Source organism: Micromonospora sp. GCM10011541 (genome assembly GCF_042650725.1).
Lineage (GTDB): Bacteria > Actinomycetota > Actinomycetes > Mycobacteriales > Micromonosporaceae > Micromonospora > Micromonospora sicca.
On the sequence record NZ_JBHSBP010000083.1, the window covers coordinates 1 to 49,452 of the forward strand.

The 49,452-nt window shown below is 73.5% G+C and carries 50 protein-coding genes; 27 read left to right on the top strand and 23 right to left on the bottom strand.

Going from position 1 to position 49,452, the window contains the following annotated elements; translation table 11 throughout:
* Positions 1-362: 362 nt before the first annotated feature.
* Complete coding sequence (gene tnpB / locus ACFOYX_RS29835; protein WP_322441828.1) at positions 363-1,793, bottom strand: IS607 family element RNA-guided endonuclease TnpB; 1,431 nt, start codon at positions 1,791-1,793, stop codon at positions 363-365.
* Positions 1,790-2,365: an IS607 family transposase gene (locus ACFOYX_RS29840; RefSeq protein ID WP_322441827.1), complete on the bottom strand. Its 576-nt coding sequence runs from the start codon at positions 2,363-2,365 to the stop codon at positions 1,790-1,792. The genes tnpB and ACFOYX_RS29840 overlap by 4 nt, the downstream gene beginning before the upstream one ends.
* 267 nt (positions 2,366-2,632) lie before the next feature.
* Between ACFOYX_RS29840 and ACFOYX_RS29845 the strand changes: the two genes are divergently transcribed.
* On the top strand, positions 2,633-4,030 hold the full coding sequence (locus ACFOYX_RS29845) for a hypothetical protein (protein ID WP_322441883.1): 1,398 nt from the start codon (positions 2,633-2,635) through the stop codon (positions 4,028-4,030).
* 265 nt (positions 4,031-4,295) lie between these two features.
* Positions 4,296-5,435, top strand: coding sequence for a SigB/SigF/SigG family RNA polymerase sigma factor (locus ACFOYX_RS29850; RefSeq protein ID WP_322441826.1), 1,140 nt, complete (start codon positions 4,296-4,298; stop codon positions 5,433-5,435).
* 68 nt (positions 5,436-5,503) lie between these two features.
* On the opposite strand, the gene ctaD is transcribed toward ACFOYX_RS29850, so the two are convergent.
* From ctaD to ACFOYX_RS29875, 5 genes are all read right to left on the bottom strand, one after another.
* A complete protein-coding gene (ctaD, locus tag ACFOYX_RS29855) occupies positions 5,504-7,507 on the bottom strand; it encodes a cytochrome c oxidase subunit I (RefSeq protein ID WP_322441825.1) in 2,004 nt (667 codons plus the stop codon).
* Between the two features lie 84 nt (positions 7,508-7,591).
* Positions 7,592-8,323 (bottom strand): ATP-binding protein, encoded by a 732-nt coding sequence (locus tag ACFOYX_RS29860; protein ID WP_322441824.1) that lies wholly within the window; start codon positions 8,321-8,323, stop codon positions 7,592-7,594.
* A gap of 88 nt (positions 8,324-8,411) precedes the next feature.
* A complete protein-coding gene (locus tag ACFOYX_RS29865) occupies positions 8,412-8,864 on the bottom strand; it encodes a DUF4383 domain-containing protein (protein ID WP_322441882.1) in 453 nt (150 codons plus the stop codon).
* 21 nt (positions 8,865-8,885) lie between these two features.
* A complete protein-coding gene (locus ACFOYX_RS29870) occupies positions 8,886-10,130 on the bottom strand; it encodes a glycosyltransferase (RefSeq protein ID WP_322441823.1) in 1,245 nt (414 codons plus the stop codon).
* Positions 10,131-10,260: 130 nt separating this feature from the next.
* A complete protein-coding gene (locus tag ACFOYX_RS29875; protein ID WP_109800748.1) occupies positions 10,261-11,274 on the bottom strand; it encodes a glucosyl-3-phosphoglycerate synthase in 1,014 nt (337 codons plus the stop codon).
* A gap of 216 nt (positions 11,275-11,490) precedes the next feature.
* Here ACFOYX_RS29875 and ACFOYX_RS29880 point away from each other — a divergent pair, with 216 nt between their 5' ends.
* The 6 genes from ACFOYX_RS29880 (at position 11,491) to ACFOYX_RS29905 (ending at position 18,437) form a co-directional block, all read left to right on the top strand.
* Positions 11,491-12,522 (top strand): Gfo/Idh/MocA family oxidoreductase, encoded by a 1,032-nt coding sequence (locus ACFOYX_RS29880; RefSeq protein WP_322441822.1) that lies wholly within the window; start codon positions 11,491-11,493, stop codon positions 12,520-12,522.
* A complete protein-coding gene (locus ACFOYX_RS29885; RefSeq protein WP_322441821.1) occupies positions 12,515-13,603 on the top strand; it encodes a zinc-binding dehydrogenase in 1,089 nt (362 codons plus the stop codon). The genes ACFOYX_RS29880 and ACFOYX_RS29885 overlap by 8 nt, the downstream gene beginning before the upstream one ends.
* A gap of 208 nt (positions 13,604-13,811) precedes the next feature.
* Positions 13,812-16,100, top strand: a complete 2,289-nt coding sequence (gene secA2 / locus ACFOYX_RS29890) for an accessory Sec system translocase SecA2 (RefSeq protein ID WP_322441819.1) — start codon at positions 13,812-13,814, stop codon at positions 16,098-16,100.
* 190 nt (positions 16,101-16,290) lie between these two features.
* Positions 16,291-17,031 carry a GAF and ANTAR domain-containing protein gene (locus ACFOYX_RS29895; protein WP_322441881.1) on the top strand — a complete coding sequence of 247 codons (741 nt, stop codon included), beginning with the start codon at positions 16,291-16,293 and terminating at the stop codon, positions 17,029-17,031.
* Between the two features lie 78 nt (positions 17,032-17,109).
* Complete coding sequence (locus ACFOYX_RS29900) at positions 17,110-17,610, top strand: DUF2231 domain-containing protein (RefSeq protein WP_322441818.1); 501 nt, start codon at positions 17,110-17,112, stop codon at positions 17,608-17,610.
* Between the two features lie 68 nt (positions 17,611-17,678).
* Positions 17,679-18,437: a class I SAM-dependent methyltransferase gene (locus ACFOYX_RS29905; RefSeq protein WP_109800752.1), complete on the top strand. Its 759-nt coding sequence runs from the start codon at positions 17,679-17,681 to the stop codon at positions 18,435-18,437.
* Between the two features lie 113 nt (positions 18,438-18,550).
* On the opposite strand, the gene ACFOYX_RS29910 is transcribed toward ACFOYX_RS29905, so the two are convergent.
* On the bottom strand, positions 18,551-19,474 hold the full coding sequence (locus tag ACFOYX_RS29910; RefSeq protein WP_377534612.1) for a DUF3500 domain-containing protein: 924 nt from the start codon (positions 19,472-19,474) through the stop codon (positions 18,551-18,553).
* Positions 19,475-19,542: 68 nt separating this feature from the next.
* Positions 19,543-19,887 (bottom strand): ankyrin repeat domain-containing protein, encoded by a 345-nt coding sequence (locus tag ACFOYX_RS29915; RefSeq protein WP_322441816.1) that lies wholly within the window; start codon positions 19,885-19,887, stop codon positions 19,543-19,545.
* 70 nt (positions 19,888-19,957) lie between these two features.
* On the opposite strand from ACFOYX_RS29915, the gene ACFOYX_RS29920 reads away from it, so the two are divergent.
* The 9 genes from ACFOYX_RS29920 to ACFOYX_RS29960 all read left to right on the top strand — a co-directional run bounded on the left by ACFOYX_RS29920 (position 19,958) and on the right by ACFOYX_RS29960 (position 25,957).
* Positions 19,958-20,335 (top strand): signal peptidase I, encoded by a 378-nt coding sequence (locus ACFOYX_RS29920; RefSeq protein ID WP_322441815.1) that lies wholly within the window; start codon positions 19,958-19,960, stop codon positions 20,333-20,335.
* A 106-nt stretch (positions 20,336-20,441) separates the two neighbouring features.
* A complete protein-coding gene (locus tag ACFOYX_RS29925) occupies positions 20,442-20,894 on the top strand; it encodes a cysteine dioxygenase family protein (protein WP_322441814.1) in 453 nt (150 codons plus the stop codon).
* 62 nt (positions 20,895-20,956) lie between these two features.
* Positions 20,957-21,448 carry a rhodanese-like domain-containing protein gene (locus ACFOYX_RS29930; RefSeq protein ID WP_322441813.1) on the top strand — a complete coding sequence of 164 codons (492 nt, stop codon included), beginning with the start codon at positions 20,957-20,959 and terminating at the stop codon, positions 21,446-21,448.
* A gap of 52 nt (positions 21,449-21,500) precedes the next feature.
* Positions 21,501-22,106, top strand: a complete 606-nt coding sequence (locus ACFOYX_RS29935; RefSeq protein ID WP_322441812.1) for a winged helix-turn-helix domain-containing protein — start codon at positions 21,501-21,503, stop codon at positions 22,104-22,106.
* A gap of 342 nt (positions 22,107-22,448) precedes the next feature.
* The gene (locus ACFOYX_RS29940; RefSeq protein WP_322441811.1) at positions 22,449-23,057 is read left to right on the top strand and encodes a winged helix-turn-helix domain-containing protein; all 609 of its coding nucleotides are present in this window, start codon (positions 22,449-22,451) and stop codon (positions 23,055-23,057) included.
* Positions 23,058-23,091: 34 nt separating this feature from the next.
* Positions 23,092-23,730 (top strand): uridine kinase, encoded by a 639-nt coding sequence (locus tag ACFOYX_RS29945; RefSeq protein WP_322441810.1) that lies wholly within the window; start codon positions 23,092-23,094, stop codon positions 23,728-23,730.
* A gap of 188 nt (positions 23,731-23,918) precedes the next feature.
* The gene (locus ACFOYX_RS29950) at positions 23,919-24,317 is read left to right on the top strand and encodes a TraR/DksA C4-type zinc finger protein (RefSeq protein WP_109804844.1); all 399 of its coding nucleotides are present in this window, start codon (positions 23,919-23,921) and stop codon (positions 24,315-24,317) included.
* A gap of 47 nt (positions 24,318-24,364) precedes the next feature.
* Positions 24,365-25,237, top strand: a complete 873-nt coding sequence (locus ACFOYX_RS29955; protein WP_322441809.1) for a DUF72 domain-containing protein — start codon at positions 24,365-24,367, stop codon at positions 25,235-25,237.
* Positions 25,238-25,528: 291 nt separating this feature from the next.
* Positions 25,529-25,957: a DUF2267 domain-containing protein gene (locus tag ACFOYX_RS29960; protein ID WP_322441808.1), complete on the top strand. Its 429-nt coding sequence runs from the start codon at positions 25,529-25,531 to the stop codon at positions 25,955-25,957.
* On the opposite strand, the gene ACFOYX_RS29965 is transcribed toward ACFOYX_RS29960, so the two are convergent.
* The 4 genes from ACFOYX_RS29965 to ACFOYX_RS29980 all read right to left on the bottom strand — a co-directional run bounded on the left by ACFOYX_RS29965 (position 25,914) and on the right by ACFOYX_RS29980 (position 30,084).
* Positions 25,914-26,747 (bottom strand): DUF72 domain-containing protein, encoded by an 834-nt coding sequence (locus tag ACFOYX_RS29965; RefSeq protein WP_322441807.1) that lies wholly within the window; start codon positions 26,745-26,747, stop codon positions 25,914-25,916. The two genes, ACFOYX_RS29960 and ACFOYX_RS29965, sit on opposite strands and share 44 nt — an antisense overlap.
* Positions 26,748-26,795: 48 nt before the next feature.
* Positions 26,796-27,971, bottom strand: coding sequence for a mechanosensitive ion channel domain-containing protein (locus tag ACFOYX_RS29970; RefSeq protein WP_322441805.1), 1,176 nt, complete (start codon positions 27,969-27,971; stop codon positions 26,796-26,798).
* A 96-nt stretch (positions 27,972-28,067) separates the two neighbouring features.
* On the bottom strand, positions 28,068-29,183 hold the full coding sequence (locus ACFOYX_RS29975) for a low temperature requirement protein A (protein ID WP_322441803.1): 1,116 nt from the start codon (positions 29,181-29,183) through the stop codon (positions 28,068-28,070).
* Between the two features lie 151 nt (positions 29,184-29,334).
* A complete protein-coding gene (locus ACFOYX_RS29980; RefSeq protein ID WP_109804839.1) occupies positions 29,335-30,084 on the bottom strand; it encodes a PIG-L deacetylase family protein in 750 nt (249 codons plus the stop codon).
* Positions 30,085-30,312: 228 nt separating this feature from the next.
* Here ACFOYX_RS29980 and ACFOYX_RS29985 point away from each other — a divergent pair, with 228 nt between their 5' ends.
* Together ACFOYX_RS29985 and ACFOYX_RS29990 are read left to right on the top strand one after the other, a co-directional pair.
* On the top strand, positions 30,313-30,603 hold the full coding sequence (locus ACFOYX_RS29985; RefSeq protein WP_109804838.1) for a hypothetical protein: 291 nt from the start codon (positions 30,313-30,315) through the stop codon (positions 30,601-30,603).
* A 9-nt stretch (positions 30,604-30,612) separates the two neighbouring features.
* On the top strand, positions 30,613-31,884 hold the full coding sequence (locus tag ACFOYX_RS29990; RefSeq protein WP_322441800.1) for a JmjC domain-containing protein: 1,272 nt from the start codon (positions 30,613-30,615) through the stop codon (positions 31,882-31,884).
* A gap of 128 nt (positions 31,885-32,012) precedes the next feature.
* On the opposite strand, the gene ACFOYX_RS29995 is transcribed toward ACFOYX_RS29990, so the two are convergent.
* A complete protein-coding gene (locus tag ACFOYX_RS29995) occupies positions 32,013-32,681 on the bottom strand; it encodes a hypothetical protein (RefSeq protein ID WP_238455154.1) in 669 nt (222 codons plus the stop codon).
* Positions 32,682-32,832: 151 nt separating this feature from the next.
* Here ACFOYX_RS29995 and ACFOYX_RS30000 point away from each other — a divergent pair, with 151 nt between their 5' ends.
* Positions 32,833-34,047, top strand: a complete 1,215-nt coding sequence (locus ACFOYX_RS30000; RefSeq protein ID WP_322441798.1) for an RNA-guided endonuclease TnpB family protein — start codon at positions 32,833-32,835, stop codon at positions 34,045-34,047.
* Positions 34,048-34,060: 13 nt separating this feature from the next.
* Here the strand turns inward: ACFOYX_RS30000 and ACFOYX_RS30005 are convergent, their stop codons facing one another.
* From ACFOYX_RS30005 to ACFOYX_RS30020, 4 genes are all read right to left on the bottom strand, one after another.
* Entirely contained in the window at positions 34,061-36,733 is a 2,673-nt protein-coding gene (locus ACFOYX_RS30005; protein ID WP_322441797.1) for an FtsK/SpoIIIE domain-containing protein, read from the bottom strand.
* The gene (locus tag ACFOYX_RS30010) at positions 36,726-37,613 is read right to left on the bottom strand and encodes a hypothetical protein (RefSeq protein ID WP_109800717.1); all 888 of its coding nucleotides are present in this window, start codon (positions 37,611-37,613) and stop codon (positions 36,726-36,728) included. The genes ACFOYX_RS30005 and ACFOYX_RS30010 overlap by 8 nt, the downstream gene beginning before the upstream one ends.
* Before the next feature lie 8 nt (positions 37,614-37,621).
* Complete coding sequence (locus tag ACFOYX_RS30015; RefSeq protein WP_007076395.1) at positions 37,622-37,882, bottom strand: hypothetical protein; 261 nt, start codon at positions 37,880-37,882, stop codon at positions 37,622-37,624.
* A 210-nt stretch (positions 37,883-38,092) separates the two neighbouring features.
* Entirely contained in the window at positions 38,093-38,479 is a 387-nt protein-coding gene (locus tag ACFOYX_RS30020) for a hypothetical protein (protein ID WP_322441796.1), read from the bottom strand.
* Positions 38,480-38,599: 120 nt separating this feature from the next.
* Between ACFOYX_RS30020 and ACFOYX_RS30025 the strand changes: the two genes are divergently transcribed.
* The 3 genes from ACFOYX_RS30025 to ACFOYX_RS30035 are packed head-to-tail and all read left to right on the top strand — an operon-like array spanning position 38,600 to position 41,672.
* A complete protein-coding gene (locus ACFOYX_RS30025) occupies positions 38,600-41,140 on the top strand; it encodes an ATP-dependent Clp protease ATP-binding subunit (protein WP_109800715.1) in 2,541 nt (846 codons plus the stop codon).
* 14 nt (positions 41,141-41,154) lie between these two features.
* A complete protein-coding gene (locus ACFOYX_RS30030; protein WP_322441795.1) occupies positions 41,155-41,322 on the top strand; it encodes a hypothetical protein in 168 nt (55 codons plus the stop codon).
* A complete protein-coding gene (locus ACFOYX_RS30035) occupies positions 41,322-41,672 on the top strand; it encodes a DUF3140 domain-containing protein (RefSeq protein WP_322441794.1) in 351 nt (116 codons plus the stop codon). Before ACFOYX_RS30030 ends, ACFOYX_RS30035 begins: the two co-directional genes overlap by 1 nt.
* Before the next feature lie 53 nt (positions 41,673-41,725).
* Here ACFOYX_RS30035 and ACFOYX_RS30040 read toward each other — a convergent pair whose 3' ends face one another.
* The 3 genes from ACFOYX_RS30040 to ACFOYX_RS30050 form a co-directional block, all read right to left on the bottom strand.
* A complete protein-coding gene (locus ACFOYX_RS30040) occupies positions 41,726-41,962 on the bottom strand; it encodes a hypothetical protein (RefSeq protein ID WP_322441793.1) in 237 nt (78 codons plus the stop codon).
* Positions 41,963-41,981: 19 nt separating this feature from the next.
* Entirely contained in the window at positions 41,982-42,977 is a 996-nt protein-coding gene (locus tag ACFOYX_RS30045) for a LysR family transcriptional regulator (protein WP_322441792.1), read from the bottom strand.
* Positions 42,978-43,056: 79 nt separating this feature from the next.
* Positions 43,057-43,674 carry a hemerythrin domain-containing protein gene (locus tag ACFOYX_RS30050; protein WP_322441791.1) on the bottom strand — a complete coding sequence of 206 codons (618 nt, stop codon included), beginning with the start codon at positions 43,672-43,674 and terminating at the stop codon, positions 43,057-43,059.
* 183 nt (positions 43,675-43,857) lie between these two features.
* Here ACFOYX_RS30050 and ACFOYX_RS30055 point away from each other — a divergent pair, with 183 nt between their 5' ends.
* Positions 43,858-45,186 (top strand): M20/M25/M40 family metallo-hydrolase, encoded by a 1,329-nt coding sequence (locus ACFOYX_RS30055; protein WP_322441789.1) that lies wholly within the window; start codon positions 43,858-43,860, stop codon positions 45,184-45,186.
* A 60-nt stretch (positions 45,187-45,246) separates the two neighbouring features.
* Positions 45,247-45,897 (top strand): hypothetical protein, encoded by a 651-nt coding sequence (locus ACFOYX_RS30060; protein WP_109800709.1) that lies wholly within the window; start codon positions 45,247-45,249, stop codon positions 45,895-45,897.
* A gap of 60 nt (positions 45,898-45,957) precedes the next feature.
* On the opposite strand, the gene ACFOYX_RS30065 is transcribed toward ACFOYX_RS30060, so the two are convergent.
* Both ACFOYX_RS30065 and ACFOYX_RS30070 read right to left on the bottom strand, forming a co-directional pair.
* On the bottom strand, positions 45,958-46,149 hold the full coding sequence (locus tag ACFOYX_RS30065; RefSeq protein WP_089014793.1) for a DUF5703 family protein: 192 nt from the start codon (positions 46,147-46,149) through the stop codon (positions 45,958-45,960).
* Between the two features lie 74 nt (positions 46,150-46,223).
* Positions 46,224-47,195, bottom strand: a complete 972-nt coding sequence (locus tag ACFOYX_RS30070; protein WP_109800708.1) for an aldo/keto reductase — start codon at positions 47,193-47,195, stop codon at positions 46,224-46,226.
* A 167-nt stretch (positions 47,196-47,362) separates the two neighbouring features.
* Between ACFOYX_RS30070 and ACFOYX_RS30075 the strand changes: the two genes are divergently transcribed.
* Together ACFOYX_RS30075 and ACFOYX_RS30080 are read left to right on the top strand one after the other, a co-directional pair.
* Positions 47,363-48,415, top strand: coding sequence for an LLM class F420-dependent oxidoreductase (locus ACFOYX_RS30075; RefSeq protein ID WP_322441788.1), 1,053 nt, complete (start codon positions 47,363-47,365; stop codon positions 48,413-48,415).
* On the top strand, positions 48,412-49,248 hold the full coding sequence (locus ACFOYX_RS30080; RefSeq protein WP_109800706.1) for an undecaprenyl-diphosphate phosphatase: 837 nt from the start codon (positions 48,412-48,414) through the stop codon (positions 49,246-49,248). The genes ACFOYX_RS30075 and ACFOYX_RS30080 overlap by 4 nt, the downstream gene beginning before the upstream one ends.
* Positions 49,249-49,452: the final 204 nt, after the last annotated feature.

Genomic DNA, 49,452 nt, shown 5'->3' on the forward strand with positions numbered 1-49,452 from the left:
AGCATCGACGTCATCAGCCCCGACCCTTGACACGCCAACCGCCGCCCTAACTGAACGGCGTTGCGTCTAGGCCAGCTGGACGAGTACGGCCACGGCCGGTTGCACCGGATACAAGCCAAGTCTCGCTGTTCGGCCTGCACCGGCGGCTCCGCTTCTACGCACGACGAGCACGTCGAGGCGCGCCGATCTCGCACTTGGGGCCCGCCCCGCACGGGCTTTGCCCCATTTCGCCCGGGCACCAACTGCAAGATCGCCGGGTGGTGGGGAGGGGAGGGGGCAGGGTCATGGTCGCCGCCGGGTGGTCGGCTCGTTCTCGTGCATGGGCGGGGGAGGTGGCGGCGGTTCGGGTGTCGCGGAAACCGTTACCTTTCAGTGAGCAAACGTGACTCATGATTGGCAGTCGTCCGTTGCCGGGCGACGTTGACCGGATGAACCGGTCTAGACGCTTCACGGCCCGCTGCCCCGCCTGCGGGTGCAGGTCTTACGGGTCTTACGTAGGCTCCACGTCCTGTTTTTGCGTCGCCCAGCAACTCCAGGTCGACGTGCCGCACGAGCGCGGCAAGATTACGTGCCGCGTTGACGTCCCGGTCCAGGGACAGTCCGCACGCGGTGCAGTGGAACATGCGCTCGGCCAGCGACAGCTTGGGTTTCACCGTCTTGCAGGCGGAGCACGTCTTGGAGCTGGGGTACCACCGGTCGGCGACGTACAGCGTGCTGCCGTACCAGCCGGTCTTGTAGCCGAGGTGCCGGCGCAGCGTCGCCGGGGCGGCGTCGGTCAGGGACCGGGCCAGCCTGCGGTTGCGGACCATCCCGGCCACGTGGAGGTCCTCGACCACGACCGTGGTGAACTGCTGCGCCAGGCGGGTGGTGAGTTGGTGCCACGAGTCGGCGCGGACGGCCGAGACTGTGGCGTGTAGTCGAGCCACCGCGTCCTGTGCCCGCTGCCACCGGTTCGACGCAGTCCGTTTGCGCCTGGCCTCCGGGTCGTAGGGGCCGATCCGCCGGGCGGCCCGGCGTTGGGCCTTGCCGAGTTTCCTCAACGCGGCCTTGAACGGCGCCGGGTTCGGCACCATCTCGCCGGTGGACAGCACCGCCAGGTGCTTGATCCCGGCGTCCACGCCGACGACCCGGCCGGCTTTCGGCGCGTGCGCCGGCCGCCGTCCGACCGTGCGCTGGACCGCGACCTGGAACGAGCAGAACCACCTGCCGGCGGTCTCGGTGACCGTGGCGGACAGGATCGTCGCGGTGCCCGCCCGTACCCGGCGGGCCAGCTTGCGGGTCGACTCGTGGGTGCGGATGCGACCCAGCCGGGGCAGCATCACATGCCGGTAGCTGGGGTCGACCCGGATCGCGCCGGTGGTGAACCGGGCCGACCTACGGCCGTTTTTCTTCTTGGCGCGGGGCCAGCCCATCCGGCGGCCCTTGCGGGTGCCGGTGCGTGACGCCTGCCAGTTGCCCAGTGCTGCGGACAGGTTCGCCAGGCCGGTGTTGAACGCCTCCTTGGAACACTCCGCCCACCATGGCGCCACCCACTGCTTGATCTCGTTCCAGGTGCGCCGCAGGTCCGGCAGGGACCAGCCCTGCCATGGCGTCAGGTCCGCCTCGGCTACTCCGTAGCTGGCCTCGGCAGCGCGCTGCGCCTTCACCGCGCTGACCCGCCGCAGCATGTGGTTGTACGCGAACCGAGCCGCGCCGGTGTTCCGGCGCAGACCGAGAACCTGGGCGTCACTCGGGTCGAGGGCGAACCGGTACGCCTGCACGGTCCAGCCGGCCGGCGGCTCGTACCGCTTCACGACTCGTCCTTGGTGGTGGCGGCGGCCACGGCGCGGCTGGCCCGGTTCGCCGCTGCGCGGCGGCCGTACAGTCGGGCGCAGAGACTAGTGAGGATCTCCGTGACGTCCCGCACGAGGTCGTCGTCCACCTCGGCTGGATCGACCACCATCAGCCGGCGCCCCTGCGCGGCCAGCGCCGCCTCAACATACTCGGCACCGAACCGCGCGAACCGATCCCGGTGCTCCACCACGATCGTCGACACGGCCGGGTCGCGCAGCAGCCCGAGGAACTTCTTGCGCCGCCCGTTCAACGCGGACCCGACCTCGGTCACCACCCGCGCGACGGCCATGTCCCGCCCGGTGACCCAGGCGGTCACCCGGGCGACCTGCCGGTCCAGGTCGGCTCGCTGGTCAACCGACGACACCCGGGCGTAGACGACGACCTGACCCTGCCGGGCGTCGTCGGTCACCTCCACCATGATCGTGCCGGACGGAAGACGCCGAGCGGGCACCGGCATGGTCCCCTCACGGAACCAGCGGTACGCGGTCTGCGGGTGCACACCGTTACGGCGCGCCCACTCGGCAAGCTTCACAGAACGATACTAACACTCATATATTCGTATGTTTGATCACGGGAGAGTGAGCAGTTGTCAGCCCCGTGCGGCAGGTTTTGCGCCGGCGGGCGTGGAACCCGGCGACACGACGCGGCTGGGTTCCGTGCGTCCGGACCGCCCCGCCGCCGCGCACCCGAGGATTGATCCTCCCCGTGGGGGGATGCCCCGTTTAGACCGCATAGGGACGGGAAGCCGGGCCGCGTGGTGAGCGAACGAGGCAAGGTGGGGCCGGGGCCGGAGGTGCAGATGGGGCTCACGGCGGAGGGTGCCGGGCTGGCCGGTGACCGGGTCGTGGCGGCGGGCAGCACCGCCCGGATCCTGGTCGCGGCGACCGCCCGGGCGCTGCGCGGCGCCGACTGCGGCGACCTCGGGCACCCCAGCCCGCTGTCCCGCTTCACCGGCGCCCCGGAGCCGGTCCGCCGGGCCGCGGCGGCCCGGGCCGCCGGACGGGTCGCCCTCACCCCCGCGCAGACCGCCGAGGTGGACGCCGAGCGCGTGGCGCGGTGGATGGTGGACCAGTATCCGCGGCGCCGCTACCCGGGGGTGGTGCTCGGCTCGGCGCACGGTGCGGCCGCGCACCTGGCGGTGGCGCTGGGCGTGCCCTGGCTGCCGGCCGCCTTCGAGCTGACCGCGCACTGGACGCACGGCGCGGTCGACCGGCCGCGGGCCGCCCTCGACCACGGCGCGGCCCTCGCCGCCCGGCTGCTGGCCGGCAACTCGGACGTGCACGTCCGGCAGGTCCACTGTCCCGCCAGCCGGGGCGCCCTCGCCGGCGCCACCGTGACCCTCGCGGTGCGGTGGCGGCGCCTGCCGGCGGCGTACGCGCGGTTCCTGGCCGACCGGCTCGAACCGGGCGCGGCGGTGCTGCTGCTGCGGGACGCCCGGACGTGGCCGGTGCTCGACGAGGGCCGGGGCCACAGCTTCCAGGTCGGCTCCCCGGCCAGCGGCCTGGAGCCGGTGGACTTCCACCCGGATGCGCACGCGCTGCGCCAGGTGCTCCGCTCCGCCGGCGGCGACGGGGCGCACTGGGAGCCCCCGGAGGTGTCCGCCCCGCCGGGGCACGCCGAGCACGGCGTGGAGTCGGGTTTCGAACTCAGCGCCCGGAACTGGGCCGGCCGGCACGGCCATCCGCTGCACCGGGTGCTCTTCCCGCAGCCGGACGCGCTCAGCGCCGCCACGGCCGACCTGTACCGGCGGTGGCTGCGGCGGTCCGGCAAGACCGGCGACCGGCTGGTGGTGGAGTGTGGGCGGCTGCTCGACCCCTGGCAGGTGGTCCGGGCCGGCATGGTGCCGTACTGGTGCGAGAACGCGACCCGGCGCCGGGTGGAGGGGGTGGAGTGGTGGCTCGCCGGCAGCGAGCCGTTCAGCTCGGTCGACGTGCTGCCCGAGCCGCCGGGCGTCCGGTCGCCGGCGCTGGCCGGTCTGCCGCAGTGGCTGGCGGTGGCCGCGTTCGGGCGCCGGCGGCGGTCCCTGGACCGGGGGTCCGCGCGCGGCTACCCGGTCAGCTCGGTGCCCACCCGCCGTGCCACGGAGGTGTTGCGCAACCAGCCGTACGACCTGCCGGTCCCGCCGCCGCTGCGCCTCGCCGAGGCGGTCGACGTGCTCCGGGACACCGGCGCCCACCAGGGATTGCTGGTCTCCTGACCGGATTCGACCGGTGGGCCGGCGGACCGGTCCACCCCGGCCGGCACCAACCCTGGCGAAACATCCTCGCGAACTCGCGGTCCGTGATTGAGTACCTACGGAGCGGGAACACCGCTCGCTGCGACGGCCGATGAGGCCGTGTGGCGAGCTGTCGTCGCTCCTGGCGTGCCAGTCACGTAACCCACTTCCGGCCCGGTGCGTGGCCCGACCACGCGCATGACCGGTTTCCCAATCCGGGCGGGGGACCTTCCTGAGGGAGGCGCGGATGTTCGGACATACCACCACGACCACACCACCACCCACCGATCGGGGCCTGGAGGACCTCGACGCGGCGGCGCTGGCGTACGCGGCACGGATCGAAGGCCTGCCGCCGGAGCGGCGGCAGGAGGCACGGGACGACCTGGTCCGCTTCGCGCTGCCGTTCGCCGGGCGGCTGGCCCGCCGCTACCGGGGTCGGGGGGAACCGCTGGAGGACCTGGAGCAGGTGGCCCGTCTGGGCCTGGTCAACGCCGTCGACCGGTACGACCCGGAACGGGGATCCTTCACCGCTTACGCGGCGATCACCATCGTCGGTGAGATCAAACGGCACTTCCGGGACCGCACCTGGGGTGTGCACGTGCCCCGCCGGCTGCGCGACCTGATCCTGGAGGTGGGGCAGGCGACGGCGGCGCTGACCAGCGAGCTGTCCCGGGCGCCCACGGTCGCCGAGCTGGCCCAACGGCTGGAGACGCCGGAGGAGGAGATCCTCGCCGCGCTGGAGTCGGCGGCCGGCTACAGCCCGGCCTCGCTCAACGCCCCGGTCGGCGGGGAGAGTTCCGCCGAGTTCGGCGACCTGGTCGGCGAGTCGGACAACGCGCTGGAGTCCGTGGACGACCGGGTGACCGTCAGCGGGCTGCTGCACGCGCTGCCCTGGCGGGAGCGGCGGATCCTCGCCATGCGCTTCTACGGCAACCAGACGCAGGCGGAGATCGCGGCCCGGTTCGGCATCTCCCAGATGCACGTCTCCCGGCTGCTGTCCCGGGCGCTGACCTGGCTGCGCCAGGCGATGCTCGCCGACGCCCCGCCACCGTGGCAGAACGGGGCCGCCGAGTCGGCGGAGCCGGCGAAGACGAGGATCTCGGTGCGGCAGAACGGCGACCGGGTGGTCGTCGAGGTCGGCGGCGACGTCGGCCGGGACGGCGCGGACCAGTTGCGCCGGGCGATGTTGGAGGCGGTGACCGGGCAGCCCCGCGAGGTGGTGGTGGACCTGGTCGGCGCGGGCGGCGTCGACGCGGGTGGCATCGCCGCGCTGATGGCCGGCCGGGATGCGGCAGCCCGGACCGGGGTGCCGCTGCGGTTGACCCGGGTGCAGCCCGCGGTACGCCGTTCGCTCGCCGCCGCCGGCCTGCCGGCCGCCTGCGACTGAACCTGGCCGGTACGGGACGAGGAAGGGGGCCGGCGCTCGTGGCGCCGGCCCCCTTCGTTTCGTGACGCTCAGCGCTCGGGGTTGTCCTCGTGCCCGCGCGGGTGGCGCCACCGCTCGCTCTCCGGCGGTCGGCGCTCCGCGCCCGGCTCGACCTCCTCGAGCACGTCGGTCTCCTCGAAGCTCGGCCGGCGGATCTGCTCCGGCTCCGGCACCACCACCGGCCGCGCCCCGGACTGCGGCGCGGGATGGTGCTCGACGGCCTCGCGGGCGCCGTGCGCCCCCTCGGCGGCCGGCGACTCGGGCACGCGCGGCTCGAGATGCAGCTCCTCGGCGAAGTGCTGCGGCGGCTTGGTGGTGCGCTGCGGCAGGTCCCGGCCGAGGTCGGCGACGAGTTTGCCGTACTTGGCGTCGAAGGCGGGGCGCTCGGAGCGGATCCGGGGCATCCGGTCGAAGTTGCGCAGCGGGGGCGGGCAGGTGGTGGCCCACTCCAGGGAGTTGCCGAAGCCCCAGGGGTCGTCGACGGAGACCATCGTGCCGTACCGCCAGGACTTCCAGACGTTGTAGATGAAGAACAGCGTGGACGCCCCCAGGATGAACGCCCCGATGCTGGAGATCGCGTTGAGCGTGTCGAACCCGTCGGTGGGCAGGTAGTCGGCGTACCGACGGGGCATGCCCTCGTTGCCCAGCCAGTGCTGGACCAGGAAGGTCATGTGGAAGCCGACGAACATCGTCCAGAAGTGCGCCTTGCCCAGGCGTTCGTCGAGCAGCCGCCCGGTCATCTTGGGGAACCAGAAATAGGCCCCGCCGAACGCGGCGAAGACGATCGTGCCGAAGAGCACGTAGTGGAAGTGCGCCACGACGAAATAGGTGTCGGTGGTGTGGAAGTCCGCCGGCGGGCTGGCCAGCAGCACTCCGGTCAGGCCGCCGAGCAGGAAGGTGGTCAGGAAGCCGATGGCGAAGAGCATCGGCGTTTCGAAGGTGAGCTGCCCCTTCCACATGGTGCCGATCCAGTTGAAGAACTTCACCCCGGTCGGCACCGCGATGAGGTAGCTCAGGATGCTGAAGAACGGCAGCAGCACCTGGCCGGTGCCGAACATGTGGTGCGCCCAGACGGTCATCGACAGCACGGTGATCGCGATGGTGGCGAGCACGATACCGGTGTAGCCGAAGATCGGCTTGCGGGCGAACACCGGGATGATCTCGGAGATGATGCCGAAGAACGGCAGCGCCACGATGTACACCTCGGGATGGCCGAAGAACCAGAACATGTGCTGCCAGAGCATCGGCCCGCCGGTGGTCGGGTCGAAGACGTGTGAGTGCAGGATCCGGTCCGAGGCGAGGGCGAAGAGCGCGGCGGCCAGCAGCGGGAAGACGAAGATCACCAGGACGCTGGTCAGCAGCAGGTTCCAGGTGAAGATCGGCATCCGGAACATGGTCATCCCGGGGGCGCGCAGGGTGACGATGGTGGTGATCATGTTGACTGCGCCGAGGATCGTGCCCAGCCCGGAGAGGGCCAGCCCGACCACCCACATGTTTCCGCCGACCCCCGGGCTGTGCTGGGCGGTGCTCAGGGGCGTGTACGCGAACCAGCCGAAGTCCGCCGCGCCAGCCGGGGTGAAGAAGCTGGCCATGAGTATCGACCCGCCGAACAGATACAGCCAGTACGCCAAGGCGTTCAGCCGGGGGAACGAGACGTCCGGGGCGCCGATCTGGAGCGGGACGATGTAGTTGCCGAAGGCGAACACCAGCGGGGTGGCGAAGAACAGCAGCATGATCGTGCCGTGCATGGTGAACGCCTGGTTGTACTGCTCGGGGGAGAGGAACTGCATGCCCGGTCGGGCCAGCTCGGCCCGCAGCAGCAGCGCCAGCACCCCGCCGATCAGGAAGAAGAGGAACGACGTCACCAGGTACAGCAGGCCGATCAGCTTGGCGTCGGTCGTACCCAGGACCTTGAGCAGCGTGTTGCCCTTGATCGCGGTCCGGACCGGGCCGGGATAGCCGCCGAACCGGGCGGGCGCGAGGATCGCGGGCCCCCGGTCTCGGGCCAGCTCCGTGACTACCCGTTTGGGCATATCTCTCACCCCGTCGTGACGACAGTAAGGACGGGCACGTACCCGGCCTTCTGCCATAAAACCAGGCGAGAGCGGAAAATTAGGTCAGTTCGCCGGTAGCATCGCCCAGACGACCTTGCCGTCACCGGCCGGCGCGCTGCCCCAGCGCTGGGTCAGCTCGCGGACCAGCAGCAGCCCGCGGCCCCCCTCCGCCCGCGGGTCCTGACCGGTCGTGGCCCGCGCCGCAGCCCGGCTGCCGTCCGTCACGGCCAGGCGGAGGTACGGCCGCCGCAGGGTCAGCGTCACCTGCATCGGCGTGCCGGCGTGTCGGACCACGTTGCCCACCAGCTCGGTCAGCACCAGCGATGCCGGGCCGATCAGCTCGGGGATGTTCCACCGCCCGCAGGCGTCGGTGACCAGCTCCCGGGCCCGTCGGCAGGCGCCGGCGACGGGCTCCAGGCGGGCCCGCAGCCGCGGCGCCGCCCACGCGCCCGCCAGCGCGGTGGCCTCCGCGCAGTCCGGCCGGACCGGCACCACCCGGCAGGCGGTCGTCTCGGCGAGCCAGACCGCCGCGTCCGGCGGCGGTGCGCAGAGCACGATCGGTACGGCGGGCCAGTCGGCGGCCCGGCGGGCGGCCGCGGCGAAGACGGAGAGCGCCAGCCGGTCGGCGACGTCGACCTCGGACAGGTCGACCACCAGGGCGTCCGGCTGGGCGGTGAGGCAGCGGTCCAGCACCGTGTGCACCGCGCGCATGGTCGCCAGGTCGAGCGCGCCCGCAAGCCGGACGAGGGTGACCGGCGACTCGTCGCAGACCTCGCAGCTGATCCGGCTCGGCATCGTTCCTCGATTCCGTTTCGTCGCGGACCTGGGAACTACCCGTCGCCCAGTCCGGTCAAACCGGACCAGCCGCCCACCGGGGCCCCGCTCAGCGGCGTTTCCCACCACGCGTGGTGAGCAGGCCGAGGGCGATCATGCCGATCCCGAGGAAGATGTGCAGCCAGTTGTTGGCCCCGTTGAGCGGGACGAAGTTCGCGCCGCTGGATTGGTCGACCACCAGGCCGTACAGCCAGAGCACCAGATAGATGGCGCCGCCGCCGAGCAGGTATGCCCGGGCAGCGGAGACGGTCCGGGACAGCGCCAGGCCGGCGATGCCGAACAGCAGGTGCACGATGTTGTGCAGCACCGAGACCTGGAACAGGCCGAGCAGCTTCGCGTCCGACTCGTGTCCGGCGAAGCCCAGGTCGCCGAAGTTGCTGGTGATCCCCGGTATGAAGCCGAGCACTCCGACGATCAGGAAGACCACGCCGGCCGCGGCCGCGGCCCGGCGTACCGGGGCGCGGCCGTCGGCCGGGTTGCGTCGGCCCCGGGAGTGGGCCATCGAGTTCGTCACGACGTTTCCTCACCTGGAACGGACGGCGGGCTTTCCCGTTCCGGCCGGCGACAAACGCCGGCCCGGCCACCACCCGTCGGTGCGGCCGGGCCGGTACGGACGCTCCGGCAGCAGGGGGCGGGCGGCGAGCTGGCGGACCCGCTCGTACAGCCCGACGTACTGCTCGGCCATCATCGCCGGGGTGAACCGGGCGGCGGCCTCCCGGCGGCACTCGGCCGGATCCAGCAGGCCGGCGGCCAGCACCAGGTCGCCCAGCTCCTCCTCGTCGGTGGTGAGCAGTCCGGTGCGCCCGTGCTCGATCAGCTCGGGCAGGCAGCCGCGGGCGGTGGAGACCACCGGCGTACCCAGGGCGAGGGACTCGACCACGGCGGTGCCGCCGGGCTCCTCCCAGCGCAGCGGGAAGAGCGCGGCCCGGGCGCTCGCGAGCAGGTCGTCGCGCTCCTGGCCGGCGACCGTGCCGACCCAGCGGACGAGGTCGCCGTCGACGTGCGGGGCGACGTGGTCGTAGAAGAACCGCACGTCCGGGTTCTGCCGGGCCTCGTCGCCCGCCGCGGCCAGGTCCTCCGGCCGGTGGTACGGCCCGACCGGGCCGGCCAGGACCAGCGGGAAGCCCACCTGCCGGGCCAGCCGGGCGCCCAGGTCCTGGCCCTTGCCCGGGTTGATCCGACCCAGGATGATCACGTGGTCGCCCTGGTCCACCGGGGGCCGCCGGTCCGCGTCGACGGCGAGCGGGGTGGACAGGTGCACGTGCCCCACCGAATGGTCGCGCAGCGCCTGCGGGGCGCGGGCCAGCTGCGAGGCGGAGACGCCGTTGACCCGGACCCGGTCACCGCCGTCCAGGTTGCCGTACAGCTCCGGGTGCTTCGCCAGGTCCCAGTGCAGGGTGTGCAGCGCCGGCGGGGCGTCCGGGCCCATCGCGGCCATGGTGGCCAGCCCGACCGCCTCCACGTGGTCGTGCACCAGGTCGATGTCGTCGCGGGCGTGCAGCGCGCGCACCACCCCGCCGAGGTGCGCCTGGGAGACCCCGCAGACCTGGTTGTACGGCCGCTGCAGGGCGTGGAACTGGCCGTCCGGGAAGACCGAGATCTTCTCGTCGACCGGCAGGGTGCTGGTCTCCACCGAGGCCAGCACCACCCGGACGCCGAGCCGGCGCAGCTCGGGCACCAGGGTCGCCACCACGTTCTCGATCCCGCCGTAGCCGGGGGGCGGCACGGACAACCAGGGACCGGCGTTCATCAGCACGGTGAGACTCATCGTGTCGGGTTCCTTCCGTCGGCGGCGCCCCCGTCGGCCCTCCGCGTGCCAGCGACCGGCCCCACGGGCCGGCCGTCACCGCTGCGCGCCGGTCGCCGGGACCGGCCGTCGCCACCGTCGCCCGGTGGCCTCACGCCGCCACCCGCCGCCGCGGCACCCGGTGCCGCAGCTGCGCCAGCGGCGGACGCTCCTCGATCGAGACGTCGCTCACCACGATCTCGCGGTCCAGATTGGGCAGCGCCTCGGAACCGCCGCGCCGAAACTGGGTGAGCAGGGCGGCGGGGGTGGTGCCCGGGCCGGCCCAGCCCCGGCGCTGCAGGCGCGACCAGGCGGTCAGCATGATCTGGGCAGACATCCGGCCCAACGCCGCGGTGTCCTGGTGGCGGTGCTTGCGCTCACCCAGGTCCACCTGCGCCAATGCGTCCAGGCCGACCAGCTCCAGCAGGTCGATCAGCATCGCCGTCTCCACGCCGTAGCCGGAGACGAACGGCACCTGCTCCAGCACCTCCCGGCGGCCCGCGTACTCGCCGGCGAGGGGCTGCACGAAGCCGGCCAGCTCCGGCCAGAAGAGGTTGAGCAGCGGCCGGGCCATCAGCTCGGTCACCCGGCCGCCGCCGTCGGCCTCCACGCCGGTCGCGCCGACCAGCGGGCGGTGGTAGAAGCCCTTGACGAAGTCGACCGACGGGTCGGTCAGCAGCGGGCCGATCAGGCCCGTGACGAAGTGCGGCCGGAACTCGCGCAGGTCGGCGTCGACGAAGGCGACCACGTCGCCCTCGGCGGCGGCCAGCCCGGCCCAGAGCGCGTCGCCCTTGCCGGTCAGCTGGGGCAGCCCCCGGGTCATCGCGTCCTGGCTGACCACCTCGGCCCCGGCGGCCCGGGCCACCTGGGCGGTCCGGTCGGTCGACCGGGAGTCGACCACGATCAGCTCGTCGACCAGGGGAAGCCGGTCCATCAGGTGTTCGCGGATCGTCGACACGATCGCGCCCACCGTGGCCTCCTCGTTGCGGGCCGGCAGCACCACGCTGACCCGGCTGCAACCCTTGGCCCGCAGCAGGCGTCGGGCCGGCCAGTCGCCGGCCGACGTCGTTCGATAGGTGGCCCAGGCCTCCACTACCGGTGAGACGATCTGTTCTGTATCCCGCACAGGCACCCCCAGGTCGTGGCGGAAACGCGGGAACTGGATTTCCCAGTACCGACCCCGCGCTAACCGGATCATGCCTACCAGCCTGATCACGTCCCGGACACCGGCCGGTTCCCGGCGGGTGAACGTCTGATTGCGCCGCCCGCCGGGTTTGGTGGGGTGCCGGCAGGGGGAGAGCTGTCCGGGTAGTCGGGAAACCGTGGCGAGAGGGTCTGTGGGATGCGCGTGTGCCGGGTGGGACTGGTAGGGGCCGGCGGGGTGGCGCAACGCCACGCCCGCGTCTTGACCGGCTTCGAGGACGTGGAACTGCTCGGGGTGACCGACGTGGCCCGGGACGCGGCGGAGGCGCTGGCCGGGACGCACGGTGCCCGGGCCTTCGCCGACGTGGACGAGCTGCTCGCCGCCGGCCCGGACGCCGTGTACGTCTGCGTGCCGCCGTTCGCGCACGGGCCGGTCGAGGAGGCGGTGATCGCCGCCGGCGTGCCGATGTTCGTGGAGAAGCCGGTCGCGGTGGACCTGGAGACCGCGGAGCGGATCGCCGCCCTGGTCGAGCGGCGGCAGCTGCTGACCGCGGTCGGCCACCACTGGCGTTACCTGCACGTGGTCGAGCAGGCCCGGGAGCTGCTCGCCGACCGCCCGGTGCGGATGGTCAACGGCTCCTGGCTGGACAAGGTGCCGCCGGTGGCCTGGTGGGCCCGGCGGGACCGCTCCGGCGGCCCGGTGGTGGAGCAGGCCGCGCACGTGCTCGACCTGATCCGCGCGCTGGTCGGCGAGGCCACCGAGGTGACCGCGTACGGCGACGGAGCCCCGCCGCCGGTAGACGGCGCCGACATCGACTCGGTCACCGCGGCGACGCTGCGGTTCGAGGGCGGCGCCGTCGGCACGCTCGCCGCGGCGTGCGTGCTGGGCTGGAAGCACCGGGCCGGCGTGGAGATCCTCGCCGACGGGCTGGCGCTGTCGCTGGCCGAGGACGGCCTGACCGTCTGCGACGGGGACGGCGAGCGGCACCTGCCCGCCGACCCGGACGGCGCCCGGGCGGCCGTCGACCGGGCCTTCGTCGACGCCGTGCGGGGGGTCGGCGACGACGTCCGCGTCCCGTACGCGGAGGCGCTGCGTACCCAGCGGCTGGCCCTCGCGGTGGCCGAGTCCGCCCGGACGGGGCGGAGCGTGTCGCTGCCCACCGGGCCGGCCGCCCGGCCCCGGACGGCGGTGGCGGACGCCACGCCGGCGGGGGTGACCGTCGATGCGTGACAAGGTCGTGGTGGTCAGCGCCCCCGGGCGGGTGGAACTGGTCGAGCAGGACGCCGCCGAGCTGCGGGACGGCACGTTCCGGGTGGAGACGCTCCACAGCGGCGTCTCCGCCGGCACCGAACTGAGCTACGTCAAGGGCACCAACCCCTACCTCAACGTCACCTGGAACGCCGACCTCGGCCTGTTCCAGCCCGGGGAGGCGAGCACGCCGTACCCGGTAAACCGGCTCGGTTACATGCAGGTGGGCCGGGTGGTGGAGAGCCGCACCCCGGCGATCGGGGTCGGGACCGTGGGCGCCATGACCTACGGGCACCGCACCGGGTACGTCGCCGACCCGGTCGCCGAACGCTTCGTGCCGCTGCCGGAGGACCTGGACCCGCTGCTCGGCATCTACGTCGCGCACATGGGCCCGATCTGCGCCAACGGCCTGCTGCACGCCGCCGCCGACCTCTGCGGCACCGACGTGCGCTCGCTCGGCGACGGCGTCCGCGGCCGCCGGGTCGCGGTCGTCGGCAGCGGCGTCGTCGCCCTGCTCACCGCGCTGCTCGCCCGGCGGCACGGCGCCGCCTCGGTGGTGGTGCTGGACCCGACGCCGCAGCGGCGCGAGGTGGCCGAGGCGCTCGGCCTGGAGACCCTCGACCCGGAGGCCGACGACCCGGCGGTGGTGCTCAAGACCCGGTGGAACCACTCCGCCGGCGACCGCGGCGCCGACGTGGTGTTCCAGTGCCGGGGCCAGGCCTGGGCGCTGCACCTCGCGCTGCGTCTGCTGCGCCCCCAGGGCACGATCATCGACCTGGCCTTCTACCAGGCGGGTGCGGACGAGGTCCGGCTCGGCGAGGAGTTCCATCACAACGGCCTGTCGCTGCGCTGCGCGCAGATCGGGCGGGTGCCGCGCGGGCTCACCCCCACCTGGGACCGGGAGCGGCTCTCCGCGGAGACCATCGAGCTGCTCCGGCAGTACGGCGACCTGATCCGCAAGCACCTCGTCTCGGCGGTGGTGCCGTTCGAGGAGGCGCCGGCGTTGCTGACCGACCTGGCCGAGCGCCGCCGCTCCGAGCTCCAGGTGGTGCTGACACCCTGAGCCGACCGGATCGGCCGGTGCGAGCGCCCCGGCCGATCCGCCGTCACCGGGTGGGCCTACGCATAGCCGTCCCGCGGGAACAAGCAGCTCGTCAGCTGACCCCGGCAAAGGCCCTGAGCTGGGCGGATGGCCCCGAATCCGGACACCGGCACGACCGGGGGAGCGCCGGGCCGCACAATCGGGTTCGGTTCGCGTACCGTTGCCGCTCATGGGTGTGTCGTTGAAGACCAGGTTCCGGCGGTTTCTCCAGCGGCCGGGTACGACGGTCGAGCTGGCCCCGCTGGAGAAGCTGCTGCCGGCCGTCGAGGCGCGCGAGGAGGAGCTGCAGGGGCTCGACGACGCCGAGCTGACCGAGGCCGCCGGCGCCGCCACCGGGTACGAGGAGATCTGCGCGATCGGCCGGGAGGCCGCCCGCCGCGGCCTCGACCAGCGGCCGTACGACGTGCAGCTGCTCGGCGCGATGGCGCTGCTCTCCGGCAAGGTCGCCGAGATGGCCACCGGTGAGGGCAAGACGCTCACCGCCACCATCGCCGCGTACGGGCACGTGCGGATGGGCAACGGCCCGGTCCACGTGCTCACCGTCAACGACTACCTGGCCCGCCGCGACGCCGAGTGGATGAGCCCGGTCTACGCCCTGCTCGGGCTCACCGTCGGCTGGGTCAACGAGGCCTCCACCCCCGAGGAGCGGCGCGCCGCGTACGCCTGCGACGTCACCTACGTCTCGGTCAGCGAGGCCGGCTTCGACTACCTGCGCGACCAGCTCGTCACCGACATCGCCGACCGGGTCCAGCAGCCGCTGCGGACCGCCATCGTCGACGAGGCCGACTCGATCCTGATCGACGAGGCCCGGGTGCCGATGGTCCTCGCCGGCGCGGTCCCCGGCGAGCAGGACCCGGTGCACGCCGCCGCCGCGCTGGTGCGCGGGCTGCGCAGGGGCAAGCACTACACCGTCGCCGAGGACGGCCGCAGCGTCGCCTTCACCGCGGTCGGCCTGGCCACCGTCGAGGCCAAGCTCGGCGGCATCGACCTGTACGACGAGGAGCACGTCGGGCAGCTCTCCGCGGTGAATGTGGCGCTGCACGCGCACGCCCTGCTGCACCGCGACGTCGACTACATCGTCCGGGACGGCTCGGTCGAGCTGATCGACGAGATGCGCGGCCGGGTCGCCCAGCGCCGCCGCTGGCCGGACGGGCTCCAGGCCGCGGTGGAGGCGAAGGAGGGTCTGGACGCGACCGCCGAGGGTGAGGTGCTGGGCACCATCGCCGTGCAGGCGTACATCGCGCTCTACCCGACGGTCTGCGGGATGACCGCGACCGCGGTGCTCGTCGGCGACCAGCTACGGGAGTTCTTCGGCCTCGAGGTGGCGGTGATCCCGCCGAACACGCCGTGCGTCCGCGAGGACGAGCCGGACCGGTTCTACGCCACCCGGGCCGAGAAGGAGGAGGCGCTGATCGACGAGATCAAGCGCTGCCACGAGCAGGGCCGGCCGGTGCTGGTCGGCACCCTGGACGTGAAGGAGTCCGAGGGGCTGGCCGCCGGGCTGCACGCCGCGGGGGTGCCCTGCGTGGTGCTCAACGCCAAGAACGACGACGAGGAGGCGGCGATCATCGCCGAGGCCGGCGCGTACGGCGCGGTGACCGTCTCCACCCAGATGGCCGGCCGGGGCGTCGACATCCGGCTCGGCGGAAGCGACCAGACCGACCAGGAGCGGGTGGCCGAGCTGGGCGGCCTGTACGTGATCGGCAGCGGCCGGCACGACAGCCGCCGGGTCGACGACCAGCTGCGCGGTCGGGCCGGCCGGCAGGGCGACCCGGGCGCCTCGGTCTTCTTCGTCAGCCTGGAGGACGACCTGGTGGTCCGGCACGCCGGCGACGCCATCCCGGCCTCGCCGCGGATGAACGCCGACGGCCTGGTCACCGACCCGCAGGTGGACTACGCGGTGGAGCATGCCCAGCGGGTCGCCGAGGGGGTCAACCACGAGATCCACCGCAACACCTGGCGCTACAGCGTGGTGATCGAGCAGCAGCGTAAGGCCCTCGCCGAGCGGCGCGAGCGGCTGCTCACCAGCGACATCGCCGCGCTGATGCTGCTGGAGCGGGTGCCGGAGAAGGCCGGCGAGATGGACGAGGACCTGCTCGCCGACGCGGCCCGGTCGATCGCCCTTTACCACCTGGACCGGCTCTGGGCCGACCACCTGGCCGAGCTCTCCGAGGTCCGGGAGGGCGTGCACCTGCGGGCGCTGGGCCGGCTGGACCCGCTCGACGAGTTCCACCGCAGCGCCGTGCCCGCGTTCAACGCGCTGATCCCCGAGATCGAGACGCGGACCATCGCCACCTTCGAAGAGACCGAGTTCGACGAGGGCTGGGAGCCGGACGCCTCGAAGCTGGTCCGGCCCACCGCCACCTGGACGTACCTGGTGCACGACAACCCGTTCGGCTCGGAGCTGGACCGGTTGATCGCCTCCGTCGGGCGACGGCTCATCTCCGGTTCCCGCTGACCGTCACAGGGGTCCCTTCCGGCGCACTGGTCGCGTGGAAGGGACCCCTTTGCACGGTTTCGATCCTGATTTGGGAGGGTAGTAGCCCGAGGCTTTCAAGTCAGGGAGAGGCAGCGGGGATGACACAGGCAATGGCACCGGACGGGGACACCGCGTGGTCGTACGCGCCGGGGGCGGGGACCGCGAGCCGGTGAACCTGGACACGCGGGAGTCGACCATCGACACGCTGGGCGTGCTGGAGACCGCGGCACTGCTGCGGGAGCTCACCGCCGGCCTGATCGCGGTCACCGACTTCGACGAGGCGCTGGAGCAGCTGGTCCGGATCGCCCGGGACGCCGTACCGGGGGTGGCCTGCTGCGGCTTCACCGCGCTGCGGGCCGGCGAGCCGGCCGGCGTGGCCGCCTCCGACCCCCGGCTGGCCGAGCTGGACGACCTGCGGCACGCCCCCGACTCGCCGGCGATGAGCGCCATCCGCCGCCGCGAGATGATCATCGCGGAGGACCTCACCCGGGAGTCGCGCTGGCCGGCCTGGACCACCCGGGCCCGCAACCTGGGCGTATGCGGAGTGATCTCCGCGCCGGTCGACGTCGACGAGCAGGTGATCGGCGCGATCAACCTGTACGCCGAGGCGAGGCCCGGGCTGACCACCCGGCACCAGCTCACCGCGATGCTCCTCGCCGAGCACGCCGGGCTGCTGCTGGCCGCGGTCCGGGACCGGGCCCGGCAGGCGGCGACGGCCGGTCAGCTGGACGCCACCCTGCTGGAGGAGGGGGTCGTCGGGCAGGCCATCGGGGTGATCATGACCCAGCGCGGCTGCCCGGCCCCGGAGGCGCTGGACGTGCTCCGCAGCGCCGCCGCCTCGTTGGACATTCCGCTGCGCGAGGTGGCCGAGCGGTTGGTGATCACCGTCTCCCGTCCCCGGGAGAGCTGAACGGCGTTCGTTTCCCCCCGGTTGGCGGTCGGGTAGCACTCTGGACTGGCGCACCGCACCGATCCTGGGGAGGAACCGATGGAGAGCCGACTGCGGGTGCAGGGGCACCCCATCCAACCGATGCTGCTGACGTTCCCGTTCGGACTCTTCGTCAGCGCCGCGGTGTTCGACCTGGCCGACGTCGCCGGCGGCCCCGCCTTCCTCGGCGAGGTGGGCTACTGGAGCGCGGTCGCCGCGCTGGTCGCGGCCGCCCTCACCACCGTCGCCGGGATGGTCGACCTGTGGGACGTCCGGGCCGACCGGACCCGCCGTACCGCGATCACCTTCAACCTGGTCAACGCCGCGATGGCGGGGCTGTTCCTGCTCGCCTGCCTGATCCGGGCCCAGTCGCCGGAGCGCGGCGCCACCGGCGTGCTGCTCGCCACGGAGCTGGTCGCCCTGGTCGTCGGGGCGGTGGGGGTCCGGCTGGGCGCCCGGTTGATGCGCCAGTTCGACCGGGGCCGCGTCGAGCCGAGCGGCTTCGAGGCGCTGAGCCCGGTCACCGGCTCCACCGTCGAGATCGTCCGCCCGCCGGCGTGACGCCCCGCCGCGCCGCGCGGCTCGAAAATTCCTTGCCGGTGCCCGGCCGCCGGCGGCAGGCTCGCCGGGTGGGCGCGGACCGTGACTTCGAAGAGCTGATCGCCGAGGGGGCCGGCGTGCCGGTCGACGGCTGGGACTTCTCCTGGCTGGCCGGGCGGGCCACCGAGGAACGCCCGCCGTGGGGCTACGCCCGGCTGGTGGGCGCCCGGATGGCCACCGTCGCCGCCGCCCTGGACATCGACACGGGCGGGGGAGAGGTGCTCGCCGAGACGCCCACGCCGCCGCCGCTGCTGGTCGCCACCGAGGCCTGGCCGCCGAACGTCGAGGTGGCCCGCCGTACGCTGCGCCGGGTCGGCGCCACCGTGGTCCGGGTGGCCGAGACGCCCCCGCTGCCGTTCCGGGACGGCTCGTTCGACCTGGTGACCAGCCGACACCCGGTGGACACCTGGTGGGACGAGATCGCCCGGGTGCTCCGCCCCGGTGGGAGTTACCTGTCCCAGCAGATCGGCGCGGGCACGGTCCGCGAGCTGAGCGAGGCGATCCTCGGCCCGCTGCCGCGGCCGGCCAGCCGGCACCCCGAGCAGGCGGTCGCCGCCGCCCGGGCCGCCGGGCTGGAGGTCGTCGACCTGCGTACGGCCACCCTGCGGACGGTCTTCCACGACATCGCCGCCGTGGTGTACTTCCTGCGCAAGGTGATCTGGACCGTGCCCGGCTTCACGGTCGACCGCTACCGCGACGAGCTGCGCCGCCTGCACGACCGCATCCGCGCCGAGGGCCCCTTCGTCGCCCACGCCCAGCGCTTCCTCATCGACGCCCGCCACCCCTGACGGCCCCCGCCCGCGCGACTCGCGGTGATCATGAAGCTGTTGTCCCCGGCACCGGCGTGTCGCGACCACAACTTCATGATCACCGGGCGGGCCGGCCGCCCGGAACGAGTGGGTCAGTGGGCGGCGGCGTGGTGGGCGGCGAGGACGTCGGCGCCGAAGTCGCTGGCCGGGCGGCGCAGGACGGTGTGCGCGTGGTTGCCGTCGTCGGTGGTGTTGTCGTACTCGATCAGCAGGTCGTCGCCCTGGACGCGGTAGTAGTGCCGCTGCCCCGGCCGGGTCGGGCCGGCCCACGCGAAGTGCAGCTCCCCGCCGTCGAGCCGGCCGGCCTCCCGGGCGGCCAGTTCCGGCGGGAGGCGGTCGACGTAGAGGGCGACGAGCTGGCCGAGCAGCGCCCGGCCGGTCGGCGTGAGCCGGTTCCGGGGCACCCCGAGCGGGTCGAGCCGGCCGGGGGCGCTGGGCCGGGTGGCGCTGATGATGTCGGTGGGCGCCTCGTCGGCGACGATCGCCGCGGCCCGGCCCGCCGGCCCGAGCGCGTCCAGCAGCTCCCGGGCCAGGTCCTCCTCGGGTCCCAGCGGCCGGGAGACCGGCCGGCCGGCGTGCCGGACCGTGGCCGGGTTGGCGCCGAAGAAGAGCGGGGCGGGGGAGACCTGGTCGGCGACCACCGTCATGCTCACCGAGAGGTGGTGTCCCTCGATCCGCCAGCCCCACCGGTCGTCGGCGGCCGGGTCGCCGAAGAGGGCCACCCAGTAGTCGCCGCTGTGCCGGCCGCGCCGCCAGCCCTCCGCCCGGTCGAGCACCTCCTCAAGGGCGATGATCGCCATCGCCTGCGCGTACGCCGGCGGGCTCAGCGCGGTGGCCAGCAGCCGGTGCGCCGCCTTGCGGGCCGCGACGTCAAGGTCGGCGAGGGGCACGCCGGGTCGGGGCCGGGGCCGGTACTCCAGCCACCGGCGGGCCGCCTCGTCGTCGAAGGCGTGACCGGCGCGCTGCCGGCCCGCCTCGTTGAGCGCCGCCAGCAGGTCGCCGGCCGCAGTGCGCATCTGCTCGGGTACAGGATCCTCCACCGACCCTGTATACCGCCCCGACGGACGGCGCGTCCGGCGCGTGGTCAGCTCCGGCCGAGCGCGGCCAGCATTTCCGGCAGCTCGAAGAAGCGGGCCGTCTCCACCGCCGAGGGGCTGCCGTGGTCCGGCTCGGCGCCGGCGTCGAGCAGCGCCCGTACCGCCTCGGTGTTCTTCCGGAAGACGGCCGCGGCGAGCGCGGTCTGGCCGCGGTCGTTGGTCCGGGCGTGGTGGGCGCCCCGGGCCAGCAGCGTGTCGCCCTTGTCGTTGGTCATGTCGACCGGCAGGCCGGCGTCGACGTACTCGGCCAGTTCCTCGGTCGCCCCGCCGCGCGCCAGGTCGAACATCCGGTGCGCGGAGGCGAGCGTCTGCGCGTCGAGATCGTCGGTCATCCGTCCAGGTTGGTGGGACCCCGACCGGCGGCGCCTGGTAGCTTGCCAGCCCGGCGCGCGGGAGGGGTGGATGGACGATTCGGTGTACGTCGGCAACGCGGACCTGGACGGGGCGACCGACGCCGGCTGGCTGCTCGGCCACTTCAAGCCGCCGGGGGACGTCCGGCACAGCACGGAGGTCGAGGTGAAGTGGGGTGTGCACCCGGCGGGGGAGGCCCGGTCCCGGTGGGCGACCGGAGAGCGCCGCACCGCGCTGCTGGTGCTGATCAGCGGTCGGTTCCGGGTGGAGCTGCCGGACCGCACGGTGGTGCTCGGCAAGCCCGGCGACTACGTGGTGTGGGGCCGGGGTGTCGACCATTCCTGGTACGCGGAGCGGGAGTCGGTGGTGCTGACGGTACGCTGGCCGTCCGTGCCGGGCTACCGGGTGGACCCGCCGATGATCCGCTGACCTGGCGCCGCCGCTGTCCCAGCATCCGGTATTACCTACCAAACCTATAGGGTTTGCCTTCTATCGTGGAGGGGCACGCGCCGCTCCGCACCCGTGAGGACGACCCATGACCAGCGCACCCCCCGCCGACCTGCTCGCCGTCGCCGCCCGGTACGCGGATCCCCCCGCTTGGCCGGTCCCGCTGCGCTTCGACCGGGCGCAACGGTGGTACGCACGGCTCGCGGCCGGGCCGGACCACGAGGTCTGGGCATTGAGCTGGCTGCCCGGGCAGGGCACGGATCTGCACGACCACGGCGGCTCCTCCGGCGCCTTCCTGGTCGTCGCCGGCACCCTCACCGAAGAGACGGTCAGCGGCGGTCGGCTGCGCCCGCACCGGCTGGCCACGGGCACCGGCCGGCGCTTCGGCGCCCGACACGTGCACGTCGTGACCAACCGGGGCGACCAGCCGGCGGTCAGCGTGCACGTCTACCGGCCCACACTGCGCCGGATGACCCGCTACCGGCTCCTCGACGGGCAGCTCCTGATCGGGGACGTGGCCGAGGCCGGGGTGGCGTGGTGAGCCGGCCAGGCGAGCGACCGCAGCCACCCGCAGACCCGACATCCGCCTGGAAGGACGCGACGATGCCGCACACCCAGACCCGCACCGACAGCTGTCCGGTCCCGCCGCCCGGCTCCCGCGGCATCGACGAGGTCCTCGCCGCCGCCCGCGCCCGGCTGCGCCGGCTCGACCCCGAGCAGGCGCACCTCGCGTACCGGTCCGGGGCGCTGCTGGTCGACATCCGGCCGGCGGGCCAACGCGCCGCGCACGGCACCGTCCCCGGTGCCCTCGCCGTGGAACGCAACGTGCTCGAGTGGCGGTTCGACCCGCGCTGTCCGGCCCGGCTGCCCCAGGCCGTCGACTACGACGTGCCGATGGTGATCCTCTGCCAGGAGGGCTACACCTCCTCGCTGGCCGCCGCCGCCCTGCAGGATCTGGGCCTGCACCGGGCCACCGACGTGGTCGGCGGATTCGCCGCCTGGCGCATCGCCGGGCTGCCCACCCTCGGCCCCACCCCGCCGCACCGCCCCTCGTCCGCCGCGCCCCCGGTCACCGCCGGCCGGGCGCCGCGCTGACCGTCGCGCCGTACCCGGCGTGGCGGGCGCGACCGCCAGCTCAGGAGGTCCCATGTCCGTCGTCGCCATCTCCTCGCGTCCGCACCGGCCCGACCGTCCCGACCGGACCACGCTGTCCCGGCCCCGCCCCGCCCCGACCCTGACCATCACCCTCGAGATCCCCGCCGGTGCGCTGACGCCCGGCCTGGCTCGGCTGGTCGACCTGCTCGGCGAGCTGGCCGAGACGGGCGAGGGGATGCTCCGCCACCAGACGCCGGGCCGCGCCCTCGCCGGCCGGCCGCGCGCCGCCGATCCGGTCGCCCCGCCGACACAGCCCGACCTGCCGGCCGATCCGCCGGCCGTACCGGCCGATCCGGACCCGGTACGGATCCTGGCCGGCCCCCGGATCGTCCGCCACGGTCCGCGGGACGTCCCGCTGACCCGGATCGAGTACGACCTGCTGCTCTTCCTCGCCGAGCACCCCCGCCGGGTCTTCACCCGCCGGCAGTTGCTCGCCAACGTCTGGGGCTACGAGCACGCGGTGGCCCGCACCGTGGACGTGCACGTCCGCCGGCTGCGCGCCAAGCTCGGCACCGACACCCCGCTGGTGACCACGGTGCACGGCGTGGGCTACCGGCTCGCCGACGAGGCCCGCGTCGAGGTGGGCCGGGAGCACTGAACCGACGGGAGGAGCCATCCGTCGCTCCGGGCGCCCGGGTCGGAGCCCCGGCCGGCGTCCGGCGTCCCCGTGTTCCGGCCGCGTTCCCCCGCGTGAGCAGGGGCGCAGCGGTGCCACCGGCCAATGTGAACCGGCCGGGCACCCCCCTTGACCGGTCGCCCCGACGACTCTGCTGTAATCATCTGGCCTCGCACGGAGAGCGAGCGGGTGGCTGCGATGTGTTCGTCAATTGTCACATTCATGCAACGTAGCCGCCCCTTGACCCTCGCACAGGCGCCGGGAAGCATCGATGAAGCGGCGTCCCGGGCCGTGGGGAGATACCCGGACCAGCCAAGGAGGACCATGTCGGTCAGCCCCGCCTCGTCGCGCGCCGGATGGCATACGTCCCAACCCGCGGTTCCCGGTCGTCCTCCCGGCGGCCAGCGTCGCCCCGCGAACACGGCCACACCCGTGCTCACGGTGACCCTGTCCATCCCGCTCGCCTGCGAGGAGTCCCTGACCCCACCCGCGCGCCGGCTGCTCGAGGCCGCCCGGGAGATGCTGGAACGCGGTGACGCGGTCATCTCCAGCGGCACCGGCCCGGTGGAGCGCCGCCCCGACCCGGTGCCGGCCGGCCGGTCCCCGTCCCGCCCCCTAGCCCCGACCATCCCGACCCTGCACATCCTGGCCGCCTCCCGCTCGGTGCTGCGCGACGGCGAGCCGCTGCCGCTGACCCGGCTGGAGTTCGACCTGCTGCTGCACCTGGTCGCGCATCCGCGCCGGGTCTTCACCCGGCTGCAACTGCTCAACGCGGTCTGGGGCTACGAGCACGCCGGCGTCCGCACGGTGGACGTGCACGTCCGACGGCTGCGCGGCAAGGTCGGCGTGGACGTCCCCCTGGTCACCACCGTCTACGGCGTCGGCTACCGGCTGGCCGACGACGCCCGCGTCACCGTCGACCGCACCGGCTGAGCCGGCCGGGCCCCTGGCCGGGCACCATGGTCGGATGCGCGTCCGTCCGATCACGCCCGAACGACTCGTCGCCGAGCTGGCCGACCGGCTGGCCGGCACCGCCGTGCCCGGGCGGCTCCGGGTGGCGATCGACGGTCCACCGGCCGCCGGTCCCGACGCGCTGGCCGCGGCCCTGGTCGACCCGCTGCGCGCCGCCGGGCGGCCGGTGCTGCACGTGCTCGCCGCCGACTTCCTCCGCCCCGCCTCGGTCCGGCTGGAGCTGGGCCGGACCAACCCGGACGCCTACTACGAGGGTTGGGTCGACGAGGCCGGGCTGCGCCGGGAGGTGCTCGACCCGGCCGCCGCGGACGGGTCGGGTCGGCTGCTCCCGTCGCTCTGGGACGCCGTCACCGACCGGGCCAGCCGGGCCGGGTACGTCGAGCTGCCAGCCGGTGGCGTGGTGCTGGTCAGCGGGTCGCTGCTGCTCGGCGGCGGGCTGCCCTTCGACGCCACCGTGCACCTGGAGCTCTCCCCGGCCGCGCTGGCCCGGCGTACCGACCCGGAGCTGCGCTGGACGCTGCCCGCCTTCGCCCGGTACGCCGACGAGGTCGCGCCGGCGTCCTTCGCCGACGTGGTCGTCCGGGTCGACGACCCACGCCACCCGGCGGTGGTCGAGCCCGGGGAGCCCGGCTGACCAGCCGGCCCGCCGGAACCGGACGGTCGGTACGCCGACGGGCGAAAAATCGTCGGTTTGATCCTTTCCAGGTGCGGGTAATCGCCCGGCTCACAGAGCACGGGTGAGTTCACCCGCGCCACCGACGGACAGGTCCGGGGCGTCACAGCGCCCCGGACCGATGTGAGGCCCACGAAAGGCAGGCAGCGATGCTCGTCCACGACACGGTAGCCACCGGCCGTTCCCAGGCGGAGATCGACCAGATCCGGCAGTCCCTGCGGTCGCGCTACGACGAGCTGACCGCGGAGTACGAGCAGGCGGTGCTGCAGAGCCAGGTGCTGCGCCTGGTGGAGGTCGGCGACACCGCCGGCGACGACCAGGCCGACAGCGGCACCAAGACCGCCGAGCGGGACACCGCGCAGTCCCTGCTGCGCACCATTCTGGACCGCCGCGCCCAGTTCGAGCACGCGCTGACCCGGCTGGACGAGGGCACCTACGGGTTCTGCGAGGGTTGCTCCGCGCCGATCCCGGTGGAGCGGCTGGAGATCTTCCCGTCCGCCACCTCCTGCGTGGCCTGCAAGCAGACCCGGGAGCGGCGGGCGGCCTGAGCGCCGTCCGAGTTGCCGGTCGGTCCGACGCGCGGTGGACTCCACCCATGGGTGAGATCAAGGTGGGCACCGCCTCGTGGACCGACCGGACCCTGCTCGACTCCGGCTGGTACCCGGCGACCGCGGACACCCCGGAGAAACGGCTGGCCTACTACGCCCGGCAGTTCCCGCTGGTCGAGGTGGACGCCACCTACTACTCGCCGCCCGCGGAGCGGACGGCGGAGCTCTGGGTGGCCCGCACCCCGCCCGGGTTCACCTTCAACGTCAAGGCGTTCAGCCTGCTGACCGGGCATCCGACCCGGGTCGGCGCGCTCTACAAGGACCTGCGCCCGGAGACGGACAAGAAGAACGTCTACCCGGACGATCTGCCGCCGCAGACGTACGAGGAGGTCTGGACCCGGTTCCTGTCCGCCCTGGACCCGCTGGTCGAGGCGGGCCGGCTCGGCGCGCTGCTGTTCCAGTTCCCGCCCTGGTTCACCATCAAGCGAGAGAACAAGCAGTACCTGCTCGAGGTGGCGAAGCGGTGCGCCCCGCTGCGCCCGGTCTTCGAGTTCCGGCACGCGTCCTGGTTCGACGGGGCCAACCGGGACGAGACGCTGGGCTTCCTGCGTCAGCACCGGCTGCCGTACGTCTGCGTCGACATGCCGCAGGGGCACCGGTCGTCCGTCCCGCCGGTGCTGGCGGCCACCGCGGACCTGGCGGTGGTCCGCTTCCACGGGCACAGCGACAAGTGGACCAGCAAGGACATCCACGAGAAGTTCGGGTACGAGTACTCCGAGCGGGAGCTGCGGGACTGGGCGCCGAAGCTGCGCGAGCTGGCCGGTGAGGCCGAGCAGACGCACGTGCTGATGAACAACTGCTACCGCGACTACGCCCAGCGCAACGGCCGGCAGTTGCAGGCCCTGCTCGGCGCGGACTGATTCACCCGGGGCGGGTGAGGCCCACTCACCCCGGAGCCGCACAGCATGGACGGTGTGTGCGGTCCGTCGACCGGCGCGACCGCGAGGCCGACAGGAGGTGGGCCATGACGGTGCGGGTGGTAGCGGATGCGCGCCGCGGCCGGGTGCTGCACGTGGTCGGGAAGTCCGACGTGCCCCGGCGTGGCGAGCGGCCCGGTCGGTTCAGCCCGACCCGGCTCTGGCGGGGGCCTAGCGGGCCGCCGCGCCGCACCGACGACCGACGCTGGGAAACCGACGCACGGGGGTGGATAGATGGCTGAGCAGCTGATTTCCGCGGTCGAGTCCTCGATGGACAAGACAAACCTGATGCTCAAGGACATCGAGCAGGCGTACGGCTGGCCGAAGGAACAGCGCAACCAGTCGTACGCGGCGTTGCGCACGGTGCTGCACCTGCTGCGCGACCGGCTGCCGGTGCAGCAGAGCGTGGAGTTCGCCCAGCAGTTGCCGGTGCTGGTCCGCGGCATCTACTTCGACGGCTGGCAGCCGGAGAACGTGCCGATCAAGCTGAACCGGGAAGACTTCCTCTATGAGGTCCGCCAGGGCTTCCCGTACGACGTGGAGGGCGGCACGGAGCGGGTGGTGCAGGTGGTGCTGGACACCCTGCGCCGGCACGTCACCCAGGGCGAGTGGCAGGACGTCAAGTCGCAGATGCCGAAGGACCTGGGCCGGATGATTCCCTGACCGGCCCCGTCCCGGCCCGCTCCACTCCGGTGGGGCGGGCCCTCGGCGTCCGGCTGACCGGGAGGCCGGCCCGCCGGGCCAGTCCGGCGAAGGCCACCGCGTCGACGATCGCCGCCCCGCCGGGGTCGTTGTTGAAGTAGACGTACGCGGGCTCGGCGTCGCTGAACGTGTCGCCCAGCCGGCGTACCCAGGACGCCAGCGCGGCCCGGCCGTAGCGCGGCCACGGGCGGGCGCGCCCCTCGTGCAAGCGCAGGTAGCCGAAGTCGGTGGTGCGCCACAGCGGCGTCACCGGCCGGCTGAGCCGGTCGGCCCAGACCAGCGCGGCCCGGCGCCGTTCGAGGACCAGCCGGGTGTCGTCGCTCCACCACGAGGGGTGCCGGGGTTCCACCGCCACCCGCACGTCGGCGGGGAAGAGCCGCAGCGTCGCGTCGAGCGCGTCGGGGTCGGCGCGCAGGTTCGGCGGGAGTTGCACGAGCACGGGTCCGAGCCGGTCGCCCAGCCCGCCGGCCCGGTCCAGGAACCGGGCCACCGGCTCGGCCGGCTCGCGCAGCCGCTTGATGTGGGTGAGGTAGCGGCTCATCTTCACCGCCACACAGAAGTCGTCGGGGGTGCGCGCCCGCGAGGCGACGAAGGTGTCCCGTTCGGGCAGCCGGTAGAAGGCGTTGTTCACCTCGACGGTGGCGAACCGTTCGGCGAAGTGCTCCAGCCAGAGCCGCTGCGGCAGCTTCGCCGGGTAGAAGCGCTCCCGCCAGTCCCGGTACTGCCAGCCGGAGGTGCCGACCAGGATCATTGTGATCGTGCCCTTGGAGGTTCGTTGCGGCGTACCGCTGTCGGAGGTTCAGGGCTTGTATTCGCTGCGGGTGCGGGGGAGCCATTGCGGGTGTTCATCCCGAAGGTAGCGGATCAGGCCCTCGCGGAGGTCGCAGCGGAGGTCCCAGGCACTCGGGCCGTCGGCGGCGGAAGCCTGGATCTGGATGACCACGCTTTGTGCGGTCGCGTCGACCATCTGCAGCACCCATCGGTCGCGGTCCCACAGTGGCGACGCCTCGACCAGCCGCCGAGCCTCCGTGCGGAGGTCATCCAGGTCGGCGGTGTGGTCCACGTGAAGTTTGATCTGGCCGACCACCCGGCTTTCGTTCCGGGTCCAGTTCTGGAACGGGCGTTCGGTGAAGTAGGTCGTGGGCAGGATGAGCACCCGGTCGTCCCAGAGTCGGATGACGACGTTGGTGAGCTTCAACTCCTCGACGCGGCCCCACTCACCCTCGATCACCAGGACGTCGCCGACGTGCAGTGAGTCGGCGAAGGCCACCTGGATTCCGGCGAAGGCGTTGCCCAGGGCGGTCCGCGCGGAGAGCCCGATCACCGCGCCGACCACTCCGGCCGAGCCCAACACCGACAGACCGAACAGGCGTACCGGCCGGAAGGTCACCATGATCAGGCCGATCGCCAGGATGGTGACGACGGTCGCGGTGAGGCGCCGTACCGGCCGGACCTGGGTGCGAGCGCGCCGGATGCGGCGGTCTGAGACCGCCGCCTCCGGCAGCCGGCTGAAGATGATGCTTTCGGCGACGTGCAGGGCCTTCACGATCAGCCACGCGGAACCGCCGATCAGCAGCAGTTGGACCCCGTGGCGGACGGCGCGAACCCACGGGTCCGGCCCTGACGGCATCACGAAGTACAGCGCCCCGAGCAGTAGCACCATGATCGCGGGACGTCGGCAGGCCTGGTACAGCGGCGTAAGGGCCCACTGGTAGCGGCCACGGGCGACTCGCCGGACGAGCACGCCGGTGAACCGATCCAGCAGGAGCGCCGCTCCCAGCGAGGCCAGCACGATCGCCACCAAGCCCATCAGGCGCCGACCGATGCAGCCGTAGTGCTCATGCTCCTCCAACTCCTCGGGCAGGTTGTCCTGTCCGAGCGTGTCATCCGGCCATGCGGCGTGCAGCTGGAAACGACCAAGCCAGGCGAAGTGCCCGGCGATCGGGCACGCATCGGCAGGCTGGGTCGCCGCCACGACAGCGGGCGCGGACCTAGTGACCAGTCGCCGCGCCCATCCTGCGTCGGCTGACCATGACGGTGGTGGCGACGAGGGCGGCGAGGAGCAGAGCAGTCAGGCCGGACGGCGCGGGGGTGAGCGGGGTGAGGAGCACGAGCGCCGCCGTGGCCCAGGCACGGTCATCTTCAGCTGCTCGTACGGGCGGATGTGCAGCGTCCAGACGGCGATCAGGTAGATGGCGACCGGGGCGGCCACGGAATACCCGGCGGCGACGCGCCCGAGGTGCGCCGCCCCGGTCTGGTAGTCGACGTCGACGGCCAGGCCCGCGCCGAGCGCGGCCGCCGACGCGAAGATCAGATACTGGCCGTATCCCCACAGCAGTGCCACGCGCGGCGTCGTTGCCAGGTGTTCGACCGGGCGGTCGAAATACAGCCACCAGACGGCGAAGACGATCACGATTCCGGCACCGGCGGTCGACAGCAGGGGGCTCGCCTTGGTTCCCCGGTCGAAGGCGGTCTGCACGGCGAGGCTCGCGGCGAGCACCGACTCGCCGAGCACGATGATGGTGAACAGGCCGTACCGCTCGGTGATGTGGCGCGGGTGCCAGATGATCGGGGCGGGGCGGCGGGCCCAGAACGGCAGTAGCAGTTCGGCGACGGCGACCGCCAGGAAGCCGGGCAACAGCCAGGGCCACCCGTCGGGCAGTGCCAGCCGGGCGATCCAGGCCGCCTGCAGCACGATGATGCCCACGGCGTAGCGCAGCGCGGTGGCGCGCCGCTCGGGATCGCTGTGGGCGACGCGCAACCACTGCCCGACCATCGCCAGGCGCATGATCACGTACCCGTACGTGCTGACGGAGAAGTCGCCGTGGTCGAAGGCGCGGGGCACGCCACCGGCGATCACCAGCGCCCCGGCGATCTGGACGAGGGTAGTGAGGCGGTAGACGTCGTCCTCGGGGTCGTACGCGGAGGCGAACGTGGTGAAGTTCATCCAGGCCCACCAGATCGCGAAGAACACCGCCGGGTAGAGGCCGATCCCATGGCCGATGTCGGCCTCGCCCAGGTTGTGGTGCAGCCGGTCGGCGGCCTGTCGCACCGCGGCCACGAAGCACAGGTCGAAGAGCAGTTCCAGCGGAGTGACCCGCCGGTACGGCTCGTCGGTGGGGCGGGCGACCATCGGCCGGTACCAGGTGCGCGAGGGGGCCGGTGGATGACTCGCCGGCTGGGACATGGCAACGCCTCGGACGGCTCGCGTGCGGAACGTTCCCTGGGCCGATCCTTCCGAAGCCCACCGGTCCCACGCGGACTCTCGCCGAAGTCGGCAGGTCGGCTCCACCGCCATGCCTGCAAGGCGCCGTGACCCGGAGGCGCGACTCGACCGCTCAGAAGAGGTCGAAGTGGAAGACCTCGAAGGCGGCGCCGTAGCGGACCCCGAGACGGGTGCCGGCGGGCCGGCTGATCCCCTCCAGGAACTCCTCCGGGTCGAAGCCGCCGTCCCCGAGCCCGCGCAGGTACTCCGCGTGCGCCCGCAGCGACGCCACGCCCCGTTCGAAGGTCGCCGTGACGTCCACGCCGTGCCGGGACTGCGGGGAGGCGGCCGCCCAGACCTGCCGTACCCGGTTCCACGGCTCGACACCGTCGACCAACTGCTCCGAGAAGATCCACCGGTTGCCGGCGTCGCGGACCGCGTCCAGCACCGCGCGGCCGGTGGCGATGTGGTCGGCCTGGTTGAGCGCGTACGCCCCGTCCCAGGTGTCCCGGAAGTTGTTGGTGATGACGACGTCGGGGCGGTGCCGCCGGACCACCGCGGCGATCTCGCAGCGCAGCGCGACGCCGTACTCCAGCAGGCCGTCGGGGAGGCCGAGGAACTCCACGGTCGGCACCCCGACCAGGGCGGCCGATTCGCGCTGTTCCCGCTCGCGGATCTCCCGGGTCCGCTCCGGCGGCATCCCGTCGATGCCCGCCTCGCCGCTGCTGACCAGGCAGTAGACGATCTCCTTGCCCTGCCCGGTCCAGCGCGCCACGGCCGCCGCGGCGCCGAACTCCAGGTCGTCGGGGTGCGCCACCACCGCCAGGCCGCGCTGCCAGTCCTCGGGCAGCGGTTCCAGCGGCTCGACCTCCGGTTGCGCCATGCGACCCTCCTGCCGGCCAATTCCCGGTACATCCTGACACCGCGCACCGGTCCGCGCCCGCAGGCGTGGCCTGGCCGCAACGGATGGCCCAGGTTCGGGGCCCGGCGAACCGTCCGTGTCGCCGGGTTCCGACGTCTACCGTGGGTTAGAGAAGATCGCGCGTGGGGTACCACCCGCTGCACGACGGACCCCGACCGACGACGGGGCGGCACACCCGAGGGAGCACCGATGCCACTCAACGACGACGACATGCAGACCACCAGCGGCGGCGGCCCCGAAGGCCCGGCCGACGGTGGCGCGACCCCGGGCCAGCAGGACGGTGGCGCCGACGGTGGCGCCGACCGTGGCGCGGAGCGTGGCGCCGACCGAGGGGCGGACCGTGGCGCCGAGGGTCCGGCCGACGGCGGCGCGACCCCGGGCCAGCAGGACGGTGGCGCGGACGGCGGCGCCGAGGGTCCGGCCGACGGTGGCGCGACCCCGGGCCAGCGCGACGGCGGCGCCGACGGCAGCGCCCGCTGACGGATGGTCGTGACGCACCTCGACCCGCCGGGCGGCCACGGCCGCCCGGCGGTTCCGTCTTCCGCCACCGACGCCCTCGCCCGGTGCATCTCGGTGGAACCGGCGAAGTTCGCCGCCGCCCACTGGGGCGTCGCGCCGCTGCTCTCCCGCGCCGCCGAGCTGCCCAACCCGCGCGGCTTCGCCGACCTGCTCAGCCCCGCCGACGCCGACGAGCTGCTCAGCCGGCGCGGTCTGCGTACCCCGTTCCTGCGGGTGGCCAAGGACGGCCAGCTCGTGCCGGCGGCGTGCTACACCGGCGGCGGCGGCGCGGGCGCCGAGATCGACGACCAGGTCCTCGACGAGAAGGTTCTGGACCTGTACGCCGCCGGCGCGACCCTGGTGCTCCAGGGCCTGCACCGGAGCTGGCCGGCGCTGGTCGACTTCGCCCGGCACCTGGGCGCCGCGCTGCGGCAGCCGTTGCAGGTCAACGCGTACCTGACCCCGGCCGGCAGCCAGGGCTTCGCCACCCACTACGACACCCACGACGTCTTCGTGCTCCAGGTGGACGGCCGCAAGCACTGGCGGATCCACCCGCCGGTGCTGCCCGACCCGCTCGAGAAGCAGCCCTGGGGCGGACGGGCCGACGAGGTCGCCGCCACCGCCGAAGGCGTCGCCGCGCTGGACGTGGTGCTCGAACCGGGCGACGCGCTCTACCTGCCCCGCGGCTGGCTGCACAGCGCCCAGGCGCAGGAGTCCAGCTCGCTGCACCTGACCGTCGGCATCCGGGCGCTGACCCGGTACGCCCTCGTCGAGGAGCTGCTCGCGCTGGCCGCCGAGGACGCCCGGCTGCGCGCCGGGCTGCCCTTCGGCACCGACGTCGCCGACCCGGACGCGATCGAGCCGGAGCTGACCGAGACGGTCGAGGCGCTGCGCGACTGGCTGCTGCGGGCCGACCCCGCCGCGGTCGCCGCCCGGCTGCGCGACCGGGCCTGGCCGGCGGCCCGACCGGCGCCGATCCGCCCCCTGGCCCAGGCCGCGGCCCTGGCCACGATGGACGCCGACAGCCGGGTGGCGCCCCGCGCCGGCCTGCGCTGGCAGCTCACCCCGACCGGAGACGGGAAGTTGGCGCTGCGCCTGTTCGACCGCACCATCACCCTGCCCGGCACCTGCGAGCCGGCCCTGCGTGCCGTCCTCGCCGGCGAGGTCACCCGGGTCGGCGACCTCCCCGGCCTCGACGACGACGCCGACCGCATCGTCCTCGCCCGCCGCCTCCTCAAGGAATCCGTCCTCACCCCCGCCTGACCACCTTCACCTCGCGGCAGCCCGCACCGGGCCTCGTTGATCATGAAGTTGTTGTCACCCGGCACGGGGCGGCGCGGCAACAACTTCATGATCAACCGCAGGCGTGCCGCTAGGTGGGGGAGGGACGGTCAGCGGGGGGCGAGGGCGAGCAGGAGGACCGTCGTCACCAGGCCGGCGGTCAGCACCACGGTGATCGGGCGGGGGCCCAGGACGGCGTGCCGGCGGTCGGCCAGCAGCCGGGCCGGCGCCAACCCCACCAGCGGCCCGAGCAGCGTCACCACCAGCCCCAGCACCGGCATCCCGACCGCCAGGTCACCGCCGGATCCGGTGCCGACCGCCCGTGCCCCCACCCCCAGGACGTACGCGACGACGGCTCCGCCGACCCCGCAGAGCACCAGCAGCGGGTTGAGCGAGCCCGGCAGCTCACCCGGCTGACGGGTGCGGTCCAGCAGCTCCCGGACCCCGTGCAGCAGCGGCACCGGGTCACCGGACGCGTCCCGGGCCGGACCGGGCGGATCACCCAGCCGCCGCGCGCTCGCCCCCAGCCGGGTCCGCAGCTCCTGCCACAGGTGCGCGGCCTCGGCGTCGACCCGCTCCACCAGTTCCCGCGCCTCGGCCGCCTCCGCCTCGGCGCGGCGTACCTGCGCGGTGGCCTCGGCGACCGCCCGGTCGGCCGCGGCGCACTGCTGCGCGTACCAGGTGTGCGCCTCCTCGCGCTGGGCGGCGACCCGGGAGGTCAGCTCGGCGAGCCGACGGATCTGGGCGGCGTACGTCTCACTGGCGACCGGTTCGTTCATCGGAACTCCTTTGAGAAACCCCGCATCAGCGCCGGAAGGAGCCGCACGCCTGCGGAGCAGGGCAGGGATGGCCGGTCGCCGGCACTGTGGACCCGAGCCCCTTCCCGACAACCCGCAGGTTGTCACAGGTTGATGCGATAGTTCGAAAGCCATGAAGACCACGCATGTGAAGCGAGCATTCAAGTACCGCTTCTATCCCACGGACGCGCAGGCGGCTGAGCTGTCGCGCACGTTCGGATGCGTGCGGAAGGTCTACAACCTCGCGTTGGCGGCGCGTACCGAGGCGTGGACACTCCGGCAGGAACACGTCTCCTACAACGCCACATCGGCGATGCTGACCGCGTGGAAGAAGACAGAGGAACTGGCCTACCTCAACGACGTTTCCTCGGTCCCACTCCAGCAGGCCCTGCGTCATCTTCAGACGGCCTTCGCCAGCTTCTTCGCCAAACGCGCGAAGTACCCGCGTTTCAAGTCGCGGAAGAGGTGCCGGAAGTCGGCGGAGTACACGACCAGCGCTTTCCGCTTCCGGGACGGCAGGCTGACGTTGGCGAAGATGGCGGAGCCGTTGCACATCGTGTGGTCCCGCCCTCTCCCCGAGGGTGCGAAGCGATCGACGGTGACGGTGTCTCAAGACCCGGTTGGGCGCTGGTTCGTGTCCTTGTTGTGCGAGGACCCGACCGTTCAGCCGCTGCCCCCGACCACCGCGGCGATCGGGATAGACGCCGGGCTTGACAACCTGCTGACCCTGTCGACCGGGGAAAAGATCACCAACCCTCGGCATGAGCGGCGTGACCGTGCCCGGCTCGCCCGCGTCCCGCGGGAGCTGTCGCGGAAGGTCAAGGGCTCGACGAACCGGGACAAGGCCCGCCGCAAGGTCGCCAAGGTTCACGCTCGCATCGTCGACCGGCGACGCGACCACCTGCACAAGATCACCACTCGGCTTGTTCGTGAAAACCAAACGATCGCGATCGAGGACCTCACCGTTCGGAACCTGCTGAAAAACCACACACTCGCCCGCGCCATCAGCGACGCGGCGTGGCGCGAGTTCCGCAGCATGCTGGGATACAAGGCCCAGTGGTACGGCCGTAAGTTGATTGCGGTCGACCGTTGGTTCCCCTCCTCCAAACTGTGCTCGACATGCAGAGCCGTACGGGACACCATGCCGCTGCACGTCCGCACATGGACGTGCGACTGCGGCATCAATCACGACCGTGACGTGAACGCGGCGCGGAACATTCTGGCCGCCGGGCTGGCGGTGTCTGCCTGTGGAGCTGGTGTAAGCCCTCAACGGGAGCCCTCCCGGACGAGGCGGTCAGTGACGAAGCAGGAAACTCGACGGGCGACCGTGGGAATCCCGGTCCTATAGGGCCGGGAGGATGTCAACGGGACGGACCATAAGGGATGATCACCTGTCCGGTGCGGTGGGCCGCCCGGTCGAAGTAGAGTCCCCGCCACGGCCGGGGGTACCAGTCCGGCCCGCCGGTGCCCGGATAGAGCGAGGACCCCAGCTCCGCGCCCTGCACGTCGAGCGCCACCCACGCGCCGATCTGGTCGGTGCGGGCGGCCGGCCCGCCCAGGTCCACCCGCATCCGGGCCACCCCGCGCCACCAGGCCAGCACGTGGGTACGCCGCTCCGGCCCGTCGTGCAGGATCCGGCGCAACTGCTCCAGCCCGGTACGCCGCCCGGCCCGCCCGGCGAGCTGACCGGCCGCCGCGTCGACCGCGTACAGCAGCAGGTAGTGCGGGGTGTTCCGGGTGCCAGGCGCGCCGAGCGAGTCGCCCACCTCGGCCATCAGCTCCGGGATCGTCTCCTCGTCGTACCAGGCGGCGTCGTCGGCCAGGTCCTCGTAGAGGGCCCGGGCGGCCGGGTCGGCGTCCTGGTCGAGGCAGGCGATGGAGAACCGGGCGGTGCCGGGGCGGTGTTGGCGCGCGAGGGACCGGGCGGCGGCGTCCAGCACCGCGCACGCCTCGTCCACCCGGGTGCCGAGCACCGCCAGGTTGCGTCCCGGGGCCCGGGGCAGCCGCAGCGTCGCGGACCGCGCCTGCACGTCGATGATCTCGCCGAGCAGGGCCACCGGGCTGCGCGGCACCCCCTCGTCCGGCGCGGTCAGCGCCCGGAAATCCGGCGCGTCCGCGAGACGGGGGATCGCATCGCCGTCGAAGAGCCGGGCCGGGGCGGCGTCGGCCGGGCGCATCCGCCACAGCCGGTGCTGCAGCTCGCTCCAGCTCTCCCAGTCGCTGGCCGACGGGATCCGGGCCACCTCGTTCCCCTCGGCCAGCCCGGACTCGGCGTTGACCACGGCGTGGTGCCGGGGCAGCGACTGGGCGGCGTCGTTGCGTTCGGCCAGGATGCGCAGCGCCTTGGGCAGCGCGATGCGCAGGGTGAACTGGGCGACCAGGGCGGGCCGCCCCCACAGCGCCTCGATGCCGCGGACGTCCTGCGAGGCGAGCACCAGGTGGATACCCTGCGACCGGCCCCGCCGGGCCAGGTCCTCCAGCAGGTCGGCGGCCTCCCGGGCCACCACGTCCCGCCCGGCGAGCAGCGCCTGGAACTCGTCGACCACCGCGACGATCCGCGGCCAGTGCCCGGTGGGGTCCACCGCCCGCAGCTCGGCCAGCTTGGTGACCTCGTGCTTCTTGGCGGCGTCCGCCCGGCGGCGCAGCTCCTCGGCGAGGAAGCGCAGCAGCCCCAGCCCGAACTCCCGGTCGGTGTTGACGTTGATCCCGACCAGCCGCATGTGCGGCAGCCAGCTCGGGTCCCGCCGGCCCTGGGCGAACCGGGCGAAGGACACCCCCTCCTTGAAGTCCAGCAGGTAGAACTCCAGCTCGGCGGGGGAGTAGCGGGAGGCCAGCGCGCCGATCCAGGCGAAGATCAGGTTCGTCTTGCCGGTGCCGGACGGACCGCCGATCAGGGCGTGCGGCGGGTAGTCGCCGAGGGTGAGCAGTACCGGCCGGCCGTGCGGGCCCTCGCCGATCGGCGCGGTCAGCCCGTGCGCCGAGTCCTCCCGCCACATCCGCTCCGGTGGCGGGAGCAGGTCGGCGAAGGGCGCCGGCGGTGGGCCGGCGTTGACCCGGGACGCCACCTCCCGGCAGGTCTCGGTGACCAGGGTGGCCGGCGGCGGGTCGTCGAGGACGACCGGCAGTCCGCCGATCCGGGCCCCGTCCGGCTGCACCACCACCCGGGACACGGTCGGGTCGTCGGGCAGGTCGATCCCGCGGACCACCAGGTGCACCCCGCACGCGGCGCCGGTGCGGACCACCCGGTCCAGCTGGCCGCGCTCGTGCCGGGACAGTTCGTCGCCGCCGAGCAGCACCGCCACCCGCCACGGCTCCGGGCGCCGGCCGGTCGCCGTGGCCAGCTCGCGCAGCGAGGTGTACTCGCCGGCCAGCACGGTCTCGTTGATCCGCCGGATCTGCTCCACCAGGTCGTCCAGCAGCCGGCCGAGCCCGCCGGGGCCGACGAAGGTGAGCAGCCCGGCGGTGCCCAGCGGGGCGAACCCGGCCAGGCCGCCGCCGAGGTGCTCCGGGTCGTACCCGAAGAGGCGGACCCCGCCCGGGTCGGCGCGGCCGACGGAACGCAGCAGCAGGGCCGGCACCACCGCGGCGATGCCCGCCCGGTCGCTGCCGGCCAGGTGCACGTGGCCCGCGTCCAGCAGCGGCACCAGCGCGGGCACCGGCTCGGCGTCGGGGATCCGGACGGTGCCGATCCGCACCGCGCCGGGCGTCTCGGCCCGGCCGGCGGGCGTGGCCTGCCACCGCGACCACGGCGCCGAGGCCGCGCCGGGGGCCTCGCGCTGCGCGGCCGCCGCGGCCCGGCGGGCCAGCTCCGCGATCCGCGTGGTGTGCCGGGCGTCGATCTCGGCCAGCCGGCGGTCGCGGGCCGCGCCGACCCGGTCCGGTACGGCCGCCGCGGCGCGCCGCACCCGGGCCAGCCGCTCCGCGCCGGCGGTCAGCTCGGCGTCCGCGGCGGACAACCGGTTGCGGGTCGCGCCGAGCGCCTCGGAGAGCATCACCCGGACCCGGGTGACCAGTTGACCGCGGACGTCAGGCATCGGAGCCCCGGGCCGGCTGCCGTTCGTCGGCGTCGGTCGGCAGGTCGCGGCCGAGCCGGGCGAGCAGCACCCCGGTCAGCACGCCGGCGGTGACCGCGGGGTCCGCGGCGTGCGGCTGCTCCTGGTCGCCGGCGCGGCGGGGCGGGGGCATCCGGCACACCCGGGTGAGCAGGGTGTCCAGCACCGGCGGCGGCAGCCCCGGCAGCAGGTCCCGGACCCGGCCGTCCAGCTCCCGGCGCAGCCGGCCCAGGTCGTCGGCTCTGGGCGGGTGGCCGAGCAGCTCGCCGGCCAGGCCGCGCAGCAGCGGCGGGGCGACCGCGGCGAGCCCGAGCCCGACGTCGGCGTGCGCCCGGCGCAGCTCGGTGTGCAGCCGGTCCCGGTCACCGGCGCGGACTCCGGTGACCACCCGGCGCAGCAGCTCGCGGGCGTCGCCGACCCGCTCGTCCGGCTCGTCCGGCGGCCCTTCCCGGCCGCCGGTCAGCTCCGCCACCCGCACCGACCACCAGCGCCGCATCGCCGGGTCGGCGCCCCGCTCCGGCCCGGCCCCCGGTGCCGTCGGCGCCGCGTCCCGGGCCGCGTCGTGCGTCGGCCGCCGCTCCTGCGGCTTCGGCGCGGGCGCGCCGTCGGCGGCCAGTCCGATCGCGGCCAGATAGCCGGCGAGCTGCTCCTGGGCGACCCGCAGCGCGTAGCCGGCGGTCTCGGCGTGTTCGGTGGCGGCGGAGAGTTCCGGTACGCCCATCGGGTTCGCGGACTCCTGCCGGACCCAGCGCAGCCGCTCGGTGGCCTGGCCGAACTTCTCCAACGCCAGCCCCAGCTGCGCCAGGGGCAGCTCCTCGGCAGCGGCGCGGACCTGCGCGCCGACGTCCTCGATGATGGACACGGCCGGCTCTACAGGGTCGACACGTAGAGCTGCGCCTGCTCGACCGCCACCAGTGTCGCGGCGAGACACTCCTCCAGCTCCTGGCTGGCCTGGGTCAGCGAGGCCTGCGCGGCCTCGACCGTCTCGTGCCCGCTGCCCTCCAGCGCGCCGGCCAGCGTCTGCTGCGCCTCGGCCAGCTTCTCGCCGGCCGCCTGCACGGCTGTCTGCCCGTCACCTATCTGCTGAAGGGCGACATCGATGGCTGCCTTCAGCTCGGCGACGCTCGCCACGGGGACCTCCTGGGGGCGGGGAGATCTCCATTACATCCCATCCCGTTCGGTGAGCGAAAATCCGCCCTCGCGGTGTTCCTGCCCGGCTGTCCGATTCGGCGTCTGAGGTGCGGAAAGGCCGGCCGGGCGCGGCGCGGTCCCGTCGACGGACCGGCCGGTCCGATCCACGAGTCGCCTCTCGGCGGCGGTGGCGGACCAGGGGCGCGCCGGTCAGCCGGCGGCCGGGCGGAGCCAGCGCGGGCCGTGCACCTCGGCCCCCAGCGCCGCCACCCGCGCGCGCAGCTCGCGGTCGGCCGTGACCACCACGCGGCGGCGGTCCGGCGCGGCCGCGACCAGCTCGACGATGGTGTCGTCACCCGAACGGGGCGCGGAGACCACCCGCACCCCCGGGACGGCCGGGACGTCCCGCGCCGCGCCCTCCACCACCAGCACCACCTCCACCGGCGGGGCCAGCTCCGGCGGCACCCCGCGCTCGGCCAGCGGGACGAGAGCGTCCCGCAGCCGGGCCGCCGCCCCGGCCCGGTCCCGCCACCAGCCGTTCGGGCGGGATCCGACCACGTTGGCGCCGTCGACGACGAGCAGCGGACTGGTCTGCATGCCCCCAGCGTGCCACCCGGGGGCGTTTGTCGCGCCGACCGCCGGGTAGCCACCGCCGACCGTGCCGCGCCCACGGGTTGCCCTCGGCGACCGTGCCGCGCCCGACTCCGGAGGACAGAGATGATGGGACCCGGCGACTTCGGCTCCGACCCGTGGGACGAATTCCTGGCCCGCTACTTCGGCCGGGGCGAGGGAGGACGCCGGCCGCCGCACCGGGTCGACATCACCCGGCTGATGACCGCCGACGCGCGGGAGATGCTGGCCGACGCGGCCCGCCGGGCGGCCCAGAAGCACAGCAACGACCTGGACACCGACCACCTGCTCTGGGCGGCGCTGCAACGCGAACCGCTGCGCGACCTGGTACGCCGTGCCGGCGCCGACCCGGACGCCCTGGTCAACGCCCTAGGCGGGCGCGGCGACGGGGCGCCCCGTGGCGAGGTGCCACCGAACCTGTCGCTCACCCCGGCGGCCAAGCGGGCGCTGCTCGACGCCCACCAGCTCTCCCGGGCGATGGGCGCCAACTACATCGGTCCCGAGCACATCCTGATGGCCCTGCCGCTCAACCCGGAGTCGCCGGCGGGCCGGATGCTCGCCGCCGGGCGGGTCCAACCGGAGTCGTTGCAGGCGGCCAGCGCGGAACGCGGCCAGGGCCCCAAGCCGGACCGCGGCACCCCCACCCTCGACCAGTACGGCCAGGACCTTACCGACCTGGCCCGCGCCGACCAGATCGACCCGGTGATCGGGCGGGCCGACGAGATCGAACAGGCGGTGGAGATCCTCTCCCGCCGGACCAAGAACAACCCGGTGCTGATCGGCGAGGCCGGCGTGGGCAAGACCGCCATCGTGGAGGGGCTGGCCGAGCGGATCTGCGACGGCGACGTACCGGAGACCCTGATCGGCAAGCGGGTCGTCCAGCTCGACCTGGCCGGGCTGGTGGCCGGCACCCGGTACCGGGGCGACTTCGAGGAACGGCTGAAGAAGGTGATCGACGAGATCCGGGCGCACCGGGACGAGCTGATCATCTTCCTGGACGAGATCCACACCCTGGTCGGTGCGGGCGGCGCCGGCAGCGAGGGCGGCATGGACGCGTCCAACATGCTCAAGCCCGCGCTGGCCCGCGGCGAGCTGCGGGTGATCGGCGCGACCACGCTGGACGAGTACCGGCGCAGCATCGAGAAGGACGCCGCGCTGGCCCGTCGGTTCCAGCCGGTCTTCGTCCCCGAGCCCACCGTCGAGGACACCGTCGCCATCCTGCGCGGCCTGCGCGACCGGTACGAGGCGCACCACCAGGTCCGCTTCACCGACGAGGCCCTGGTCGCCGCCGCCGAGCTCTCCGACCGGTACGTCACCGACCGGTTCCTGCCGGACAAGGCGATCGACCTGATCGACCAGGCGGGGGCGCGGGTCCGGCTGCGCACCCGCACCCCCGCCGCGGACGTGCGGGACCTGGAACAGCAGCTCGACGAGGTGCGCCGGGACAAGGAGCAGGCCGTCTCCGGCGAACAGTACGAGCGCGCCTCGACACTGCGCGACCGGATCAGCGAGCTGGAGGACCAGATCCGCCGCGCCCGGGGCGACGAGGGCCCCAACCAGGTGCCGGCGGTCGGGCCGAAGGAGATCGCCGAGGTGGTCTCCCGGGCCACCGGCATCCCGGTCAACCAGCTCACCGAGGAGGAACGCGACCGACTGCTGCGCTTGGAGGGGTACCTGCACGAGAAGGTGGTCGGCCAGAACGACGCGGTCAGCGCCGTCGCGGAGGCGGTCCGCCGGTCCCGGACCGGGCTGGCCGACCCGGACCGGCCGATGGGCAGCTTCCTCTTCCTCGGCCCCACCGGCGTCGGCAAGACCGAGCTGGCCCGGGCCCTGGCCGAGGCGCTCTTCGGCGAGGCGGACCGGATGGTCCGGGTGGACATGAGCGAGTTCCAGGAACGGCACACGGTCAGCCGGCTGGTCGGCGCCCCGCCCGGGTACGTCGGCTACGAGGAGGCCGGCCAGCTCACCGAGGCGGTGCGCCGCCGACCGTACGCGGTGGTGCTGCTGGACGAGATCGAGAAGGCGCACCCGGACGTCTTCAACATCCTGTTGCAGGTGCTCGACGACGGCCGGCTCACCGACAGCCAGGGCCGGACGGTGAACTTCAAGAACACCGTGCTGATCATGACGAGCAACCTGGGCTCGGAGCTGATCACCGGCACCCAGCGCACGGTCGGCTTCGGTGTCGGCGAGCCCGGCCGGGAACAGGAAGCCACCGAGCTGCGGGACCGGTTGATGCGCCGGTTGCAGGAGAACTTCCGCCCCGAATTCCTCAACCGGATCGACGAGGTGATCATCTTCCAACGGCTGGAGGCCGAGCAGCTGCGCCAGATCACCGGGCTGATGCTGGAGGAGACCCGCCGCCGACTGCACGCCCAGGACATCCAGGTCGAGTTCACCACCGCCGGGATCGACTGGCTCGCCGAGCACGGCTACCAGCCCGAGTTCGGCGCCCGGCCGCTGCGCCGGGTGATCCAGCGGGAGGTCGACAACCGGCTCTCCCGGAAGCTGCTGGAGAACGAGATCTCGCCCGGCCAGAAGGTCATCGTCGACGCGCGCGACGGGCAGCTCGCCTTCGACGTGACCGCCGGCGACTACACGGCGGCGACGACGTCCCACCCGCGATGAACCGGAGGGCGGACATGACCGAACCGGAGGAGTCCCGGGAGGACACCGAGCGCAGCGAACCGATCATCGCGCCCCCGACGGCCAACCCGTCCCGGGTGAAGGTGCCGCCGGAGGGCGTGAAGCAGCGGACCGACGAGGGCGAGCCGGCGCCGTCCGGGCCGCCGGCGGGAGAGGAGGCGTGATGGTACGCGAGAAGCGGCTGGATCCCGAGGTCGAGGTGATCTGGGACGACTTCCACGCCCAGGTGAACGTCCCCTCCGAGCAGCTGCGGCAGTGGCTGCTCACGCGGGGGTCGGGCGAGGAGGCGTTCGGCCCGAACCCGGACCTGAACCTGCCCGAGCCGGGGCGGCAGATCCTGCACGTGCTCAGCAAGCGGAAGGTGGACCTGACCCCGGAGGACATCGAGGTGATGCGGGACGCCATCGACCGCATCCAGTCCCTGGTGGACGAGAGGCCGCAGCGGGGCAACGCCGACGACGAGTGGCGGCACTCGCTGCTCGACCTCGGCCACGACGTCCTGGTCGAACGCTGAGCCACGACCGGCACGGCACCCGGAAAGCCCCGGGTGCCGTGCCGCGTGGTCGGTTACTCGGATTCCATGCTGGGCAGCTGCAGGCCGGCGCCGTCGGCGGCGGCCTGCCGGTCGAGGCGGGCCCGTTCCTCGCGGGTGAGCAGGTTGGCGTACTCGGTGATGTCGGCCGGGTCCGGCACGTCGGGCAGCTGGCGCAGGTAGGTCTCGACGTCCCGGGAGGCGGCGGTGTGCGCGGCGGCCGCCTGACGCAGCAGCTCCCGCTGGTCGGCCGCGGGGTACAGATCGGTCATGCTGCCCTGATACCCGCCGTCACGCGGTTCGCACCCCGCCGGGCGGCCGGGCCGCCGATGGCTGGGCGCCGAAGTCGGGGTGGCGCAGCAGCCAGGCCAGGTAGTCCGGGTGCGGCGCCAGCGCGTCCGTGTACGCGGCCACCGCGGTCTCCAGCACCGCCTCGGCGACCCGGGCGGCCGGGGCGTCCGGGTGCCAGCCCAGCAGCAGCCGCCAGCGCAGCGGCGTCCCGGCCAGCCGGCGGGTGACCAGCCCGGCGACCGGGCGGAAGGTGGCCTGGCAGAGCGCCACCGCCTCGCCGGCCTCGACCAGGTCCACGCAGCCGCGGACGTCCGTCTCGTACAGCTTCCGCGGGGTGAAGCCGGCGCGGGCGCAGGCGGCGGCGAAGCAGTCGCCGAAGCAGCCGTCGCCGGGCGCCGCCACCCACTGCTCCCGCCGCAGGTCCGCCAGCCGCACCTCCTCCCGGTCGGCCATCGGGTGGGTCTGCGGCAGCAGCACGAGGACCGGGTCGACGGCGACCTCCCGCCAGCTCAGCGCGAACTCCGCCGACGGGGTCGCGTCGCCGCACACCCCGGTGAGCGCGAAGTCCAGCCGCCCGCCGGCCACGAGCTGGGCCAGCTCGTCCACGGACCACGAGGCGTACGTGGTGATCTGCAGCTGGGGCTGCTCGGCGGCGAGCCGGTGCACCAATCGGCCGAGGATCGGGCTGTTCACCCCGCCGAACCGGTACCGGCCCAGCGGGTCGCCCGCCCCGGCCAGCCGCGCCGCCTCGTCCTGCAGGCCCTTCATCGCCGGCAGCAGCACCCGGGCCCGGGCCAGCACCAGCTCGCCCAGCGCGGTGGGGCGGGCGCCCCGCCGGTCCCGCTCGAACAGCGGCCCGCCCAGGATCCGTTCGATGCGCTGGAGCTGGGCGGTCAGGGCCGGCTGGGCCAGGCCGAGCGTCGAGGCCGCCTTGGTCACGCTCCCCGTCTCCGCGATCGCGCACACCACCCGGAGGTGTCGCAGCTCCAGATTCATAGGGTGACGGTAGGGCCACGCACCGATGGACGGAAGGCCCGAACGGCATCGGCCTCCCCCGATGCGTACCGGCTTGGGGTCAGGTCTTCGGCTGCCGCTCCAGGTCCGCCAGCTGGGTACGCCGGCCGGTCACCGCGTCCCGGAGCTTGTCCACCACGCCCACCGCCGGTTCCACGATCTTGTTCCACGGCGGGGTGGCCGGGGTGCCGGGGTGCGGCCGGGTCGGCGCCGCCTCCTCGGCGATCTGCCACCGGTTGCCCAGCCGGATCAGCTCCGCGTCGGTGGCCACCGCCCGCAGCGGCGTCATCAGCGCGGCGACCCGGCTGACGTGCCGGCGTACCCGGTCGGCCACCTCGGCCAGCGCGGGGTCGTCCGGCCCGGACAGTCCCTTCAGGGCGGTGAGCAGCGCGGCGTCCGCCTCGATCTCCCGGTCGACCAGTTCGGCGCTGGCCGGCACGGCGGCCCGGGCGGCGGGGAAGAGGTACTGCTCCTCGGCGGAGAGGTGCCGGGACACCGCGGCGGTGAGCACGTCGATCACCTCGCGCCGGCGCTCCGCGGCCAGGTCCGGGTCGGTGACCTGGTCGGCCAGGCCGAGCAGCTGCCGGTGCTCGGCGTCGACGAGGTCAGCCAGGCTCCGGCCGCCCGGCCGGTACGCGTCGTCGGCGGCGGGTGGCAGCGGCGGTAGGGGGACGGTCATGGTGCCCTCCTCGACTGGTGGCCGGCGGGGGCCGGCGGCCCGCTGGGCGGTGCGGGGACGACTGCGGCGGTACCCGACCGCCGCGCGCGCGAAACCGGGCCGGCCGCCGTCCGGGCCGCCGGCGCGCCCCGGGGAGCGGGGCGGGGCGCGCCACCGGGTCGCCCCGGCTGGTATGAAGAGCCCATGACGAGCGACGCCGCCTCCGCCCGACCCGACCCCACCGACGAGGTCGTCGGCCTCTGCCGCGACCTGCTGCGGATCGACACCACCAACACCGGGGACAACGACACCAGCGTCGGCGAACGGCGCGCCGCCGAGTACGTGGCGGAGAAGCTGGCCGAGGTCGGCGTCGACGCGGAGATCCACGAGTCGGCGCCCGGCCGGGCCAACCTCGTCGCCCGGATCCCCGGCACGGACCCGGGCCGCGACGCGCTGCTGGTCCACGGCCACCTCGACGTGGTCCCCGCCGACCCGGACGAGTGGTCGGTGCACCCGTTCTCCGGCGAGATCCGCGACGGCTACCTGTGGGGCCGGGGCGCGATCGACATGAAGGACTTCGACGCCATGGTGCTCGCCGTGGTCCGCGGCTGGCAGCGCGCCGGGGTCCGTCCGGCGCGGGACATCGTGCTCGCCTTCACCGCCGACGAGGAGGCCGGCAGCGACTACGGCGCGCACTTCCTCGCCCAGCGGCACCGGGGCCTCTTCGACGGGTGCACCGAGGCGATCGGCGAGGTCGGCGGCTTCTCCTACTCGATCGACGAGTCCCAGCGGCTCTACCTCATCGAGACCGCCGAGAAGGGCATCGACTGGCTGCGGCTGCACGCCAAGGGCCGCCCCGGGCACGGCTCGTTCGTCCACGACGACAACGCGGTCACCGCGCTCGCCGAGGCGGTCGCCCGGGTCGGCCGGCATCGCTTCCCGGTCACCGTCACCGCGACCGTGCGGGCCTTCCTCGAGGAGGTCTCCGAGGTGCTCGGCATCGAGATCGACCCGAACGACCCGGAGACCGCGATCGCCAAGCTCGGCCCGATCGCCAACATCATCGGCGCGACGATCCGCAGCACCGCCAACCCGACCCGGCTGGCCGCCGGCTACAAGGACAACGTCATCCCCGGCCGGGCCACCGCCACGATCGACTGCCGCAGCCTGCCCGGCCAGTCGGAGCTGCTGGAGGCGCAGCTGCGCGAGCTGATCGGGCCGGACATCGACATCGAGTACATCCAGCGGCAGCCCGCCCTGGAGACCACCTTCGACGGCGACCTGGTCGACGCGATGTCCGCCGCGCTGCGCGCCGAGGACCGGGGCGCCCGGCCCGTGCCCTACATGCTCTCCGGCGGCACGGACGCCAAGGCCTTCTCCCAGCTCGGCATCCGCTGCTTCGGGTTCGCGCCGCTGCGGCTGCCCGCCGACCTCAATTTCTCCGGCCTGTTCCATGGCATCGACGAGCGGGTCCCGGTGGACGGGCTACAGTTCGGCGTGCGGGTTCTCGACCGGTTTCTCCGCAGTTGCTAACCGTGTCCGCGGCGTCACCGCCGACGCGGATCCTCCTCCATCGCGAAGGGACTGCCTCACATGACCGACCAGCACGGTGAGCTGGACGCCGCTCTCGAGCGCGTGATCGCCGCTGCCCGCGCCCACCTGGCCGCCGTCCGCGCCGCCGAGGGCCGGATCGACGACGACGACGTCTGGCAGGCGTACGTCGCCTTGAACAACGCCTCGGTCGCCTACGACGAGCAGCTGCTCGACGCGTACGGGGAGGTCACTCCCTGGGATGTCGAGTCGATCGACCCGGACGAGGCCGACGAGCGCTTCGGCGGCGCCGAGGGCGTCGAGGCGACCGACCCGCACCCGCGGGTGATCTCGGTGCGGCAGCGCCGCGACTACCGGGTGCCGAGCGTGGCCGCCCTGATCCGGGTGGCCGAGGCGGCCCGCCGGGAGGGCACGGAGGAGGACGAGCCGGCCCCCGTCGAGGGCGTCGGCGAGGCGGTGCTGGAGCTGCTGCAGAGCGGCGACGGCTCGCTCAGCGCGCTGGACGTCCCGGAGCTCGAACCGCTCGACGGGGTGGTGATGGTCAGCGAGGTCGGCACCCCGGTCGACCTGGAGTCATTCGACGACGACGACCCGATGGGCCCGTTCCAGCCGGCCGCCGACGACCGTCTCGTGGGACGGCTCGACGAGCACCCGTTCCTGGAGCTGGACGAGGAGCACGACCACGCCCACTAGGCCGTGACGTGCCCGGGCCCGACCACCCGGTCGGGCCCGGGACCGTACGTCCGCCGTCGCTCAGTACGACAGGCCCGGCTGCGGCTGGTTGATCCGCCGACGGCGCAACATCACCTGCCGCGTACCGTCCCGGAACAGCCGCACCCGGGCCAACTCCCATCCGGAGAACTCCGCCTGGATCGCCAGCTGCGCCGCGGCGGTCACCCGGTCGACATTCGGCGGCAACCGCAGCGGCGCGTATTCGTAGTCCATGCGTTCCATGCTGCCCAGGCCGGGCCCGGTTCGCCACCCCCTGCCGGTGATCCACGTCGCGTCCGGTGGACCGATCAGCCGTCGCGTTCCGGGTAGCCGACCGGGACCGCGGAGACGTCGTCCAGCGCGGTGACGATCTCCTCGGGCAGGGTCATCCGCTCCACCTGGAGCGCGCCGAGGAGCTGGCCGACGGTACGCGCGCCGAGGATCGGGGCGGTCACGCCCGGCCGGTCCCGGATCCAGGCCAGTGCCACCTCCAGCGGGGAGACGCCCAGCCCGCCGGCGGCGGTGGCCACCGCCTCGACGATGCTGGAGCAGCGCGGCTCCAGGTAGGTGGCGACGAACCGCTCGAAGTGCGGCGAGGCGGCGCGGGAGTCCGCCGGCCGGCCGTGCCGGTACTTGCCGGTGAGCACCCCGCGGCCCAGCGGCGACCAGGGCAGCACGCCCAGCCCCATCGCCTCGCAGGCCGGCAGCACCTCCCGCTCCACGCCCCGCTCCAGCAGCGAGTACTCCACCTGGGCGGCCACCACGGGGGCCCGGCCGGGCCAGGCGGCCTGCCAGGCGGCGGCCCGGGCGGTCTGCCAGCCGGAGAAGTTCGACACCCCGACGTACCGGGCCTTCCCGCTGGACACGGCGTGGTCCAGGGCGGAAAGGGTCTCCTCCAGCGGGGTGTCCGGGTCGTACCCGTGGACCTGCCAGAGGTCGACGTGGTCGGTGCCGAGCCGGCGCAGCGACGCGTCCAGGGTGCGCAGCAGGTGCCCGCGCGAGCCGTCCCGGCGGCGGCCGCTGCCCGGCCGCAGCCCCGCCTTGGTGGCGATGAGCAGCTCCTCCCGGGGCACCAGACTGCCCAGCAGGGAGCCGATGACCGACTCCGCGTCGCCGTCGGCGTACACGTCGGCGGTGTCGACGAGGTTGCCCCCCGCGTCGAGGTAGCTCTTCAGCTGGGCGGCCGCGTCGTCCGCGTCGGTGTCCCGTCCCCAGGTCATGGTGCCGAGCGCGAGCCGCGAAACCGCCAGCCCGCTTCGGCCGAGCGGTCGCTGTTGCATGCGTGAACCTTATTTCGAACCCGGCGTCACGGATATCCTCGCCCGAAGTCAAGTTCCTGCCCCACCGGCCGAACGGGTGTGACGCGTTCGAGGGCAGCCGGTGATCGTGGTCACCGCCCGCATTGCGTAACCTGATGCGACCTGTGGTGCGGACGGTGGGAGGACCAGTGCGACTCGGGCTCAGCCTCGGATACCAGACGGCGTGGAGCACGCCGGCCGACCACCTGGCGCTTGCCCAGGAGGCGGACCGGCTCGGCTGCTCGGTGGTGTGGGCGGCGGAGGCCTACGGCTCCGACTCGCCCAGCATGCTGGCCTGGATGGCCGGCCAGACCCAGCGGATCGACGTGGGCGCCGCGGTGATGCAGATCCCCGCCCGGACCCCGGCGATGACCGCGATGACGGCGGCCACGATCGACGCGCTCTCCGGCGGCCGGTTCCGGCTCGGCCTCGGCGTCTCCGGCCCGCAGGTCTCCGAGGGCTGGCACGGCGTCCGCTTCGCCAAGCCCCTGGCCCGCACCCGCGAGTACGTCGACATCGTGAAGATGGCGATCGCCCGCAAGGAGGTCGCGTACGACGGCGAGTTCCACACCCTGCCGCTGCCCGACGGCCCCGGCAAGGCGCTCCGGCTGGGCTTCCACCCGCCGCGCGAGCACATCCCGATCTACCTGGCCGCGGTCGGGCCGAAGAACCTCGAACTCGCCGGTGAGATCGCGGACGGCTGGCTCGCCGTGTTCTACGCCCCCGAGTTCGCCGAGGAGCAGCTCGCCTCCGTGCGGGCCGGCCGGGCGAAGGCAGGCAAGGAACTGGCCGGCTTCGACGTCGTCCCGTCCGTCCCGGTCGTGGTCGGCGACGACATCGCCTCCTGCGCCGAGCTGGTCCGCTGGTACGCCGCCCTGTACGTCGGCGGCATGGGCAGCCGGCAGCAGAACTTCTACAACCAGCTGGCCACCCGGATGGGCTACGGCGACGCCGCCCGCGAGGTGCAGGACCTCTACCTGGCCAAGCGGCAGCGGGACGCGGCCGCCGCGATCCCGATGGAGTTCATCGACCGCACCTCGCTGCTCGGCCCCAAGGAGCGCATCGCCGAGCGGATGCGGGAGTACGCCGCCGCCGGCGTCACCACCCTGTCGGTGACCCTCTTCGTCGCCGACCGGGACAGCGGCGTGCAGACCCTGCGGACCGTCGCGGAGGCGCTGGAACTCTCCGGAGTCGGAGAGTGACCTGGGTCGAGGCCATCGTCCTGGGCATCGTCCAGGGGCTCACGGAATTCCTGCCGGTCAGCTCGTCCGGTCACCTGCGCATCACCTCGGCGATCTTCTTCGGCCGGGACGCGGGCGCCTCGTTCACCGCGGTGACCCAACTGGGCACCGAGGCGGCGGTGCTCATCTACTTCTTCAAGGACATCTGGCGGATCGCCCGCACCTGGGTGCTCGGACTGGTGGACCGCTCGGTCCGGTCCAGCCTCGACTACCGGATGGGCTGGTACGTCATCGTCGGCACCATCCCGATCGGCATTTTCGGCCTGCTGTTCAAGGACCAGATCCGCACCGCCGGCCGGAACCTGTACCTGATCTCCTTCACGCTGATCTTCTTCGCGCTGGTGCTGGCCTTCGCCGAGTACTGGGGGCGGCAGACCCGCACGCTGGAGAACTTCCGGATGCGCGACGGTGTCGTGATGGGCTTCGCCCAGGCCATGGCGCTGATCCCCGGCGTGTCCCGGTCCGGCGGCACGCTCACCTTCGGCCTGCTGCTGAACCTCACCCGGGAGACGGCGGCGCGGTACTCGTTCCTGCTGGCCATCCCGGCCGTGGTGATATCCGGCGTGTTCAGCATCCCGGACGTGTTCGAGCCCTCCGCGCCGGGCACCGCCGCGCCGAGCGTGGCGCAGATGGCCGTCGCGACGCTGATCGCCTTCGGCATCGGCTACGCGGCCATCGCCTGGCTGCTGCGCTACGTCGCCCACCACACCCTGTACCTCTTCGTGCTGTACCGGGTGGCGCTCGGCACCCTGGTCCTGTGCCTGCTCCTCACCGGGCATCTCAGCGCTACCTGAGTCTTTGGTTGCTGTTGGGGGCTGGGGGCGACCGTCCCCGGCTTCGGGCGGTCGGGCTTGATCCCTGCGCCGGGGACGGTCGCCCCCAGCCCTGGCCCTGGTCCGCCCGGCGGTCACGGTCTTGTGTTTGTACGTGGAAACGCCGCTGGCCGGCACCCCTGTCTCGGGGTGCCGGCCAGCGGCTTGTCGCCTGTGTTCGGTTGG

What these genes read in the sequence shown, in the direction of transcription:
- ACFOYX_RS29920 (WP_322441815.1), top strand. Translation starts at nt 19,958, where the DNA reads ATGGACGATTCGGTGTACGTCGGCAACGCGGACCTGGACGGGGCGACC.
- ACFOYX_RS29965 (WP_322441807.1), bottom strand. Translation starts at nt 26,747, where the DNA reads ATGATCCTGGTCGGCACCTCCGGCTGGCAGTACCGGGACTGGCGGGAG.
- secA2 (WP_322441819.1), top strand. Translation starts at nt 13,812, where the DNA reads ATGGGTGTGTCGTTGAAGACCAGGTTCCGGCGGTTTCTCCAGCGGCCG.
- ACFOYX_RS29880 (WP_322441822.1), top strand. Translation starts at nt 11,491, where the DNA reads ATGCGCGTGTGCCGGGTGGGACTGGTAGGGGCCGGCGGGGTGGCGCAA.
- ACFOYX_RS29850 (WP_322441826.1), top strand. Translation starts at nt 4,296, where the DNA reads ATGTTCGGACATACCACCACGACCACACCACCACCCACCGATCGGGGC.
- ACFOYX_RS29985 (WP_109804838.1), top strand. Translation starts at nt 30,313, where the DNA reads ATGCCACTCAACGACGACGACATGCAGACCACCAGCGGCGGCGGCCCC.
- ACFOYX_RS30070 (WP_109800708.1), bottom strand. Translation starts at nt 47,195, where the DNA reads ATGCAACAGCGACCGCTCGGCCGAAGCGGGCTGGCGGTTTCGCGGCTC.
- ACFOYX_RS29925 (WP_322441814.1), top strand. Translation starts at nt 20,442, where the DNA reads ATGACCAGCGCACCCCCCGCCGACCTGCTCGCCGTCGCCGCCCGGTAC.
- ACFOYX_RS29860 (WP_322441824.1), bottom strand. Translation starts at nt 8,323, where the DNA reads ATGCCGAGCCGGATCAGCTGCGAGGTCTGCGACGAGTCGCCGGTCACC.
- ACFOYX_RS30005 (WP_322441797.1), bottom strand. Translation starts at nt 36,733, where the DNA reads ATGCCTGACGTCCGCGGTCAACTGGTCACCCGGGTCCGGGTGATGCTC.
- ACFOYX_RS29930 (WP_322441813.1), top strand. Translation starts at nt 20,957, where the DNA reads ATGCCGCACACCCAGACCCGCACCGACAGCTGTCCGGTCCCGCCGCCC.
- ACFOYX_RS30035 (WP_322441794.1), top strand. Translation starts at nt 41,322, where the DNA reads ATGGTACGCGAGAAGCGGCTGGATCCCGAGGTCGAGGTGATCTGGGAC.
- ACFOYX_RS29845 (WP_322441883.1), top strand. Translation starts at nt 2,633, where the DNA reads ATGGGGCTCACGGCGGAGGGTGCCGGGCTGGCCGGTGACCGGGTCGTG.
- ACFOYX_RS30000 (WP_322441798.1), top strand. Translation starts at nt 32,833, where the DNA reads ATGAAGACCACGCATGTGAAGCGAGCATTCAAGTACCGCTTCTATCCC.
- ACFOYX_RS29995 (WP_238455154.1), bottom strand. Translation starts at nt 32,681, where the DNA reads ATGAACGAACCGGTCGCCAGTGAGACGTACGCCGCCCAGATCCGTCGG.
- ACFOYX_RS29940 (WP_322441811.1), top strand. Translation starts at nt 22,449, where the DNA reads ATGTCGGTCAGCCCCGCCTCGTCGCGCGCCGGATGGCATACGTCCCAA.
- ACFOYX_RS29910 (WP_377534612.1), bottom strand. Translation starts at nt 19,474, where the DNA reads ATGCGCACTGCGGCCGGCGACCTGCTGGCGGCGCTCAACGAGGCGGGC.
- ACFOYX_RS29915 (WP_322441816.1), bottom strand. Translation starts at nt 19,887, where the DNA reads ATGACCGACGATCTCGACGCGCAGACGCTCGCCTCCGCGCACCGGATG.
- ACFOYX_RS29945 (WP_322441810.1), top strand. Translation starts at nt 23,092, where the DNA reads ATGCGCGTCCGTCCGATCACGCCCGAACGACTCGTCGCCGAGCTGGCC.
- ACFOYX_RS30040 (WP_322441793.1), bottom strand. Translation starts at nt 41,962, where the DNA reads ATGACCGATCTGTACCCCGCGGCCGACCAGCGGGAGCTGCTGCGTCAG.
- ACFOYX_RS30030 (WP_322441795.1), top strand. Translation starts at nt 41,155, where the DNA reads ATGACCGAACCGGAGGAGTCCCGGGAGGACACCGAGCGCAGCGAACCG.
- ACFOYX_RS29960 (WP_322441808.1), top strand. Translation starts at nt 25,529, where the DNA reads ATGGCTGAGCAGCTGATTTCCGCGGTCGAGTCCTCGATGGACAAGACA.
- ACFOYX_RS30045 (WP_322441792.1), bottom strand. Translation starts at nt 42,977, where the DNA reads ATGAATCTGGAGCTGCGACACCTCCGGGTGGTGTGCGCGATCGCGGAG.
- ACFOYX_RS29885 (WP_322441821.1), top strand. Translation starts at nt 12,515, where the DNA reads ATGCGTGACAAGGTCGTGGTGGTCAGCGCCCCCGGGCGGGTGGAACTG.
- ACFOYX_RS29900 (WP_322441818.1), top strand. Translation starts at nt 17,110, where the DNA reads ATGGAGAGCCGACTGCGGGTGCAGGGGCACCCCATCCAACCGATGCTG.
- ACFOYX_RS30025 (WP_109800715.1), top strand. Translation starts at nt 38,600, where the DNA reads ATGATGGGACCCGGCGACTTCGGCTCCGACCCGTGGGACGAATTCCTG.
- ctaD (WP_322441825.1), bottom strand. Translation starts at nt 7,507, where the DNA reads ATGCCCAAACGGGTAGTCACGGAGCTGGCCCGAGACCGGGGGCCCGCG.
- ACFOYX_RS30055 (WP_322441789.1), top strand. Translation starts at nt 43,858, where the DNA reads ATGACGAGCGACGCCGCCTCCGCCCGACCCGACCCCACCGACGAGGTC.
- ACFOYX_RS29950 (WP_109804844.1), top strand. Translation starts at nt 23,919, where the DNA reads ATGCTCGTCCACGACACGGTAGCCACCGGCCGTTCCCAGGCGGAGATC.
- ACFOYX_RS30060 (WP_109800709.1), top strand. Translation starts at nt 45,247, where the DNA reads ATGACCGACCAGCACGGTGAGCTGGACGCCGCTCTCGAGCGCGTGATC.
- ACFOYX_RS29865 (WP_322441882.1), bottom strand. Translation starts at nt 8,864, where the DNA reads ATGGCCCACTCCCGGGGCCGACGCAACCCGGCCGACGGCCGCGCCCCG.
- ACFOYX_RS29870 (WP_322441823.1), bottom strand. Translation starts at nt 10,130, where the DNA reads ATGAGTCTCACCGTGCTGATGAACGCCGGTCCCTGGTTGTCCGTGCCG.
- ACFOYX_RS29935 (WP_322441812.1), top strand. Translation starts at nt 21,501, where the DNA reads ATGTCCGTCGTCGCCATCTCCTCGCGTCCGCACCGGCCCGACCGTCCC.
- ACFOYX_RS30050 (WP_322441791.1), bottom strand. Translation starts at nt 43,674, where the DNA reads ATGACCGTCCCCCTACCGCCGCTGCCACCCGCCGCCGACGACGCGTAC.
- ACFOYX_RS30020 (WP_322441796.1), bottom strand. Translation starts at nt 38,479, where the DNA reads ATGCAGACCAGTCCGCTGCTCGTCGTCGACGGCGCCAACGTGGTCGGA.
- ACFOYX_RS30065 (WP_089014793.1), bottom strand. Translation starts at nt 46,149, where the DNA reads ATGGACTACGAATACGCGCCGCTGCGGTTGCCGCCGAATGTCGACCGG.
- ACFOYX_RS29980 (WP_109804839.1), bottom strand. Translation starts at nt 30,084, where the DNA reads ATGGCGCAACCGGAGGTCGAGCCGCTGGAACCGCTGCCCGAGGACTGG.
- ACFOYX_RS29975 (WP_322441803.1), bottom strand. Translation starts at nt 29,183, where the DNA reads ATGTCCCAGCCGGCGAGTCATCCACCGGCCCCCTCGCGCACCTGGTAC.
- ACFOYX_RS29955 (WP_322441809.1), top strand. Translation starts at nt 24,365, where the DNA reads ATGGGTGAGATCAAGGTGGGCACCGCCTCGTGGACCGACCGGACCCTG.